Origin of the sequence: Citrobacter sp. wls615 (assembly GCF_005281355.1) — a bacterium.
In the GTDB taxonomy this organism is placed as follows: domain Bacteria; phylum Pseudomonadota; class Gammaproteobacteria; order Enterobacterales; family Enterobacteriaceae; genus Citrobacter; species Citrobacter werkmanii.
On sequence record NZ_SZXM01000005.1, the window covers coordinates 287918 to 345468 of the forward strand.

53 protein-coding genes and 1 pseudogene (2 of these 54 running past the window's edge) are annotated in these 57551 nt (G+C 54.2%); 37 read left to right on the forward strand and 17 right to left on the reverse strand.

The annotated features are described in order from the left end of the window. A protein-coding gene (gene igaA / locus FDX04_RS02045; RefSeq protein ID WP_137370384.1) for an intracellular growth attenuator protein IgaA crosses the window boundary here: on the reverse strand, positions 1-273 show its beginning. 1863 nt of this gene lie to the left of the window's left edge; the window shows 273 of its 2136 coding nt (coding positions 1-273); the start codon lies at positions 271-273; its stop codon lies beyond the left edge, outside the window. A 322-nt stretch (positions 274-595) separates the two neighbouring features. On the opposite strand from igaA, the gene nudE reads away from it, so the two are divergent. Then, on the forward strand, positions 596-1156 hold the full coding sequence (gene nudE / locus FDX04_RS02050; RefSeq protein ID WP_038634868.1) for an ADP compounds hydrolase NudE: 561 nt from the start codon (positions 596-598) through the stop codon (positions 1154-1156). 112 nt (positions 1157-1268) lie between these two features. Here the strand turns inward: nudE and mrcA are convergent, their stop codons facing one another. Beyond that, positions 1269-3821 (reverse strand): peptidoglycan glycosyltransferase/peptidoglycan DD-transpeptidase MrcA, encoded by a 2553-nt coding sequence (mrcA, locus tag FDX04_RS02055; protein ID WP_042311928.1) that lies wholly within the window; start codon positions 3819-3821, stop codon positions 1269-1271. Positions 3822-3941: 120 nt separating this feature from the next. Between mrcA and FDX04_RS02060 the strand changes: the two genes are divergently transcribed. The 20 genes from FDX04_RS02060 to FDX04_RS02155 all read left to right on the forward strand — a co-directional run bounded on the left by FDX04_RS02060 (position 3942) and on the right by FDX04_RS02155 (position 21699). After that, positions 3942-4721 carry a type II secretion system protein GspL gene (locus FDX04_RS02060; RefSeq protein ID WP_137361513.1) on the forward strand — a complete coding sequence of 260 codons (780 nt, stop codon included), beginning with the start codon at positions 3942-3944 and terminating at the stop codon, positions 4719-4721. Further along, positions 4721-5260, forward strand: coding sequence for a PilN domain-containing protein (locus tag FDX04_RS02065; protein ID WP_137361512.1), 540 nt, complete (start codon positions 4721-4723; stop codon positions 5258-5260). The genes FDX04_RS02060 and FDX04_RS02065 overlap by 1 nt, the downstream gene beginning before the upstream one ends. Further along, on the forward strand, positions 5244-5699 hold the full coding sequence (locus FDX04_RS02070; protein ID WP_137361511.1) for a hypothetical protein: 456 nt from the start codon (positions 5244-5246) through the stop codon (positions 5697-5699). Before FDX04_RS02065 ends, FDX04_RS02070 begins: the two co-directional genes overlap by 17 nt. Then, a complete protein-coding gene (locus FDX04_RS02075) occupies positions 5689-6102 on the forward strand; it encodes a HofP DNA utilization family protein (RefSeq protein WP_061381002.1) in 414 nt (137 codons plus the stop codon). Before FDX04_RS02070 ends, FDX04_RS02075 begins: the two co-directional genes overlap by 11 nt. Next, positions 6017-7252 (forward strand): DNA uptake porin HofQ, encoded by a 1236-nt coding sequence (gene hofQ / locus FDX04_RS02080; RefSeq protein WP_170975138.1) that lies wholly within the window; start codon positions 6017-6019, stop codon positions 7250-7252. The genes FDX04_RS02075 and hofQ overlap by 86 nt, the downstream gene beginning before the upstream one ends. A gap of 405 nt (positions 7253-7657) precedes the next feature. Further along, positions 7658-8179, forward strand: coding sequence for a shikimate kinase AroK (gene aroK, locus FDX04_RS02085; protein WP_003023552.1), 522 nt, complete (start codon positions 7658-7660; stop codon positions 8177-8179). 57 nt (positions 8180-8236) lie between these two features. Continuing rightward, positions 8237-9325, forward strand: coding sequence for a 3-dehydroquinate synthase (gene aroB / locus FDX04_RS02090; RefSeq protein ID WP_137370386.1), 1089 nt, complete (start codon positions 8237-8239; stop codon positions 9323-9325). Between the two features lie 96 nt (positions 9326-9421). Next, positions 9422-10717, forward strand: a complete 1296-nt coding sequence (damX, locus tag FDX04_RS02095) for a cell division protein DamX (protein WP_137361509.1) — start codon at positions 9422-9424, stop codon at positions 10715-10717. A gap of 117 nt (positions 10718-10834) precedes the next feature. Beyond that, positions 10835-11671 carry an adenine-specific DNA-methyltransferase gene (dam, locus tag FDX04_RS02100; RefSeq protein WP_137361508.1) on the forward strand — a complete coding sequence of 279 codons (837 nt, stop codon included), beginning with the start codon at positions 10835-10837 and terminating at the stop codon, positions 11669-11671. Between the two features lie 17 nt (positions 11672-11688). Further along, positions 11689-12366 (forward strand): ribulose-phosphate 3-epimerase, encoded by a 678-nt coding sequence (gene rpe, locus FDX04_RS02105; RefSeq protein ID WP_003023561.1) that lies wholly within the window; start codon positions 11689-11691, stop codon positions 12364-12366. Beyond that, entirely contained in the window at positions 12359-13117 is a 759-nt protein-coding gene (gene gph, locus FDX04_RS02110) for a phosphoglycolate phosphatase (RefSeq protein ID WP_079225883.1), read from the forward strand. Before rpe ends, gph begins: the two co-directional genes overlap by 8 nt. Continuing rightward, positions 13110-14114 carry a tryptophan--tRNA ligase gene (trpS, locus tag FDX04_RS02115; RefSeq protein WP_042311949.1) on the forward strand — a complete coding sequence of 335 codons (1005 nt, stop codon included), beginning with the start codon at positions 13110-13112 and terminating at the stop codon, positions 14112-14114. Before gph ends, trpS begins: the two co-directional genes overlap by 8 nt. Positions 14115-14279: 165 nt before the next feature. After that, on the forward strand, positions 14280-15185 hold the full coding sequence (yhfZ, locus tag FDX04_RS02120; protein ID WP_137370387.1) for a GntR family transcriptional regulator YhfZ: 906 nt from the start codon (positions 14280-14282) through the stop codon (positions 15183-15185). 15 nt (positions 15186-15200) lie between these two features. Then, positions 15201-15563, forward strand: a complete 363-nt coding sequence (locus tag FDX04_RS02125; protein ID WP_137370388.1) for a PRD domain-containing protein — start codon at positions 15201-15203, stop codon at positions 15561-15563. An 83-nt stretch (positions 15564-15646) separates the two neighbouring features. After that, entirely contained in the window at positions 15647-16810 is a 1164-nt protein-coding gene (locus FDX04_RS02130) for a YhfX family PLP-dependent enzyme (protein WP_137370389.1), read from the forward strand. After that, entirely contained in the window at positions 16810-18036 is a 1227-nt protein-coding gene (locus tag FDX04_RS02135; protein WP_137370390.1) for a phosphopentomutase, read from the forward strand. The genes FDX04_RS02130 and FDX04_RS02135 overlap by 1 nt, the downstream gene beginning before the upstream one ends. Continuing rightward, positions 18033-18911 carry a phosphotriesterase-related protein gene (locus tag FDX04_RS02140; protein WP_042311962.1) on the forward strand — a complete coding sequence of 293 codons (879 nt, stop codon included), beginning with the start codon at positions 18033-18035 and terminating at the stop codon, positions 18909-18911. Before FDX04_RS02135 ends, FDX04_RS02140 begins: the two co-directional genes overlap by 4 nt. A gap of 10 nt (positions 18912-18921) precedes the next feature. Beyond that, on the forward strand, positions 18922-19275 hold the full coding sequence (locus FDX04_RS02145) for a DUF2620 domain-containing protein (protein WP_047408212.1): 354 nt from the start codon (positions 18922-18924) through the stop codon (positions 19273-19275). An 11-nt stretch (positions 19276-19286) separates the two neighbouring features. Continuing rightward, positions 19287-20591, forward strand: coding sequence for a YhfT family protein (locus FDX04_RS02150; protein WP_137370391.1), 1305 nt, complete (start codon positions 19287-19289; stop codon positions 20589-20591). A 13-nt stretch (positions 20592-20604) separates the two neighbouring features. Further along, a complete protein-coding gene (locus FDX04_RS02155; RefSeq protein WP_137370392.1) occupies positions 20605-21699 on the forward strand; it encodes an aminotransferase class I/II-fold pyridoxal phosphate-dependent enzyme in 1095 nt (364 codons plus the stop codon). Positions 21700-21766: 67 nt separating this feature from the next. Here the strand turns inward: FDX04_RS02155 and FDX04_RS02160 are convergent, their stop codons facing one another. From FDX04_RS02160 to tsgA, 7 genes are all read right to left on the reverse strand, one after another. Further along, entirely contained in the window at positions 21767-21937 is a 171-nt protein-coding gene (locus FDX04_RS02160) for a YhfL family protein (RefSeq protein ID WP_003827690.1), read from the reverse strand. A 197-nt stretch (positions 21938-22134) separates the two neighbouring features. Then, a complete protein-coding gene (locus FDX04_RS02165) occupies positions 22135-27939 on the reverse strand; it encodes an autotransporter outer membrane beta-barrel domain-containing protein (protein ID WP_137370393.1) in 5805 nt (1934 codons plus the stop codon). A gap of 301 nt (positions 27940-28240) precedes the next feature. Next, the gene (gene cysG / locus FDX04_RS02170; protein WP_137370394.1) at positions 28241-29614 is read right to left on the reverse strand and encodes a siroheme synthase CysG; all 1374 of its coding nucleotides are present in this window, start codon (positions 29612-29614) and stop codon (positions 28241-28243) included. Positions 29615-29640: 26 nt separating this feature from the next. Then, positions 29641-30444, reverse strand: a complete 804-nt coding sequence (nirC, locus tag FDX04_RS02175; protein WP_137370395.1) for a nitrite transporter NirC — start codon at positions 30442-30444, stop codon at positions 29641-29643. A 199-nt stretch (positions 30445-30643) separates the two neighbouring features. Next, a complete protein-coding gene (nirD, locus tag FDX04_RS02180) occupies positions 30644-30970 on the reverse strand; it encodes a nitrite reductase small subunit NirD (RefSeq protein WP_003023590.1) in 327 nt (108 codons plus the stop codon). Next, positions 30967-33510: an NADPH-nitrite reductase large subunit gene (gene nirB, locus FDX04_RS02185; protein ID WP_137370396.1), complete on the reverse strand. Its 2544-nt coding sequence runs from the start codon at positions 33508-33510 to the stop codon at positions 30967-30969. The genes nirD and nirB overlap by 4 nt, the downstream gene beginning before the upstream one ends. Before the next feature lie 270 nt (positions 33511-33780). Further along, positions 33781-34962 (reverse strand): MFS transporter TsgA, encoded by a 1182-nt coding sequence (tsgA, locus tag FDX04_RS02190; RefSeq protein ID WP_038634817.1) that lies wholly within the window; start codon positions 34960-34962, stop codon positions 33781-33783. Between the two features lie 264 nt (positions 34963-35226). Between tsgA and ppiA the strand changes: the two genes are divergently transcribed. The 5 genes from ppiA to FDX04_RS02215 all read left to right on the forward strand — a co-directional run bounded on the left by ppiA (position 35227) and on the right by FDX04_RS02215 (position 38564). Continuing rightward, the gene (gene ppiA / locus FDX04_RS02195) at positions 35227-35799 is read left to right on the forward strand and encodes a peptidylprolyl isomerase A (RefSeq protein ID WP_003023595.1); all 573 of its coding nucleotides are present in this window, start codon (positions 35227-35229) and stop codon (positions 35797-35799) included. A 107-nt stretch (positions 35800-35906) separates the two neighbouring features. Next, entirely contained in the window at positions 35907-36074 is a 168-nt protein-coding gene (locus FDX04_RS02200) for a YhfG family protein (protein WP_064507016.1), read from the forward strand. Next, positions 36064-36666 (forward strand): putative adenosine monophosphate-protein transferase Fic, encoded by a 603-nt coding sequence (locus FDX04_RS02205; RefSeq protein ID WP_079225890.1) that lies wholly within the window; start codon positions 36064-36066, stop codon positions 36664-36666. Before FDX04_RS02200 ends, FDX04_RS02205 begins: the two co-directional genes overlap by 11 nt. Positions 36667-36697: 31 nt before the next feature. Next, on the forward strand, positions 36698-37261 hold the full coding sequence (pabA, locus tag FDX04_RS02210) for an aminodeoxychorismate synthase component 2 (protein ID WP_042312037.1): 564 nt from the start codon (positions 36698-36700) through the stop codon (positions 37259-37261). 85 nt (positions 37262-37346) lie between these two features. Next, positions 37347-38564, forward strand: a complete 1218-nt coding sequence (locus FDX04_RS02215) for an aspartate aminotransferase family protein (RefSeq protein ID WP_137370397.1) — start codon at positions 37347-37349, stop codon at positions 38562-38564. Between the two features lie 91 nt (positions 38565-38655). Here the strand turns inward: FDX04_RS02215 and FDX04_RS02220 are convergent, their stop codons facing one another. Together FDX04_RS02220 and crp are read right to left on the reverse strand one after the other, a co-directional pair. Beyond that, positions 38656-40743 (reverse strand): YccS/YhfK family putative transporter, encoded by a 2088-nt coding sequence (locus FDX04_RS02220; protein WP_137361496.1) that lies wholly within the window; start codon positions 40741-40743, stop codon positions 38656-38658. Between the two features lie 51 nt (positions 40744-40794). Further along, positions 40795-41427 (reverse strand): cAMP-activated global transcriptional regulator CRP, encoded by a 633-nt coding sequence (gene crp / locus FDX04_RS02225; RefSeq protein ID WP_000242758.1) that lies wholly within the window; start codon positions 41425-41427, stop codon positions 40795-40797. A 308-nt stretch (positions 41428-41735) separates the two neighbouring features. Between crp and FDX04_RS02230 the strand changes: the two genes are divergently transcribed. Continuing rightward, positions 41736-42140, forward strand: coding sequence for an OsmC family protein (locus FDX04_RS02230; RefSeq protein ID WP_137370398.1), 405 nt, complete (start codon positions 41736-41738; stop codon positions 42138-42140). Between the two features lie 46 nt (positions 42141-42186). On the opposite strand, the gene FDX04_RS02235 is transcribed toward FDX04_RS02230, so the two are convergent. The 4 genes and pseudogenes from FDX04_RS02235 to FDX04_RS02250 all read right to left on the reverse strand — a co-directional run bounded on the left by FDX04_RS02235 (position 42187) and on the right by FDX04_RS02250 (position 45148). Beyond that, the gene (locus FDX04_RS02235) at positions 42187-43056 is read right to left on the reverse strand and encodes a phosphoribulokinase (protein ID WP_042312044.1); all 870 of its coding nucleotides are present in this window, start codon (positions 43054-43056) and stop codon (positions 42187-42189) included. Positions 43057-43109: 53 nt separating this feature from the next. After that, a complete protein-coding gene (locus FDX04_RS02240; RefSeq protein WP_003023615.1) occupies positions 43110-43328 on the reverse strand; it encodes a YheU family protein in 219 nt (72 codons plus the stop codon). Further along, positions 43325-44384, reverse strand: a pseudogene (locus tag FDX04_RS02245) (hydrolase). Before FDX04_RS02245 ends, FDX04_RS02240 begins: the two are co-directional and overlap by 4 nt. Before the next feature lie 44 nt (positions 44385-44428). Continuing rightward, positions 44429-45148: an NUDIX domain-containing protein gene (locus tag FDX04_RS02250; protein ID WP_137361533.1), complete on the reverse strand. Its 720-nt coding sequence runs from the start codon at positions 45146-45148 to the stop codon at positions 44429-44431. 189 nt (positions 45149-45337) lie between these two features. On the opposite strand from FDX04_RS02250, the gene prs reads away from it, so the two are divergent. The 10 genes from prs (at position 45338) to mdcH (ending at position 54948) form a co-directional block, all read left to right on the forward strand. Then, on the forward strand, positions 45338-46198 hold the full coding sequence (gene prs / locus FDX04_RS02255) for a ribose-phosphate diphosphokinase (RefSeq protein WP_137361494.1): 861 nt from the start codon (positions 45338-45340) through the stop codon (positions 46196-46198). Between the two features lie 14 nt (positions 46199-46212). Next, positions 46213-47703, forward strand: a complete 1491-nt coding sequence (locus tag FDX04_RS02260; protein ID WP_137361493.1) for a nicotinate phosphoribosyltransferase — start codon at positions 46213-46215, stop codon at positions 47701-47703. A gap of 197 nt (positions 47704-47900) precedes the next feature. Continuing rightward, positions 47901-49556, forward strand: a complete 1656-nt coding sequence (gene mdcA / locus FDX04_RS02265) for a malonate decarboxylase subunit alpha (protein WP_038634792.1) — start codon at positions 47901-47903, stop codon at positions 49554-49556. Next, positions 49556-50413 carry a triphosphoribosyl-dephospho-CoA synthase gene (locus FDX04_RS02270; RefSeq protein WP_137361492.1) on the forward strand — a complete coding sequence of 286 codons (858 nt, stop codon included), beginning with the start codon at positions 49556-49558 and terminating at the stop codon, positions 50411-50413. The genes mdcA and FDX04_RS02270 overlap by 1 nt, the downstream gene beginning before the upstream one ends. A 9-nt stretch (positions 50414-50422) precedes the next feature. Beyond that, positions 50423-50722, forward strand: coding sequence for a malonate decarboxylase acyl carrier protein (mdcC, locus tag FDX04_RS02275; RefSeq protein ID WP_137361491.1), 300 nt, complete (start codon positions 50423-50425; stop codon positions 50720-50722). Beyond that, positions 50715-51548 (forward strand): biotin-independent malonate decarboxylase subunit beta, encoded by an 834-nt coding sequence (locus FDX04_RS02280; RefSeq protein ID WP_137361490.1) that lies wholly within the window; start codon positions 50715-50717, stop codon positions 51546-51548. Before mdcC ends, FDX04_RS02280 begins: the two co-directional genes overlap by 8 nt. Then, entirely contained in the window at positions 51548-52348 is an 801-nt protein-coding gene (mdcE, locus tag FDX04_RS02285) for a biotin-independent malonate decarboxylase subunit gamma (protein ID WP_137361532.1), read from the forward strand. The genes FDX04_RS02280 and mdcE overlap by 1 nt, the downstream gene beginning before the upstream one ends. 123 nt (positions 52349-52471) lie before the next feature. Next, positions 52472-53431 carry an AEC family transporter gene (locus FDX04_RS02290; protein ID WP_079225899.1) on the forward strand — a complete coding sequence of 320 codons (960 nt, stop codon included), beginning with the start codon at positions 52472-52474 and terminating at the stop codon, positions 53429-53431. Positions 53432-53434: 3 nt separating this feature from the next. Beyond that, positions 53435-54055, forward strand: a complete 621-nt coding sequence (locus FDX04_RS02295) for a malonate decarboxylase holo-ACP synthase (protein ID WP_137361489.1) — start codon at positions 53435-53437, stop codon at positions 54053-54055. Continuing rightward, positions 54052-54948 carry a malonate decarboxylase subunit epsilon gene (gene mdcH, locus FDX04_RS02300; protein ID WP_137370399.1) on the forward strand — a complete coding sequence of 299 codons (897 nt, stop codon included), beginning with the start codon at positions 54052-54054 and terminating at the stop codon, positions 54946-54948. Before FDX04_RS02295 ends, mdcH begins: the two co-directional genes overlap by 4 nt. 89 nt (positions 54949-55037) lie before the next feature. Here the strand turns inward: mdcH and FDX04_RS02305 are convergent, their stop codons facing one another. Together FDX04_RS02305 and FDX04_RS02310 are read right to left on the reverse strand one after the other, a co-directional pair. Beyond that, positions 55038-55970, reverse strand: a complete 933-nt coding sequence (locus FDX04_RS02305; protein WP_137370400.1) for a LysR family transcriptional regulator — start codon at positions 55968-55970, stop codon at positions 55038-55040. 16 nt (positions 55971-55986) lie between these two features. Then, positions 55987-57551, reverse strand: the 3' portion of a protein-coding gene (locus tag FDX04_RS02310; RefSeq protein WP_137370401.1) for an ABC transporter ATP-binding protein. The gene runs 340 nt beyond the window's last position; only the last 1565 of its 1905 coding nucleotides appear in the window; its start codon lies off the right edge, out of view; its stop codon occupies positions 55987-55989.

The following is a 57551-nucleotide window of genomic DNA, read 5'->3' on the forward strand; positions in this document are numbered from 1 at the left end:
AAGCACAATGACGCTGTTACTTTGGGCATTCAGCGTTAACGATACCGGCGCAGAGCTGGCGCCCGTTGGACCTGGTACTTGCTGAATTTGACTCAGGTTTTCGAGATAGTTTTCGACAGCGCTGTGTTCTTCAGGCGTAAGTTTACGCTTCGCGGCGTCTGAAAAGACGTTGCTCAAGGGTAAATTTTTCCGTCTGGATTTCGTTCTGAGTCGCCACCCTGCAAGCAATGAGCAGGCCAGCAAAGCAGCTAAAAAAATCAGAATGGTGCTCATGCTTTCCCCATCTTACTTAGTCTGTCAGGCGTGGTCAGTCGCACCCTGTTCAATATTCGTGATTCTTTAGTTGGCTATCGGCAAGTGTGGAGTTGAACTTGAGCATCTTAAAGCGCAGCCCAGTAAATGCGAATCATAGCAAAATCACTAAAAATGGAATATCAGCAAATTCCTGGAGTTATTTCAACCTATTGACTTTTAATTTGAAATAGGGATTAACTTTTAGTACGTTACATAAATGTAAATAAACGGCAATTCACGTTGCCGAAACCGTGCGGTATATCGCACAATGACCCCAGATTTCACAGCAAAGATCCTCACAATGAGCAAATCATTACAAAAACCCACGATTTTGAAAGTGGAAACCGTCGCCCAATCCCGGCTGTTTAAGGTCGAAAGCGTGGACCTTGAGTTCAGCAATGGCGTACGCCGCGTTTATGAACGTATGCGGCCCTCCACGCGTGAAGCGGTAATGATTGTGCCGATTGTGGATGACCACCTGATCCTTATCCGCGAATACGCGGTCGGGACCGAGTCCTACGAACTGGGTTTTTCCAAAGGATTAATTGATCCCGGTGAAAGCGTATTTGAGGCGGCGAATCGGGAACTGAAAGAAGAGGTGGGATTTGGCGCGAAAGATCTGACTTTTTTGAAGAAACTCAGCATGGCGCCATCTTATTTCTCCAGCAAGATGAACATTGTGGTGGCAGAGGATCTTTATCCTGAATCGCTGGAAGGGGATGAACCTGAGCCATTACCGCAGGTACGCTGGCCACTCGCGCATATGATGGATTTGCTGGAGGATCCTGATTTCCACGAAGCTCGCAATGTGAGCGCGTTGTTCCTCGTACGCGAATGGCTGAAAGGGCAGGGACGATTGTAGTTTATGTTGCCGGATGGCGGCTGACGCCTTATCCGGCCTACAACATCCAGCAATATCAAATGATTACGCCGAAAATGTAGGCCGGATAAGCGAAGCGCCATCCGGCAATCGATCAGAACAGTTCGTGTGTCTCACCATTATCGATAATGGTTGTCCCTACCTCGTGTACCGCCTGCTGCGTTGGCTGAGTACCTTCAATGAAATACTCTGCACGGCTGTTACCGCCGCTCGCCAGTTGACCGGTACTGCGATCGATATTGACTGTCACAATACCCGGCGGCGGCGTCAACGGCTGCTCAGGCACGCCTTCCAGCACGGATTTCATGTAAGCATCCCACGCCGGCTGTGCGCTCTTCGCGCCGCCTTCATAGCCGGAGATTTGATCTTTGATCGCCCCGGAAGCTGTCGTGTGACCCAGATTGCGGCGATGATCATCAAAGCCGATCCATACTGACGTCACCACGCCTGGCCCGTAACCGGAGAACCACGCATCTTTAGAACTGTTGGTGGTCCCGGTTTTCCCGCCGATATCATGACGCTGTAAATCGCGACCGGCACGCCAACCAGTTCCCATCCAGCCTGGTTCACCAAAGATATTGGTGTTCAGCGCGCTTTTAATCAGGAAGGCCAGCGGCGTGTTGATCACGTGCGGAGCGTACTCCTGCGTTCCACTTTGCGCGACCAACGCCTGATTCGCCTGCTCAAGCTGCGGCATAGGCACGGCAGCATTCTGCTGTTCCTGCGAGACAGCGACATCTTCTACATTGCTGTTTTCCAGCACGTTAGATTTCTGGGTATCGCCATAAATCACCGGGATATCACAATCCGGGCAGGCAATTTTTGGCTTCGCTTCGAAGATAACGCCGCCCATATCGCTTTCGATCTTACTGATGAAATACGGATCGACCAGGAAACCTCCGTTCGCCATCACCGCGTAACCGCGCGCCACCTGCATTGGCGTGAACGAGGCGGAACCCAGCGCCAGCGACTCGGTGTGCACAATGTTCTGTGCCGGGAAGCCGAAACGTTGCAGATACTCTGCCGCGTAATCCACGCCCATGGCGCGCATGGCGCGGACCATCACCACGTTTTTCGACTGGCCCAGACCCTGACGTAAACGGATAGGACCAGCATACTGCGGCGGTGAGTTCTTCGGCTGCCAGTCGGAACCGGCACCAGCATCCCAGCGGGAGATCGGCACGTCGTTGAGCATGCTCGCCAGCGTCAGACCTTTATCCATCGCGGCGGTATAGAGGAATGGTTTGATGTTGGAACCCACCTGGCGTAGCGCCTGGGTTGCACGGTTAAACTTGCTCTGGTTGAAGTCAAAACCACCCACCAACGCCAGCACCGCGCCGTTTTGCGGATTAATAGAAACCAGGGCGGAGTTAACGTCCGGCACTTGCGCCAGCCACCAGGCATCGCCAACCTGGCGTACCCAGATTTGCTGACCGGCCTGTACCACATCTGTCACTTTACGCGGTGTCGGACCTTGCTGGGTATCCGAGCGGTAAGGACGCGCCCAGCGCATGCCATCCATCCGTAATGACACTGACGTACCATCCGCCAGCGCGGCAATGGCTTCCTGCGGATTGGCGCTGGTGACAACCGCCGGCAACAGTGGCCCATATGTTGGCAGCGCTTTCAGCGTATCGGTAATTTTTTTGCTGTCCCAACTGCCTTCGCCCACTTTCCACAGCACGTTTGACGGGCCGCGGTAGCCGTGGCGCATGTCGTAATCCATCACGTTGTTACGTACTGCCTGCTGAGCCGCCTGCTGCACTTTGCGCGTAATGGTGGTGGTGATGCGATATCCGTCTTCATAGGCTTTCTCGCCATAGCGGTTATACATCTCCTGGCGCACCATCTCAGACAGATACGGCGCAGAGAAGGCGATTTCCGGCGCGTGGTAGTTGGCGTCAATGGCTTCATTACGCGCCTGATCGTACTGGGCCTGCGTAATGTAGTTTTCACTCAGCATACGCGACAGCACGACGTTACGTCGCGCGGTGGCACGGTCCATCGAATAGAGAGGGTTGAAGGTTGACGGCGCTTTTGGCAGACCGGCAATCACTGCAATCTCACTTAAGCTGAGCTGATCGACCGTCTTACCGAAATAGACCTGTGCGGCAGCACCCACGCCATAGGCGCGATACCCCAGGTAGATCTTGTTCAGATACAGCTCGAGGATCTCATCTTTACTCAACAATTGTTCAATGCGGATCGCCAGAAACACTTCTTTGATCTTACGCATCAGCGTACGTTCCGGGCTCAGGAAGAAGTTTCTCGCCAACTGCTGGGTAATAGTACTCGCCCCTTGTGAAGCGTGACCGGAGAACAATGCGACGCTGGCAGCACGGAAGATCCCCACCGGGTCTACCCCGTGGTGCTCATAAAAGCGGCTGTCTTCTGTGGCGATAAAAGCTTTGACCATCACTGGCGGCATCTGATCCAGCGTGACCGGGATTCGACGTTTCTCGCCATATTGCGCGATCAGCTCGCCGTCAGCGCTGTAAACCTGCATCGGGATCTGTAAACGCACATCTTTGAGCGTCGCGACGTCAGGTAATTGCGGCTCAATATAGCGATAGAGGCCATAAATCGAGCCTGCTCCCAGCAGGATGCAACATACTGCAAGGATTAATAAATACTTTACGAACTTCACTGGAGATTTCCCATTTAGTGGCATTTGGGCAGTTTATAAACAAACGCGCGGTAGTATAAAGGCAAGCCAGACGCATTGATATACCCGTTAAAGCAACGGGTGATAAGGAGATCATCAGCAATGGCTTTCAATATCTGGAAAATTGGTCTGCATATTCAGCAACATGAAGCGCTGGCTGCCGCTGTCGTTCGCGACGCGACCGGTTGGTTTCTACAGCGCTGGTGGCGTATGCCGCTGGCACCTCAGGTTATCGTTGATGGCCACATTCGCGAGCCTGAACAGCTTGTCGCAACGCTACTGCCGTGGAGCCGTGAGCTTCCTCGCCGACATCATATTCACCTCTCCTTTCCCGCCAACAGGACGTTACAAAAAAAGTTCCCTCTCCCGGCAATGGCCTTGCGAGAGCCAGCGCAAACCGCATGGTTGTCCGGTTCGATGGCGCGTGAACTGGATATGTCGCCGGATGCGCTGCATTTTGATTATAGCGAAGACACGTTGAGCCCGGCGTTTAACGTCACCGCCGCGCAAAGCAAAGAGATTTCAACGCTGCTGACGTTAATACAAACGCTGAAAGTACAGGTTAAAGCGATTACGCCGGACGCCAGCGCCTTACAACGATTTATTCCTTATTTACCCGAAGATCAACAGTGTCTGGTATGGCGTGATGATACCCAGTGGCTATGGGCGACCCGCTCGTCATGGGGGCGAAAATTGACGAGCGATATTAGCCGTCTCGACGAACTCGCCGCGACGTTATCTCTTTCCCCGGCAGCCATTGCGCTATGCGACCCCAGCGGATTCGATCCTTTAAATGTCGTGTCCGTTCGCCAGCCGCCAATTCCACCGCAAAGTCACCGCTTTGCCATTGCATTGGGACTGGCTATGGGAGGAACGTATTGATGATAGCGACCATCAATCTTCTGCCCTGGCGTCAGACACGGCGGTATGCCTGTTTGCGCTTCTGGGGTGTCTTCTTTAGCGCTTCGCTACTATTGAGCATTGGCGTGACGTTAATCTATTACAGTGTTTTTAGCATGGAAAACCGGGTCGAACTCCTGCTGGTAGAGGCTGAAAATAAGCGGATAGCGGCGCTGACGGCGCTAAAGCCTCGTTTGCAGCAGCGTCTGCAACAATGGCAACAGGTACAAGCGCGAAACAAACAGCGTGACCAGACCCAAAGCTGGCAACAGATTCTGCAACAACTGGCGGAATTACTCCCGGAACAGGCGTGGTTAACCAAAATGACTTGGCAGCAAGGGACGCTGGAGCTGACCGGAAATACGTTGAACTTTGCCGCCCTTAAGTCACTGGAAACGCAATTACGCCAACAGCCGTGGTTTACGTTAAATCGCCCCGGCGAAACGCAGCAGGATGCCCAAGGGCGCTGGCAATTCCACTATCGTCTGACGCGGAGTGACACGCATGATAACGCTCTGTGATGCCTGGCTGGCGCAGTCGCCGCGCTTTCGATTTATGTGCGCATGCGGCTGGATTTTAGGGCTGCTTATGATGGTAGCGCTATGTCTTCACCCCGCCACCAGGCAGCGGGGTATGCGACAACAGGCGCTAAACCAGCAACGTGCCGCCATTCAGACGCAATGGCGAAACGTGTATCTGCTGGCGTCATCGATTGAAGAGTCTGAAGAGACGTTTATTCCTTTCTCTCCGTTGCTGTTTCAGACACCCCTTGCACGTCTTGTTCACTGGCAACCCACCATTAAGGGCGGGGAGATGACGCTGAGGCCAGCGTGGGATGCTATCCCGCCGATGTTTGCCCAACTGGCGGAACAAGGGATGAACGTCAGCCGGTTTTCTCTCAGTGTAGAAGGCGCTGAACTGCTGTTAACGCTACAGCTGGAACATCTGAATGACGGTTGAACGCTGGCTGTTGGCGTGCATTAGCGTGCTGATCCTGACCGGTATGCGCAATCCCTTCTTACCGCCGGAAGACCCTTGCCAGATAGCCGAGCTGTCGACGTGGCGCTATCAGGGCATGGTGAGCGTGGGTGAGCGACCGATCGGCATCGTGCAGGATGGGCAGCACAAATGGCGGCGAGTTGAGCGAAACGACGTCCTGAAAAACGGTTGGACGATTTCGCAGATAACGGCTGAAAGCTTAACTCTCAACACAGAGAAAAGCTGCGAGCCTGCTCAATGGCAGTGGCAACGACAGGGAGCGATAAATGAATCGATGGATGAGATGGATAGCCATGATGCTGCTGGTCGTGGTGCCCGGCGAGCTGGCGGGAAAACCGCAAAACGTAACGCTGGTGGTGGATGATGTGCCTGTTGTGCAGGTTTTGCAGGCCCTGGCGGAACAAGAAAAGAAAAACCTGGTGGTTTCACCGGATGTTGGCGGGGTGCTGTCACTTCATCTGACCGATGTGCCCTGGAAGCAGGCGTTGCAAACGGTCGTGAAAAGCGCCGGATTGGTGCTACGTCAGGAGGGCAACATTCTGCATGTGCATTCTGTGCAATGGCAGAGTGAAAATGCGGCCCGCCAGGAAAATGAACAGGCGCGGATTCAGGCCAGCCTGCCTTTGGAACAACGCAACATCATTTTGCAATACGCTGACGCCGCCGAGTTGGCAAAAGCTGGAGAGAAGCTGCTGAGCGGCAAAGGCAGCATGACGGTTGACAAACGAACCAACCGCTTACTGCTGCGTGATAATAGCGTGGTGCTTAACGCGCTGGAAAAATGGGTGGCGCAAATGGATCTACCCGTTGAACAGGTCGAACTGGCAGCGCATATCGTCACGATTAATGAAAACAGTTTGCGCGAGCTGGGGGTTAAATGGTCGCTGGCTGACGCGCAACAACCGGGGGCGGTGGGGAATGTCACCACGCTTGCCAGCGATCTTTCGGTGCCCGCGGCGACATCCCGTGTGGGATTTAATATTGGTCGTATTAACGGTCGGTTACTGGAACTGGAGTTGTCGGCACTGGAGCAAAAACAGCAGCTTGATATCATCGCCAGCCCGCGATTACTGGCTTCTCATCTGCAACCTGCCAGTATTAAGCAGGGCAGCGAGATCCCGTATCAGGTCTCCAGCGGAGAAAGCGGGGCGACATCCGTCGAGTTTAAAGAAGCAGTCCTGGGGATGGAGGTTACGCCCACTGTTTTGCAGAAAGGTCGAATCAGGTTGAAACTGCATATTAGCCAGAATGTTCCCGGGCAGGTGCTACAACAAGCTGATGGTGAAGTTCTGGCTATCGATAAGCAGGAAATTGAAACACAGGTTGAGGTAAAAAGTGGAGAGACGATCGCGCTGGGCGGCATTTTTTCACATAAAAATAAATCTGCGGCTGACAGCGTGCCGTTGTTAGGCGACATCCCCTGGCTTGGCTCTCTTTTTCGTCACGATGGAAAAGAAGATGAACGTCGGGAGTTAGTGGTCTTTATTACGCCCAGACTGGTGTCAACGGAATAACTTATGCATGAAAAACCGTTGTTTTTGCACTGAACACGTTTCAGGGATTTGACGTGGGGGTGTATTTAGCATACAAGGAGTACCGATTTGAGCGTCGGTACTTTTCTTTACTTGTGCGGCAATGAATACGCTTTGCCTTTCTGGTGGTGTGTCATAGGCTTATTTAGCCGTCATTTGACTGCGCGATATGTCGCCAGGTCTGATGTTTGCAGGGCTGCATGCCTGTCACGACCAGAAATGCGTAGGGTTTGGTGATTTATTCAGTTGCCAAACCCGCTTGAGTATTGAGATAATTTTCAGTCTGACTCTCGCAATATCTTATGAGGTTTCAGTTCATGTCCTGCTGCGCTGGGTGTCTGCGAAGCGGGTTTACCATTAACGAATAGTCTTAGTAGTACCGAAAAAATGGCAGAGAAACGCAATATCTTTCTGGTTGGGCCTATGGGTGCCGGAAAAAGCACTATTGGGCGGCAGTTAGCTCAACAACTCAATATGGAATTTTACGATTCTGATCAAGAGATTGAGAAACGAACCGGAGCTGATGTGGGCTGGGTCTTCGATGTAGAAGGTGAAGACGGCTTCCGTGATCGCGAAGAAAAAGTCATCAACGAGTTGACGGAAAAACAGGGTATTGTGCTGGCAACTGGCGGTGGCTCTGTAAAATCACGTGAAACACGTAACCGTCTCTCCGCGCGTGGCGTCGTGGTCTATCTTGAAACGACAATTGAAAAACAACTTGCGCGTACTCAACGTGACAAGAAACGCCCGCTGCTGCAGGTAGAATCACCGCCTCGTGAAGTTCTGGAAGCGTTGGCTGACGAACGCAATCCTCTGTACGAAGAGATTGCAGACGTGACCATTCGCACTGACGATCAGAGCGCAAAAGTCGTAGCAAACCAGATTATTCATATGTTGGAAAGCAACTAATTCTGGCCGAATACACACTCGTCTGCGGGTACAAGTAACTAAGGTGGATGTCGCGTAATGGAGAGGATCACAGTCACTCTCGGGGAACGTAGTTACCCTATCACCATCGCGGCTGGTTTGTTCAATGAGCCAGCTTCATTCTTACCGCTGAAATCGGGCGATCAGGTTATGTTGGTGACCAACGAAACCCTGGCTCCCCTGTATCTCGATAAGGTTCGCGGCGTACTTGAACAGGCGGGTGTTAACGTTGATAGCGTTATCCTTCCCGATGGCGAACAGTATAAAAGCCTGACGGTTCTGGACACGGTCTTCACCGCGTTACTGCAAAAACCGCACGGTCGTGATACCACGTTAGTCGCACTTGGCGGCGGCGTGATTGGCGATCTGACCGGTTTTGCGGCAGCAAGCTATCAGCGCGGTGTTCGTTTCATTCAAGTCCCGACAACCCTCTTGTCGCAGGTCGACTCCTCCGTTGGCGGCAAAACTGCCGTAAACCATCCCCTCGGTAAAAACATGATTGGCGCGTTTTACCAACCAGCCTCCGTGGTGGTGGATCTCGATTGCCTGAAAACGCTTCCTGCGCGTGAGCTGGCATCGGGGCTGGCGGAAGTCATCAAATACGGCATCATTCTTGACGGTGAGTTTTTCAACTGGCTGGAAGACAATCTGGACGCGTTATTGCGTCTGGACGGTCCGGCAATGGCGTGCTGTATTCGCCGTTGTTGTGAGCTGAAAGCAGAAGTTGTCGCAGCAGACGAGCGCGAAATGGGCTTACGTGCTTTACTGAATCTGGGACACACGTTCGGCCATGCGATCGAAGCTGAAATGGGTTATGGCAATTGGTTACATGGTGAAGCCGTCGCAGCAGGTATGGTAATGGCTGCTCGTACGTCAGAACGTTTGGGTCAGTTTACCTCCGCGGATACGCAGCGCATTATTACGCTGCTACAGCGAGCAGGCTTACCGGTTAATGGGCCGCGTGAAATGTCTACCGAGGCTTATTTGCCGCACATGCTGCGAGATAAAAAAGTGTTAGCGGGAGAGATTCGTTTAGTGCTTCCGCGGGCAATAGGGAAGAGTGAAGTGCGCGGCGGAGTGTCGCACGAGGTGGTTCTTAACGCTATTGCTGATTGCCAGCAGGCGTAACAACAAGAAAGGTCCGACGTACGTTGCAAAACGTAGGTCTTTTAGCTTCAGGTTACGTGCAAAGTTGTAAGCATTAACCTTTGAGTGGGGTGTTAAATGGATGAATTCAAACCAGAAGACGAGCTGAAACCCGATCCCAGCGATCGTCGTACTGGTCGTTCTCGTCAATCGTCTGAACGCGATAATGAGCCGCAAATCAATTTTGATGATGTTGATCTGGATGCTGACGATCGCCGTCCTGCGCGCGCACGTAAAGAGCGTGAAGAAGAGCGGGACATCGAGGAAGACTATGAATCTGATGACGATGCGGTGGATGAAGAGCGTGTAGAACGTCGTCCGCGCAAGCGTAAGAAAGCGGTCAGTAAACCTGCCTCTCGTCAGTATATGATGATGGGTGTCGGTGTTCTGGTGCTGCTGCTTCTGATCATCGGTATTGGTTCTGCGCTGAAAGCCCCCTCATCTTCTTCCAGTGAACAGGCTGCGTCTGGCGAGAAGAGCATCGATCTTTCTGGCAGCAATGCGACGGATCAGGCGAACACGAATACGCCTGCAACGGGCGCAGAGCAGACTGCGGGCAATACCCAGCAGGATGTTTCCTTGCCGCCGATTTCCTCTACCCCAACTCAAGGGCAGACGCCTGCGGCAACTGAAGGCCAGCAGCGTGTTGAAGTGCAGGGCGATCTGAACAATGCGCTGACGCAACCGCAAGGTCAGGAGCAGGTTAACAACGTTGTGGTGAACTCTACGCTGCCGACCGAACCTGCGACCGTCGCACCAGTTCGTAATGGTACTGCTGCGCGCCAGACTGCGAAAACGGAAACGGTTGAACGTCCTGCTGCTACGCACCAGGAACGTAAACAGGCCGTCATTGAGCCGAAGAGCAAACCGCAGACCACGGTGAAAGCGACGACGACAGAGCCAAAACCTGTTGCTCAGGCAAAACCAACCGCGACTGCGCCGACGACCACAACCAAAGCGCCTGTGGTAACCGCTGCGCCAAAAGCGACAGCAGAACCGAAAGCAACCGCGACGACGACACCTGCACAGACCGCAACTCCTGCGCCAACCGCGACGGCAACGCCTGTTGCTGGCGGAGCGAAAAGCACAGGGAATGTTGGCGCGTTAAAATCTGCGCCGTCCAGTCATTACACGTTGCAGCTCAGCAGTTCTTCTAACTACGACAACCTGAACGGTTGGGCGAAGAAAGAAAACCTGAAGAACTACGTGGTGTATCAGACGACGCGCAACGGTCAACCGTGGTATGTTCTGGTGACGGGCGTGTATGCGTCTAAAGAAGATGCGAAACGTGCAGTGTCTACGTTACCCGCCGATATTCAGGCGAAAAACCCGTGGGCAAAACCGCTGCACCAGGTTCAGGCCGATTTGAAGTAAGATAGGATATGTTCTGCAATGGTTTGCTGTTTCGCCCAATTGCGGGACAAAGACTAAAGCGCAGGATGCTGTCGGAGCTTTCTCCACAGCCGGAGAAGGTGTAATTAGTTAGTCAGCATGAAAAAAAATCGCGCTTTTTTGAAATGGGCAGGGGGAAAATACCCCCTGCTTGATGATATCAAACGGCATTTACCTCAGGGTGAGTGTCTGATTGAACCCTTCGTAGGGGCCGGGTCGGTGTTTCTCAACACCGACTTTTCTCGTTATATTCTTGCCGATATCAACAGCGACCTCATCAGTCTCTATAACATCGTGAAGACGCGTACCGATGAGTACGTGCAGGCTTCGCGCGAGCTGTTTATGCCTGAAACTAATCAGGCTGAGGTGTACTACCAGTTTCGGGAAGAATTTAATGCCTGCCAGGATCCGTTCCGCCGCGCAGTGCTGTTCCTGTATCTGAACCGCTTTGGTTACAACGGGTTGTGCCGTTATAACCTGCGCGGTGAGTTTAACGTACCGTTTGGTCGTTATAAAAAACCTTACTTCCCGGAAGCCGAGTTGTACCATTTTGCTGAAAAAGCGCAGAATGCGGAGTTCCATTGCCTCTCCTATGAAGAGTGCATGGACCGTGCGGATACCAACTCCGTAGTCTATTGTGACCCGCCTTATGCACCGCTTTCGGCGACGGCAAATTTCACCGCGTATCATACCAACAGCTTTAGTCCGAAAGAGCAGGCGCATCTGGCCGAGATGGCAGAAAAGCTGGTCAGTAAGCAGATCCCGGTGTTAATTTCGAACCATGACACGCCCGATACCCGTGAGTGGTACCGGGCAGCGAAACATTTTCAGGTCAAAGTGCGGCGCAGCATCAGCAGCAATGGCGGCACGCGTAAAAAGGTGAACGAACTGCTGGCGCTGTATAAACCAGGAGTCGCAACGCCTGCGAAAAAATAATTCTCAAGGAGAAGCGGATGAAACAGTATTTGATCGCCCCCTCAATTCTGTCGGCTGATTTTGCCCGCCTGGGTGAAGACACCGCGAGAGCGCTGACTGCCGGTGCCGATGTAGTACACTTCGACGTTATGGACAATCACTACGTACCGAACCTGACCATCGGCCCGATGGTGCTGAAATCGCTGCGTAAATATGGCATCACCGCCCCGATTGATGTTCACCTGATGGTGAAACCGGTCGATCGTATTGTCCCGGACTTCGCCGCCGCTGGCGCCAGCATCATTACTTTTCATCCGGAAGCCTCCGAGCACGTTGATCGTACCTTGCAACTGATCAAAGAGCATGGCTGTAAAGCGGGCCTGGTGTTTAACCCGGCAACACCTTTGAGCTACCTGGACTACGTCATGGATAAGCTGGATGTGATCCTGCTGATGTCCGTTAACCCAGGCTTTGGTGGACAGTCTTTCATCCCGCAAACGCTGGATAAGCTGCGTGAAGTGCGTCGTCGTATTGATGAATCTGGCTATGACATCCGCCTGGAAGTTGATGGTGGCGTCAAGGTGAACAATATTGGTGAAATCGCAGCGGCGGGTGCAGATATGTTTGTTGCAGGTTCCGCTATTTTCGACCAACCAGACTACAAAAAAGTCATTGATGAAATGCGCAATGAACTGGCGAAGGTAAGCCATGGATAAGTTTCAGGATATTCGGGGCGTAGCCTTTGACCTCGACGGTACGCTGGTCGACAGCGCGCCGGGATTAGCCGCAGCGGTGGATATGGCGCTGTATGCGCTGGAATTGCCGGTTGCTGGTGAAGAACGTGTTATCACCTGGATTGGTAATGGTGCAGATGTACTGATGGAGCGCGCGCTGGCGTGGTCTCGTCAGGAGCGCGCGACATTACGTAAAACGATGGGTAAGCCCCCCGTTGATGATGATATTCCCGCCGAGGAACAGGTACGTATTTTGCGTAAGCTGTTCGACAGGTACTACGGCGATGTCGCAGAAGAGGGGACATTCCTGTTCCCTGATGTTGCCGACACGCTGGGCGCGTTGCATGCTAAAGGTTTGCCGCTGGGTCTGGTGACCAACAAACCAACCCCGTTTGTCGCGCCATTGCTCGAGGCGTTAGATATCGCCAAATACTTCAGCGTGGTCATCGGTGGTGACGACGTGCAGAATAAAAAACCACACCCGGATCCACTACTGCTGGTGGCAAGCAAGCTTGGCATTAAGCCCGAGCAAATGCTCTTCGTTGGGGATTCTCGTAATGATATTCAGGCGGCTAAGGCTGCTGGTTGTCCGTCCGTTGGTCTGACGTATGGTTACAACTATGGTGAGTCTATCGCCTTGAGCGAGCCCGATGTCATGTCCGACCGCATTAATGAACTACTGCCCGCTCTCGGGCTTCCGCATAGCGAAAATCAGGAATCGAAAAATGACTAAGCCCATCGTTTTTAGTGGCGCACAGCCCTCAGGTGAATTGACCATTGGCAACTATATGGGTGCGCTGCGTCAGTGGGTGAACATGCAGGATGACTACCATTGCATCTACTGCATCGTTGACCAACATGCCATTACCGTTCGTCAGGATGCTCAGCAACTGCGTAAAGCAACGCTGGATACGCTGGCGCTGTACCTGGCATGCGGGATCGATCCTGAAAAAAGCACCATTTTTGTTCAGTCTCACGTACCGGAACACGCACAGTTAGGCTGGGCGCTGAACTGCTACACCTATTTCGGCGAGCTGAGCCGTATGACTCAGTTCAAAGATAAATCCGCGCGTTATGCAGAGAACATCAACGCCGGTCTGTTTGATTATCCGGTACTGATGGCGGCGGACATTCTGCTGTATCAGACCAACCAGGTACCGGTTGGCGAAGATCAGAAACAGCATCTGGAACTGAGCCGCGATATCGCCCAGCGCTTCAACGCGCTGTATGGCGACATCTTCAAAGTACCGGAACCGTTCATTCCTAAATCCGGCGCACGCGTGATGTCGCTGCTGGAGCCGACGAAGAAAATGTCCAAGTCGGATGACAACCGCAACAACGTGATCGGCCTGCTGGAAGATCCGAAATCTGTGGTTAAGAAAATCAAACGCGCGATGACCGACTCGGAAGAGCCGCCTGTTGTGCGTTACGACGTGAAAGAAAAAGCGGGCGTTTCTAACCTGCTGGATATCCTCTCTGCCGTCACTGGCCAGAGTATTCCGGAGCTGGAACAGCACTTCGAAGGCAAAATGTATGGTCATCTGAAAGGCGAAGTCGCAGAGGCCGTTTCCGGTATGCTGACCGAGCTTCAGGAACGTTATCACCGTTTCCGTAACGATGAAGCATTCCTGCAGAAAGTGATGAAAGAAGGTGCGGAAAAAGCCAGCGCACGCGCGTCTGTTACGCTGAAAGCCGTTTACGAAGCGATTGGTTTTGTCGCCAGGCCGTAATGTTCTCTGCGTTGTTGAAGAAACCGGGTTTCGCCCGGTTTTTTTTCGCCTGCTCGTTGGTAAATCTCAAAAAATGTGAACCGTCTCGCCGTTTGCATATTTCCCCATTGCGCTATATCTTCATTTTAATGAAGATATAAATATTCAATTTACTGAAAATATAAAATGCGTCGGACATTTATTAAGAAAGAGGGGGTTGTGCTGACAACCCTGGCCCGTTACCTGCTTGGTGAGAAGTGTGGTAACCGACTGAAAACGATAGATGAACTGGCCGCTGAGTGTCACTCATCGGTAGGGTTAACCCAGGCTGCGTTGAAAACGTTGGAATCCTCGGGGGCGATCCGTATCGAGCGTCGTGGGCGAAACGGTAGCTATCTGGTGGAGATGGATAATCGTGCGCTGCTCAAGCATGTGGATATTAATAACGTCGTCTGCGCAATGCCGCTGCCCTATACCCGTTTATATGAAGGGCTGGCGAGTGGGCTAAAGGCGCAGTTCGAGGGGATCCCGTTTTATTACGCGCATATGCGCGGGGCTGATATTCGTGTGGAATGCCTGTTGAACGGCGTCTACGACATGGCGGTGGTTTCCCGGCTGGCTGCGGAAAGTTATCTCGCTCAGGATGGATTGCGCATCACGTTGGCGCTGGGACCGCATACCTACGTTGGCGAGCACCAACTGATTTGCCGCAAGGGTGAATCCGCAGCGGTAAAACGAGTCGGACTCGATAACCGCTCGGCGGATCAGAAAATCATGACCGAGGCCTGTTTTGGCGACCGTAACGTTGAATTGATCGATATGCCCTATCACGAGAGTTTGCAGCGCATTGCGAAAGGCGATGTCGATGCGGTTATCTGGAACGTGGTTGCGGAGGCTGAGCTGGCGGTTTTGGGATTAGAAGCCACACCGCTCACTAACGATCCACGATTTCTGCAGGCCACGGAGGCCGTGGTACTGACCCGGGCAGAGGATTATCCGATGCAGCAGCTTCTGCGAGCCGTTGTGAATAAAGAGGCACTGCTTGCTCACCAACAACGTGTGGCGAACGGTGAACAGGAACCCAGCTATTAAGTAAAGGCGAACGATATGGAAAACAGGCTTAACCTGCTGTGTGAAGCGGGCGTTATCGACAAGGATATTTGTAGCGGCATGCTGCAGGTGGTCAGACGGCTGGATGAAGAGTGGCGTTTGCCGGTTCATAGCGAGCAAGGGATTATGGCGATGACCCATATGGCGAGCGCGTTGATGCGCAGCCGCCAGGGCGAAGTGGTTGAAGCGCTGGACGGTGAGATTTTGGCGGAGATGGCGCAATCGCCTCTCTGGCCAACTATTTTGCTGGTTCATCAGGCGCTGCTGAAAGAGTTTACGGTGACGCCGCACGTTAATGAGGAAGGTTACATGCTGGCGAACCTGTATGGATTGTGGATGGCGGCGAACGAAGGCGTCTGAAATCAATGAAGAATTAGCTTAGCGCATCCTAAATATTCAAAAAAATGAATATTTAACTGAAGGATTAGAAACGAGGCAGAGAAATGTTTATAGAGGCATTGAAACGCCAGAACCCCGCGCTGATCTCGGCCGCTATCGCGTTATGGCAGCAGGGAAAAATCGCACCTGACAGTTGGGTCATTGATGTTGACCAGGTTATTGAGAATGGCAAACGCCTGCTGGATGTCGCCAGGCAACATGGCATTTCGCTGTATCTGATGACCAAACAGGTTGGACGCAACCCCTGGCTGGCGGACAAGCTGTTGCAGCTTGGCTATGAAGGCATTGTGGTTGTGGATTACAAAGAGAGTCGCGTCATGCGCCGTGCCGGGTTACCGGTTGCGCATCAGGGACATCTGGTGCAGATCCCGTCGCGACTGGTCAATGAGGCTGTGGCGCAGGGGACCGAGGTTATCACGCTGTTCTCGTTAGAAAAAGCGCGCGAAGTCTCGGCTGCCGCGGTGAAAGCCGGCTGTGAACAGAACGTAATGTTAAAGGTGTATGACAAGGATGATTTTCTCTATCCGGGGCAGGAAAGCGGCTTTCCACTGATGTATCTGACGGATGTGGTCAATGAAATTCGCAGGCTGCCGGGCTTACGCCTGAGCGGGTTGACCCATTTTCCCTGCCTGTTATGGGATGAAAACTCAGCGCAGACGATGCCGACACCTAATCTGCACACGCTGGTGAGTGCCCGACGTCAGTTGGCGGAAGCCGGGATTGCCATTGAGCAGTTGAATGCGCCGTCAGCCAGTAGCTGTTCGTCACTCCCCCTGCTGGCGGAATTTGGTGTCACCCATGCGGAGCCGGGTCATGCGCTGACAGGCACTATTCCTTCCAATCAAAAAGGCGACCAGCCGGAACGCATTGCGATGCTGTGGCTGAGCGAGGTATCGCACACGTTTCGTGGAGACAGTTATTGCTACGGCGGGGGTTATTACCGTCGCGGTCATGCGCAAAATGCGCTGGTCTTTACACCGGAAAATGACGACCCAATAGCCGCGAAGCTCAAACCCGTGGACGACAGCAGCATTGACTACTACCTGCCTGTTGCCGGGGAATTTCCGGTGAGCAGCGCGGTGATCTTCTGTTTTCGCACTCAGATCTTTGTGACGCGTAGCGACGTGGTGCTGGTATCGGGTATTCAGCGCGGTGCGGCTGAAATCGTCGCGCGTTACGACAGTCTCGGCAACATTCTGGAGGACTAATGGCCCGATTCGTGGTGTTAGTAATCGACAGTTTTGGCGTTGGCGCAATGAAAGACGTCACGCTGGTCAGGCCGCAGGATGCAGGAGCGAATACCTGCGGCCATATCCTGGGCAAACTCCCGCAGTTACGCCTGCCGACGCTTGAGAAGTTGGGGCTGATTAACGCTCTGGGCTTTGCGCCGGGCGTGATGAAACCTTCAGCATCGGCAGTCTGGGGCGTTGCAGAGCTACAGCATGAAGGGGGAGATACCTTTATGGGCCATCAGGAGATTTTAGGCACGCAACCTCAAGCTCCGCTGCGGATGCCATTTAACGAGGTTATTAATAGCGTTGAGAAGGCGCTGAAAGCCGCAAGCTGGCAGGTGGAACGCCGCGGCGGCGACCTGGCGTTTCTTTGGGTCAACGATGCGGTTGCGGTGGGCGATAACCTCGAAGCGGATTTAGGTCAGGTCTACAACATTACCGCCAATCTTGCCGTTATGCCGTTTGATGAGGTGTTGAAAATTGGCCGCGTGGTGCGTGAGCAGGTTCAGGTTGGGCGCGTGATCGCGTTTGGCGGTCAGCTTGCAGACAGCCAGCGCATTCTGGATGCCGTCGAAACCAAAGAAGGACGCTTTATCGGCATTAACGCCCCACGCTCTGGTGCCTATGAAAACGGTTTTCAGGTCAGACATATGGGCTTTGGCGTCGATGAGCAGGTGCAGGTTCCGCAAAAACTTCATGAAGCCGGAATCCCTACCGTGCTGGTCGGTAAGGTGGCGGATATCGTTGGCAATCCGCACGGGCGCAGCTGGCAAAACCTGGTGGATAGTCAGCAGATCATGGATATCACCCTTAACGAATTTAACGCGGAGCCGACGGTATTTATCTGTACCAACATTCAGGAAACCGATCTTGCTGGACACGCTGAAGACACGGCGCGTTATGCCGAACGGTTGCAGGTTGTTGACCTTAATCTTTCGCGCCTTCTGGCCGCTATGGATCCAAATGATTGTCTGGTGGTCATGGCCGATCATGGCAACGATCCGACCATTGGGCACAGTCATCATACCCGGGAGGTTGTACCGGTTCTGGTGTATCGGCAGGGGCTGGAGCCAGCACAATTAGGTATTAGGGCGACGTTATCCGATGTTGGCGCTACGGTGTGCGAATTTTTCGGCGCGTCGTTACCACAAAACGGCAGCTCTTTTCTTTCGGCATTACGGCTTAAAGAGGACATCTTATGAGTTTTGATCCGACGGGTTACACCTGGGTTCACGAACATCTGCATATCGATCTCTCCGGGTTCAAGAATAACCTTGATTGCCGGTTAGATCAGTACGACCTCATTTGCCAGGAGATGAAGGATCTCCGGGCGTTAGGTGTCAGCAACATTATTGAGATGACCAACCGCTATATGGGGCGTAATCCGCAATTCATGCTCGACCTGATGCGCGATACCGGCATCAACGTGATGGCCTGCACAGGCTATTATCAGGATGCTTTTTTCCCCGAGCATGTTGCGACCCGTAGCGTGGAACAGCTCGCGCAAGAGATGATCGATGAGATTATCATCGGTATCGATGGCACCGAGTTGCAGGCTGGAATTATCGCGGAAATCGGCTCCAGTGAAGGAGTGATTACGCCGCTTGAAGAGAAGGTGTTTATCGCCGCAGCGCGCGCGCATAACGAAACCGGACGCCCCATTTCGACCCATACCTCTTTTAGCACCATGGGACTGGAACAACTGACCCTGCTGAGGACGTACGGCGTTGACCTTTCTCGCGTAACCGTTGGTCACTGCGATTTGAAAGATAACCTCGACAATATTTTACGCATGATCGATCTCGGCGCGTATGTGCAGTTCGATACCATCGGTAAAAACAACTATTACCCGGACGAGAAACGCATTGGCATGCTGCACGCGCTACGCAATCGTGGGCTGCTAAATCGCGTGATGCTCTCTATGGACATTACTCGCCGCTCGCATTTAAAAGCCAATGGCGGCAATGGCTATGACTATCTGTTAACCACTTTTATCCCACAGTTGCGCCAGTCAGGATTCAGCCAGGCCGATGTGGACACGATGTTACGTGATAACCCCTCACAATTTTTCCAATAAGGACAGAATCATGAAAAAGATTGGCGTTGCTGGCTTACAACGTGAGCAGATTAAAAAGACCATCGAAACCGCCGCTCCTGGCTGCTTTGAGGTGTCCATTCATAACGATATGGAAGCGGCGATGAAGGTGAAATCCGGGCAACTGGATTACTACATTGGCGCTTGTAACACCGGTGCGGGCGCAGCGCTTTCGATTGCCATTGCGGTGATTGGCTACAACAAAAGCTGCACTATCGCCAGGCCGGGTATTAAGGCGAAAGACGAACATATCGCAAAAATGGTTGCGGAAGGGAAAGTGGCTTTTGGCCTCTCCGTCGAACATGTTGAACATGCGATACCGATGCTGGTTAACCATCTGAAATAAAAGGCATGACTATGGATCTGTACATTCAGATTGTGCTGGTGGCCTGCCTGACCGGCATGACGTCACTTCTGGCGCATCGCTCGGCGGCTGTCTTTCATGACGGTATCCGTCCGATTCTGCCGCAGCTGATCGAGGGATACATGAACCGCCGTGAGGCGGGAAGTATCGCGTTTGGTCTGAGTATTGGCTTTGTGGCGTCGGTTGGGATCTCCTTTACCCTGAAAACCGGCTTGCTCAACGCCTGGCTGCTGTTCCTGCCAACGGACATTCTCGGTGTGCTGGCGATGAACAGCCTGCTGGCGTTCGGTCTGGGCGCTATCTGGGGCGTATTGATTCTGACCTGCCTGCTGCCGGTAAACCATCTGCTCACGGCGTTGCCGGTTGATGTGCTGGGTAGCCTCGGCGAGCTGAGTTCTCCGGTGGTTTCCGCATTCGCACTTTTCCCGCTGGTGGCGATTTTCTACCAGTTCGGCTGGAAGCACAGCATTATCGCGGCGGTGGTGGTACTGATGACCCGCGTGGTGGTGGTGCGTTACTTCCCGCATTTGAACCCGGAATCAATTGAGATTTTTGTGGGGATGATGATGCTACTGGCGATTGCCATTACGCATGATATTCGCCACCGTGGCGATGAAGAGATGGATGCCAGCGGGTTATCGGTCTTTGAGGAACGAACCTCGCGGATTATTAAAAACCTGCCGTACATCGCCATTGTCGGCGCACTGATCGCGGCCGTCGCCAGTATGAAGATTTTCGCTGGCAGCGAAGTCTCAATTTTTACGCTGGAAAAAGCTTATTCGGCAGGGATTACACCGGAGCAGTCGCAGACGCTGGTGAACCAGGCTGCCCTGGCGGAGTTTATGCGCGGGCTGGGTTTTGTGCCAATGATTGCGACAACCGCGCTGGCGACGGGTGTTTATGCGGTAGCGGGCTTCACGTTCGTCTATTCCGTTGGCTACCTGGCGCCGAACCCGTGGATTGCGGCAATCCTTGGCGCTATCGTGATTTCAGCGGAAGTGCTGCTGCTGCGTTCGATTGGCAAATGGCTGGGACGGTATCCGTCAGTGCGTAATGCGTCGGACAATATTCGTAATGCCATGAATATGCTGATGGAAATGGCGCTGTTGGTCGGCTCGATTTTTGCCGCAATCAAGATGGCGGGCTACACCGGCTTCTCGATTGCGGTGGCGATTTACTTCCTCAACGAATCGATAGGGCGTCCGGTTCAGAAGATGGCGGCCCCGGTCGTGGCGGTGATGATCACCGGTATTGTGCTGAATATTCTCTACTGGTTTGGTCTGTTTGTTCCGGCTTGAGGAGGCGTAAAAAATGAAAACATTCCCTCTGCAAAGCCTGACGCTCGCGCAAGCACAGCAAAAGCAGTTTGCGCTGGTGGATACGCTCTGCCGTCACTTTCCTGGCGCTGATTTTCTGGCGGGGGGTGATTTGGGGCTGGCCCCGGGGCTGAATCAGCCTCGGGTCACGCAGCGTGTGGAAAAGGTGTTGGCCGAGGCGTTTCATGCTGAGGCCGCAGCGCTGGTTCAGGGGGCAGGCACCGGGGCTATTCGCGTCGGGCTGGCTGCGCTGCTCAAACCCGGCCAGCGACTGCTGGTTCATGACGCGCCAGTGTATCCTACGACACAGGTACTCATCGAGCAGATGGGCATTCTCCTCATCAGGGCAGATTTCAACGATCTTAAGGCCATAAAGCAGGTCATTACGGAGCATCGCCCTGATGCCGCGCTGGTGCAGCACACGCGCCAGCAACCGCAGGATCGTTACGTGTTAGCCGAGGTGTTGGCGGAAATTGCGCAGTGCGGCGTACCGACGTTAACCGACGATAACTACGCGGTGATGAAAGTTGACGGTATTGGCTGTGAATGTGGGGCTACACTGTCTACCTTTTCGTGCTTTAAACTCTTCGGCCCGGAAGGCGTAGGGGCGGTTGTCGGCAAGGCGGAGGTTATCGCTAAAATTCGTGCGACACTTTATTCCGGCGGCAGCCAGATTCAGGGAGGGCAGGCGCTGGAGGTACTTCGTGGACTGGTTTTCGCCCCGGTGATGCATGCGGTACAGGCTGGCGTTTCCGAACGGTTGCTGGCGATGCTCAATAGCGGAGCGCTGCCCGAGGTGAAAAAAGCCGTCATCGCCAATGCCCAGTCGAAGGTGCTAATCGTGGAGTTTCACCAGCCGATTGCAGCCCGCGTGCTGAAGGCGGCGCAAGAGAGTGGTGCGCTGCCATACCCGGTGGGAGCAGAGTCAAAGTATGAGATCCCTCCATTGTTCTATCGTCTTTCGGGGACGTTTCGCGAAGCAAATCCGTCGCTGGGAGATTATGCGATCCGTATTAACCCAAACAGAAGTGGAGAACAGACCGTGCTGCGTATTTTGCGCGAGAGTGTGAGTGCGATAACATGTGAATGAGCATCGAATCTATAAATGCAAAAACCGGGTGATTCCCGGTTTTTTTGTATCTGCGCAATCGCTTTTATTACTGATTTGCAGCCGGACCACAGCCACCAATAATTTTAGAAATCGAAATTGCTGGATGCAGGAAGTAATCGTAGCTGCAGTTATTTTTTGTGTTTTCGATATGACCAGTACACGCGGTCAGCGTAGCCAGAACACCAGCAACTAAGGTGATTTTTGCAAATTTCAGCATGTTAAAATCCTTGTAAGATATCTATTTTAAAATGGATGAAGTCCATTTCTCGGCGGTTAAGATATCAACTAAAATATAATTAAAATAGTCCAGAAAAGGACTTAACGGCTTTTATATAAAATATACAGCCAATGAATTATTTTTAAATAAAAAAGCCTGGTATTAATAAAGAATGCCAGGCTGCCGAGTATAATTAATTAGCGAAATGTTTTTCTGAAATTCAACATGAAGCCTTTATCGCTGATACCATCCTCTTTCCACTGGTAAGCATCCAGATTCAGGCTGGCGTCTTTGGCGCTGTACTTCACGCCAACAGTCGCCAGACCGTTGACGCCGCCGCCTTTTTGGTCGTCGTCTACGCTAAAGGACTGGCCTGCGGCACCTTGTAGCGACGCGGTACGCTGGCTTTTGCTGTAGCTTAGATTCGGGCCGCCTTCCAGCGTGGCGCTGGCGCTCCAGCCATTTTCACCGGTGTAGTCGAGCTTCATTCCGACTATGGAATCTACGGCGGTTTCGCTGCCAGCGTTCATCGACAGGTTGAAATCCCCTGCGCTGCGCTCTTTGTAGCTGCCTTCCAGCGTGTGACGGAATTTCACCCCGACGTAAGGTGTGACTTTCAGCGCATCGCCCATCATGGTGAAGGTTTTCGCTCCTTCGCTGCGAAACTCAAGATACTGCTGACGTGCGTCGGAATCCGCCACCTTGTTGGTGTCGCCATAAGAGACAGAACGGCTACTGTCGAGGTTGTGCACGTCATAACGCAGGCTGTTGTTCCACGCCAGACCTTCATCAAATGCCATGCTGTGCTTCAGACCAAAGAACTGACTGTAGCCGCCGGTCAGGCCGTTATCGCCCGCAGTTTTCGAACCGTCGCCATCCAGACGCGCAATACCGTACTCCAGCGTCAGATTCTGGCTGGCGGTGAGATCCAACGTCTGGCGTAATGCCAGCATGTCGTACTGGGTGTCGTTGCCCAGCTCCGCACGCGGGTCGCCTTTCGCCACCACGTTGAACGCCAGGCCATCTTTAATTTGCGGCGCGGCGTCGGCCAACATGGTAAAGCGGTTGCTGAGTACACGCGCTTCACGGAATACCGTGGTGGCTTGAGCACCGCTCACCTGCTTGAGTGCGCTGTTCAGCTCGGCGGTAGTACCCACGTTAAGGCTGGTGTACAGCTCGTTGTTGGTGTAACCAGCGTCCAGCGCACTCGCCACGCCAGAAACGCTGGCGTCGGTGGCCACGTCGGCATAGGCGTTTTTGGTCATGGTGACGTCAACGTTGCCGTTGCTGTCCTGGCTACCCTGGGCGTTCCACACCACGCTGGTGGACTGGATGGCGCTTGCGTCGTACAGGTTACTACCCTCAACCACGTTGTCAAAGCTGACGCTGGTGTCGGCGGTGCCTGCGGTGAACCCGGTGTTAATTTCCACACCGTTCATGCTGGCGTTGCTGACCATCAATTTACCGGCGCTGCCATCAGCGCTGGTGCCGACTACGTAGCCCGACAGGTTGTTGGTGGCAGATGAATCTGCACTGTCGCTGGTGGTAACGGTTGTCGTGCCATCGGTAATGGTGGGTTCCGTGGGTGCCGTGAAGTCAACATAATGCACTTCCGTACCGTCGCCGTTTTCGCCGCTGCCTTCAATGGTTTTACCATCCTGCTTGATAAAGCCGGAGCCGGTCACGTTGTCATCAATGTAGACTGTGCCGTTATTGACGATATGACCGTTACTGCCCAACTGGCTGAAGGCGTAGGAGTTGCTGGCGTAAATATTGATGGTGCCGTTATTTTCGATCACTGCATCGGATTTGGCATCTGATTCCAGCTGCATCCCGACCATGCCGGTTTGCGTGGTGCCTACTGTCCCCACATTGATAGTGCCGTTATTGACCATCTTCGCGCTGCCGTGCGCGGACATCGACACATTGTTAGTTTTATCAATGTTAATGGTGCCGTCGTTAATGGCTTTACTGCCGCCATTATTTTTCGAGGTAGTGACCTGTCCGTTAATGACGCCAGTGCTGCCGTTGTACAGCGTGTGTCCGCTCCCGCCGGTGGCGATATCGGCATCGCTGTTTACCGTCCCCCAGTTATTGAAGGTACCGGACCACAGGCCGTTATCCGCCAGCGTCATCACGCCACCTTCGAGGTTATTAAGCGTCCCGCTTTTATCGACAGAGCCGTTTTTAATTACCCCCGCGTTGTTGACGGTTGCGGCGGCGGTAAAGTTCAGCTTATCAACTTCGCCGCCTGCGTTGTTGTTCAGTACCGCACCGCCCGATGCGCCAGTCCAGGCTGTCACCGTACCGGTATTGTTCATGGTGCTGGACCATTGCTCAACCGTGTTCATGGAACCGCTGTTGTTAATAACGGAACCAGCTACCGTGGTTCCGGTTTTCCCGGTTACGGTACCAGTATTGTTGAAGACGCCGCCGTCTACGGATACCGCCGCCGTTGTCCCATCGTTGGTATAAACCCCGCCAGTGTCGATACTCACGCTGCTGATGCTACCGGTGGATTCGTTGGTCACGTCGCCATAATTTTTAACGATAACCTTGCCGCCGCTGACGGTGCCAGCGTTGGTGACATGCACGGTTCCCGTTGCGGCCGGATCGGTGATGATGGTTTTATCCGTCAGCGTTTCGCCTTCAGCGGTAATAACGCCACCATCGAGGAGAGAAAGGGAAACATTGCTGTCGGTCGGGTTGTATTCGTCGCTGTCCTGGCAATCGTCGCCAAAGCAGACCGTGCCGTAGTTAACGATGTTACTGCTGCTGTCGGTCAGGAAGGGTTTACCGTAGGCAGCTTCAATATTGATCGTGCCGCTGGTGTCGTTAATTACCAAACCGCCGTTTAACGCGGCCATACCGACCAGTTGATTTTCGTCGGTTTGTGTAACGCCTTCATCGGCAGTCAGGTTAATGGTGCCCTGGTTAATGGCTGTGCCGCCATTGAGCGCCATCATACCGAAGCCCGCATTATTGACGGTAATGGTGCCCGTATTGGTGGCGGTTGCATCGCCCTGACCGCTGTCGGTTGAGCCAGCGACCATACCCGTGCTGGTGAGATAGAGCGATGACGGATGCCAGTAACTTGTGCCGGTGATGTTGCCTTCATCATCCAGCGTCGGGACTAAGCCGTCCAGGTAGATATCACCTTCGTTCCGCGCTGTCCCTTTGCTGGCGGAAACACCATACACGCCTGCTCCCTGCAAATGGATGGTGGCACCTTCATCATTAATGACGCTACTATCTTTTCTTGTAGCTGCCATCGCGTAGAAGGTATGGTTATACCACATCAGCGGAAATTCAGCGATACCATTGTTTTCTGATGGCTTTTGGTCGGAAATAAGGGAGATATCGCCGCCGGACTGATTGTGAACCATGGAGCCTTCGCCCTCAGCGCGGACAATGGCGGTACGATCGTCATCATTGCTGCTGTTGTCGGTGGCATAGACCAGAATATCACCGCTGTTGCTGGCTTCAGCTCCGTTGCTGGCTTTTATTATGGAATAGACGCCGTGGCTGGTAATACTACCGTTGTTCTCAATTGAGGAACCTTCGCCACTGGCGAGTAATAGGGCGTTGTCGGTGAAATAGTAATTACTCACATAATGGGCACTGATATCAATGCTGGAGGCGTCAGTCAGAATTAACGAGCCGCCGTTATTGACTTGCGCCAGCGTAACCATTCCGCCCACTATGGTTGTCGTATCTATGGAAGATTGGCCGCTTAATACGACCTGGCTGTCGCCGTCAATATTAATGGCCGTGATGGATACATTGGAATCCTCAGATGAATTGTGGCTGACGTTGATACCACCGTCTATCTTGACGCTGTTGTTGTCACCGTTAACGTTCAGCCCCACAATCTGCTCGGTAGCCGAGGTCTGGGCGTTAACGTCAAAATTCAGCGCGCCGTCCAGGGTAATATCGTTGTTGTTACCGCTGACGGAAACGCCGGTTAGCGGGGAGCCACTGTCAATTTTATCTTCTTTTGCGTAATCTGCGCTCAAATTAACGTCGCCGGTGATATCAACGGCGTTGCTGTCGCCGCTCACGTTCACGCCCGTTGCGCCGCGAAATATGCCGCTGCTGTCCTGTGCTGAGTTCACGTTAATATCGCCGTCCAGCGTAATCTGCGACGTATTGCCGTTTACCAGCGCGCCTGTACCATTTAGGCTAACGTTAATATCCCCTTTATTGCTAAAGGTGTTTTGTTCGCCTGCAACCACAAACCCCACAGAGTCCCGATCGCGGACGGTGGCGTTGCCGGTATTTTTCACCTCATCGCCGGTACCGTTGGCGACGATACCCGTCGCGCCGTTGGTGACCAGCATGTCACCTGCCTGGGTCAGATTATTATCATTACCATCAATGACTGCGGCAGTAGAGCCCGCGCCATCCACGGTGATATCACCCGTATTCGCGATTCGCGCGTTATCGCCTTTGATGTACTGGCCGGTGGAGCCCGCGCCGGTGACTGTTGTGTCGCCGGTGTTATCAATCACGGCGCCGTCACCGTTAATTTGGGTTCCGGTCGCTCCGTCGGTAACGTTTAACTCGCCATCGTTAGTAATGCGCGTCTTGTCGCCAGTAATAATGATACCGGTTGAATCAGCGCCGCTTACCTCAGTGGTACCGGTATTATTGAAGGTAGTGCTGTTGCCGTTAACAAAGATGCCCGTTGCGCCGTCGGAAATATCCTGTTTCCCTTCGTTGTTAATGGTTGCGTTGTCGCCGTCAATATTCAGCCCGAAAGATCCGGCGCCGCTGGCGGTAGTATCGCCTTTGTTGTCGATGAAGACATCATCACCGGTAATTTTTGCCCCGGTAGCGCCGTCGGCCACATTGAGTTCACCATCGTTGATAACGTGCGAGTTGTCGCCATTGACGATGGAGCCGGTAGAACCCTGACCGCTGATGTTAGATATACCGGTATTATCCACCGTGGTTCTGTCGCCATCGATCACCATGCCTGTGCCGCCGCCCGTGACGTCAATGCCACCGGAAATGCGGGTGGTGGTGTCGTCACCTGAAATCAGTGCGCCGGTTGCGCCATCGACGGTGCTTTGTCCTGAAATCGTATTGGTAGTGTTGTCACCAGTAATGACGATGCCAACCGCGCCATCGCTGACAGAGGAATCACCGCTTAACGCGTTGTTTGTCCGATCGCCGGAGATGATGACGCCGGTTTTACCTGCACCGTGGGTATCAACACCGCGATCGGCGGCGTGTGACTCGTCGTCGCCCGTTGCGACTGTGGTTTGATCATCGGCAACAATCAGGTATCCCTGGCTGTCATATTTCCAGTACAGGCCGCTTCCCTGCACTGTACCTTCGATTACGGCAGCGTTGCTGTCAGTGACTTTCCAGTCTGAAACCAGCAGAGTTTTACCGTCTTCTAACGCGATCTGCCACTGATCGTCCTGTTCGGAATAATTCCACATCGCGCCGCCGAGGTCTGTGCCACTATCCAGCCTGATGTCGTCAAATGTCAGTGTATTCAATCCCTTATCGATGGTGATGCCATTACTGAAGGTAATGACTGAGGTATCATCGGGAGGTGTGGGCGTGACATCGCCGCCATCGTCGTCGGGAGGTGTGGGCGTGACATCGCCGCCATCGTCGTCGGGAGGTGTGGGCGTGACATCGCCGCCATCGTCATCGGGAGGTGTGGGTGTTACATCGCTGCCGTTATCTGATGGGGTTGTAGGTGTATCATTATAGTGGGAATGACCGCCACCATTGTTATCGATACCTATCGCTACACCGGCTGTTAGCGCAGCGATACCACCTGCGACCCATCCCCAGTGATTGTCTTGCTCTGTATAACCCGCCACGCAGCGTGCGGAGAGTTTGTTACGCTCGTCTTTTGATAATACGGATACATCAGTGGGGCAATCGTTGTCATCGTCGCTGCTATCTGCGGCTATCGCCGGGAGATAGTAAGTTTGCAACGCAAGAGCAATACCCACCGCAATGAGTTTTTTCCTTTGCATAATCGATATCCTTAAATAAATACGCACAAAATATGCCATAGAAGGCATAAATTTATTTCGATTATTATTTTGCCACTGAACAGCCGTACTTAGTCAAACTACTAAATGACTATATTATTTAGGATGTGAATTTATTTATGGATTATACGAATATAAATGGGATGTTTTGCAATGAATTCATAAATTAGAGCGAAAAATCATCTCCTTGGTGAATGAATTTAGTTTTTCTTAATTTAAATTTGAGAATAAAGAATGAATGACAGGAATGATAAATGCCCTGAATAACAGGGCATAATTTGAATTAATGGTTCGAAAACCAGTTCAGCTTATCGCGAAGGCCTACCACACGACCAACAATAATTAGCGCTGGGCTTTCAACCTGTTGCGCTAATTCCCCGAGCTGCGTCAGCACACCGTTGACGACGCGTTGTTTCACGGAGGTGCCGTTTTCTACAAGTGCAACCGGCATATCGGGCTGCATGCCAAATTCGATCAGTTTTTCCTGAATCGTGGCCGCCTGGTTCAGCCCCATGTAGAACACCAGCGTCTGTTTCTCTGCCGCCAGATTTTCCCAGTCCAGCTCGCCGCCGGTTTTCAGGTGCCCGGTAACCAGACGAACGCTCTGGGCGTAATCACGATGGGTCAGTGGAATGCCGGAATAGGCGGAACAACCGGAGGCTGCGGTAATACCCGGTACGACAGAGAATGGAATACCGGCGTGGCAAAGCGTTTCCAGCTCTTCGCCACCGCGACCAAAGATGAACGGGTCGCCACCTTTCAGTCTCACGACGCGTTTACCCTGTTGCGCTTCACGCAGCAGGATCTGGTTAATCTCTTCCTGCGGTACGCAGTGGTAACCCGCGCGTTTACCGACGAATACCCGGTCCGCATCGCGGCGCACGAGGTTCATAATATCGTCGGAAACCAGACGGTCATAAACCACTACGTCGGCTTGCTGGATCTGCTGCAGCCCTTTCAACGTTAGTAACCCGGCATCGCCAGGACCGGCGCCAACCAGCACCACTTCACCACGGTGATCCAGTGGTTCGCTGAGCAACTGCTCGGTGGTTTCCTCGACAGCTTTACGATCGTTGTTTGCCAGCGACTGCGCCAGGCGGTCATTAATGAACAATTTTTCCCAGAAGCGGCGACGTTCACCCATACTGGCAAACTGGTTTTTAACCCGGGAACGCAACTTGCCTGCATATTGCGCGACCTGGCCCAGATGCTGAGGCAGCATGGATTCGAGTCTTTCACGCAGCAGACGGGCCAGCACCGGTGAAGTGCCGCCAGAGGAGACCGCCACCATCAGCGGCGAGCGGTCGATAATGGAGGGCATGATAAAACTGGCTGCTTTTGGCGCATCGACTACGTTGCAGAAGATACGACGTGATTCTGCGGCGGTGCTGACGCTTTGGTTGACGGCATCGTCATCGGTGGCGGCAATAGCCAGCCAGCAGGTGTCGAGCAGGGACTCATCGAACGGCCCCTCAACCAGCGTCAGCATGTTTTCATCTGCCCATACTTTGAACTGCGGAATAAACGCCAGCGCATTAACCGTTAAACGGGCACCCGCTTCCAGCAGTAACCGCGCTTTGCGTTCTGCGACATCACCACCGCCGACGATCAAGCAGTCGCGGTCACGTAGTTGACAAAATATAGGCAAATGATCCACGACATTACCCCTTAATTATTTGGCTGTTATGCCAGATTCTCAGCTTGGTTGATTTTTGCCGGAACAGGACGCTCCGATTTTGGCGTAGCATACCAATAACCTAATCCCATGAATACGACACCGGACAAAGTATTACCGAGTGTCACCCACAGCAGGTTATGACCAATTCCTGACAGGGTATAGGCTTCGCTGTGATGGCCGAACCAGGAGAGGGCAAACAGCGTCATGTTGGCAACGGAGTGCTCGTAGCCGGAAGCAATAAACGCCAGCAGACACCACCAGATAGCGAGGAATTTTGCCGCGCCTTCGGTACGGATTGCCATCCAGATAGCCAGACAAACCAACCAGTTACATAGCGCGCCTTTAAAGAACAAAACCATCGCAGGCGCGGTCGTTTTCGCCAGAGCAACCGAATGGACGATGCTGGTATCGACCGGCAGCAGGCTACCGCCACCCCAGCTGTAAAGCAGGGCGACAAACACGGAACCGACCAGGTTACCCAGCCAGGTTTTTGGCAGGATTGCCCACATCTGACCGTGACTGATGGTGCCCGCTTTAACGCCAAGCGTCAGGAACATCGTGTGTCCGGTGAACAGTTCAGAACCGGCGATAATAACCAGCGTTAAGGCAATACCAAAGGTTGCACCCATTACCAGAGGACGTACGGACGGGTCGAGCAGATTGCCGAGGGTGAAAATAAGAATGATGCCGAGACCCACATAGGCCCCCGCCATTGCCGAACTGATCCAGAATCCGAGCGGGTTATTAGCCGACAGGCGTGCGATGCGCGCAGCGTTAGCCGCACACTTATTGATAGTGTCTGTGAACATGTGTTGATTATCCTTTTCTCACTTCATCCTTTGCCCTGCCTCTTTGTTGGCTGCCCTCGCTCACCCCAGTCACATAGTGAACTATGCTCCTGGGGATTTGCTCAGTTGCCGCCGCGATGCAGTACAAATGATTTTGTGATAACAATGAAAATGAAAAAAAATACAAAAAAGGGGAGGCGTTGCGCCTCCCAAAAATTTATTAACCGCGCAGTTGCACCGTGCCGTCTTTCACTCGCGCTTCGTAATGTTTCACGGAGAACTGTTCGTCTTCCATGCACAGACCGTCGCTTAAGCGAAAACGCTGTTTTTTCAGCGGGCTGGCAACCCACAATTCGCCTTGATGTTCAGCAATCAGCCCACGAGAAAGCACGCTGGACTCAAAGAATGGGTCGATGTTGCTGATCGCAAACACCTGGTCGCTGTGATACGGGCGGAAAATCGCAACCTGCTCGTTACCTAACAGGGCGCAGACGCCTGTTGCAGGCAGAATGTCATCGATTTTGCAGATGTTTTTCCACTGGCTCATGCGTTTTCCTCCACCAGAGTCACCGGGATACGCTCATAAGGCGTGGCCGGACGATGTTGTTCACGTTCAGGCACAACCTGGACATTCGGATCGCGTTGATCGCTGTTGATAAAGTGTTTGAAGCGAACCTGCGCAGATGGGGTGTTAACGGTTTCTGTCCACTCGCAGACCACTGCTTCACGCAGACGGGCCATCTCTTCTTCAAGATGCTGATTCAGACCCAGCTTGTCGTCGATGATGACGGACTTCAGATACTCGATACCGCCTTCCAGATTGTCTAACCACGGTGCGGTACGGGTCAGTTTGTCGGCAGTACGGATGTAGAACATCATGAAGCGGTCAAGGTACTTGAGCAGCGTTTCGCGATCGATATCTGCTGCCAGCAGGTCTGCATGACGAGGTTTCATCCCGCCGTTACCGCAAACGTACAGGTTCCAGCCTTTCTCAGTAGCGATGATACCCACGTCTTTGCCCTGGGCTTCCGCGCATTCACGGGTACAGCCAGAGACACCGAACTTCATCTTGTGCGGCGTACGGATGCCTTTGTAGCGGTTTTCCAGCTCGACGCCGAAACCGACGCTATCGCCCACGCCGTAGCGGCACCAGGTGCTGCCCACGCAGGTTTTCGCCATACGCAACGCTTTAGCATAGGCATGACCGGTTTCGAAACCGGCTTCAATCAACTGGCGCCAGATTTCCGGCAGGTCATCTTTCTGTGCGCCGAACAGGCCAATACGCTGAGAGCCGGTGATTTTGGTATACAGGTTAAATTCACGCGCGATACGCCCCACGGCCACCAGACCTTCAGGGGTGATTTCACCGCCAGCGGAGCGCGGGATTACAGAGTAGGTGCCGTCTTTCTGGATATTCGCCAGGAAGTTGTCGTTGGTGTCTTGCAGCGGTGTGTGCTGAGGTTTGAGAATGTACTCATTCCAGCACGAGGCCAGCAGGGAACCGACGGTCGGTTTACACACTTCACAGCCGTAGCCTTTCCCATGTTTTGCCAGCAACTCTTCGAAGGTTTTAATGCCTTCTACGCGAATGAGATGGAACAGTTCCTGACGCGAGTACGGGAAGTGTTCACACAGGTTGTTGTTAACTTCAATACCCTGTTTCGCCAGTTCAGCGTTCAGGACCTGCGTTACCAGTGGGATACACCCACCGCAACCGGTACCGGCTTTGGTTTCAGCTTTCAGCGCCGCAACGGTGTGACAACCTTTATTGATAGCAGCAACCAGCATGCCTTTGGTGACGTCGAAGCAGGAACAAATCTGCGCGCTGTCCGGCAGTTTATCGACGCCGATAGACGGTTTGCCGCTGCCCGCGTGCGCAGGCAGGATCAATGAGTCCGGGTTTTCCGGCAGTTCGATAGCGTTCAGCACCAGTTGCAGCAGATTGCCGTAATCGCTGGTGTCGCCTACCAGAACCGCGCCGAGCAGCGTTTTGTTATCTTTGCTGACAATGAGGCGTTTGTAGACTTCTTTGCTCTCGTCGAGGTAAACGTAGCTGCGCGCACCTGGTGTGCGGCCATGCGCGTCGCCAATCCCGCCAACGTCAACGCCGAGTAGCTTCAGCTTGGCGCTTAAATCTGCGCCTTCGAAGGCGTTTTCGGTTTCGAGGATATGGTCAACGGCGACCTGCGCCATTTTGTAGCCGGGAGCCACCAGACCATATACACGGTTGTTCCAGCTGGCGCATTCGCCGATGGCATAGATGTCCGGGTCAGAAGTCTGGCAGGTGTCGTTAATCACGATCCCACCGCGCGGAGCGACGTCCAGACCGCACTGGGTAGCCAGTTTGTCGCGTGGACGAATACCGGTAGAGAAAACGATAAAGTCGACCTCCAGTTCGCTACCATCGGCAAAACGCATGGTTTTGCGCGCTTCGACGCCTTCCTGGACAATCTCTTTCGTGTTTTTGCTGGTGTGCACTCGCACGCCCATGCTTTCAATTTTGCGACGTAACTGCTCGCCACCCATATGATCCAGCTGTTCAGCCATCAGCATCGGAGCGAATTCAATCACGTGGGTTTCAACGCCGAGGTTTTTCAGCGCACCGGCGGCTTCCAGGCCCAGCAGGCCACCGCCGACGACAGCACCGCGTTTGCTACGGCGCGCGCAAGACTCAATGGCGTTGAGGTCTTCAATGGTGCGGTAAACGAAGCAGTCCTGGGTTTCCGAACCTTTAATCGGCGGGATCCACGGATAAGAGCCAGTCGCCATGATCAGCTTATCGTAATAAACCGTACGACCCGCGCTGGAGTGGATCACCTTCTCCTGGCGGTTGATGGTAATTGCGCGCTCGCCGACTAATACCTTAACGCCGTGCTTCTCGTAGAATCCTTCGCGCACCAGAGAAAGCTCTTCGGCGGTGTGGTGGGAGAAGTAGGAAGACAGGTGTACGCGGTCGTACGCTTTGCGGGGTTCTTCACAGAAGACGGTAATATCAAAATTGGCAGCGTCGGATTTATCAAGAAGATCCTCAATAAAGCGATGGCCGACCATACCATTACCGATAATAGCGAGTCTGACTTTGCTCATTTTTGCCTCGATTTCTTTTCTATTACCGCCTACCTTAACGATTCAGCTACCCCGCTTATTGATACAAATCAAATTCGCCCTCATATACTCCTTAAGAGGTACATAACTGATTTACCTACATTTTTATAAGTTACGGAATTGACTGGCTTTTAGTGTTTGTATAAAAAGCGCACAAATTAAGGGGTTTTTGTATGAATTGGCCTACATCACCAATGGAGGAAGGGATGCCAGGGATATGCCGGATGGCGAGAACACCATCCGGCCGTGAGATTAATGCGTGGCCGGCGCGTTATGCTGGCGATGGCGCGTAACAAACCCAAGAATAAAGCACATTACGAACACAACGGCATACAAGCCGTTAGCTGTTTGCAGTGCCGCCATTGGACCGCTATGAGCGACGATCGGGCCAGTGACGACGAAAGTAAGCATGGTACCGATGGTGCCGCAGGTCAGAATGAAGTTAACCAGTTTAGGTGAGGCGACCTTCGTCTGCTGGGAACCGAGGGTAATAATGGTGGTATAAATCGCGCTGGAGAAGAAGCCCAGCGTCAGAATGAACCACGGCATATGCTCCGGCGTACCGGTGATAAACAGATACATCAGGACGGTGGCCAAACCCGCCAGTACCGTCAGGATGCGCTGCAAATCGAAGAAACGCAGAATAAAGCTAAACGCCCACATGCCAACCATGTAAGACATCCAGAAGTCGCTGACCAGTTTACCCGCATCACCCAGGCTCATACCCAGACTTTTGGCATATTCCGGTACCCATGAGATAAAACCAAGCTGGCCGAGGATGTAACATAAAGCCGCAATGGACAGAAACAGTACGCCAATGCCCCATTTTTCTTTTACTACCGGTGCGTCTGACTGCTGCGCGTGTTTGCCCAGCGCAGGGAATTCGCAACCGAAGGTCAGCAGGAAAATAGCGACATAGACCAGGCCGATGCAGGCATAAACCCAGTACCATTCAATGCTGCGCGCTAGCAGAAATGCTGCCACCATCGGGAAAATCATGCCAGCCATGCTGAAGAAAGAGTCCGTAAACAGCAGGCGAGAACCGCGCTGGCGACCTTCATACATCTGCGTGACCAGGAATGTACCAATCGACATGGTGATACCGCTCACCAGCCCAAGGACAAACATTGCTGCTGAGAACAAGGCCAGGCTATGGCTGAGCATCAGTCCGGCGACCGCCAGAACCATCAGGATAAAGCCAAAGCGCAACTGGGTTTTCAGGGGCACAATCTCCATCAGCCATGCATTCAGAAAGATAGAGATCAGGATGCCGGCATTCAGGAAAGTGAAGGTGTTACTCATACTGGAAACGGGCAAATGAAAGTAATCTGCGATATTTCCCATCACCATCCCGGTGACAATTACCAACGCGCCTGTCAGGGCGTAGGAGAGAAAGCTAATCCATGTGAGCTTAATGCGGTTGCTGTTAGTCATGACTGGCCTGTATAGAAGTGTAAGGCGCATTGACTGCGCCGTGAGCGGGCAGATTTTAGGCGCTTTAGTGACACATTTAAATATTTAATGGCAATAACTTGCTCCGTTACATTTTTGTATGTGATCTCGATCACAATGAGTATTGCGACTGTGAGGTTACATTTGTTTCAAGTACGTAAAATTAAGTAAAGGGATGGCCTTGTCCTTGAAGGCTCTTTAAAATCAATTCACTTGCTTCATTTCTGCTCTTGTTAAGGAATTCTCATGCTCAAATCGACTCTGGCGGCTGTTGCAGCTGTTCTCGCTCTTTCCGCTCTCTCCCCTGCAGCACTGGCAGCAAAAGGTGACCCACATGTCCTGCTGACCACCTCTGCGGGTAACATTGAGCTGGAGCTGAACAGCCAGAAAGCCCCGGTTTCAGTGCAAAACTTTGTCGATTATGTGAACAGTGGTTTCTATAACAACACCACGTTCCACCGTGTGATCCCGGGCTTTATGGTACAGGGCGGCGGCTTCACCGAGCAGATGCAGCAGAAGAAACCTAACCCGCCAATCAAGAATGAAGCCGATAACGGGCTGCGTAACACCCGTGGCACGATTGCGATGGCGCGTACAGCAGATAAAGACAGCGCGACCAGCCAGTTCTTTATCAACATCGCAGACAACGCTTTCCTCGATCACGGCCAACGCGACTTTGGCTATGCTGTATTCGGTAAAGTTGTGAAAGGTATGGATGTCGCGGATAAGATCTCTCAGGTACAGACCCATGATGTTGGTCCTTACCAGAATGTCCCGTCAAAACCGATTGTTATCCTTTCAGCTAAAGTCCTGCCGTAATCGTATTTTGCGCGGGTAGTTCCTGCCCGCGTTCTCTCCCTTCTCTGCGTAACCCGAAATTGCTGCTTATACTTGTGGCAAGTGCCGCTTACATTCAGGGAGGTCACGTGAAAAAACTCACCGATAAACAAAAGTCCAGACTCTGGGAGCAACGGCGTAATGTCAATTTCCAGGGAAGCCGACGACTGGAAGGCGTGGATATTCCACAGGTTACTCTGAACGCGGAAGACGCCCTGGCGCGTCTGGAAGAGTTGAGGAGGCACTATGAGCGATAAATTCGGTGATGGACGTGACCCTTATCTGTACCCCGGTCTGAATGTGATGCGTAACCGCCTGGGGATTCATCAGGCCCAGCGTCTGGCACAAGCGGCATACGAATTAACAGCACTGCGCGCCGCGACGATTGAGTTGGGGCCTTTAAAGCGTGGCTTGCCACACCTGTGCGCCATTCATCGCCAGTTATACCAGGATATTTTCGACTGGGCGGGGCAGTTGCGGGAAGTTGATATCTACCAGGGCGATACACGCTTTTGCCATTTCGCCTATATCGAGAAAGAGGGCAATGCGCTGATGCAGGACCTGGAAGAGGAGTCCTGGCTGGTGGGATTGCCGGAAGACAAATTTGTCGATCGCCTCGCGCACTATTATTGCGAAATTAATGTGCTGCATCCGTTTCGTATTGGTAGCGGTCTCGCGCAGCGTATTTTCTTCGAACAGTTAGCGATTCATGCCGGGTATATGCTGAGCTGGGATGACATTCAGGTTGAGGAGTGGAACCAGGCGAACCAGAGCGGGGCAATGGGCGACCTGACCGCCCTGCGGGCGATATTTCGTAAAGTGGTAAGCGAAGCCCCGGAAACTGAGTAGAATAGCGCGGGTCTTATGTACCGGAGCCGCCATGATCCTGCTTATCGATAACTATGATTCTTTTACCTGGAACCTGTACCAATACTTTTGCGAACTGGGCGCTGATGTTCTCGTCAGGCGTAACGACGAGCTGACGCTGTCGCAAATCGACGCGCTGAATCCGCAAAAAATCGTGATTTCCCCAGGCCCCTGCACGCCGGATGATGCCGGTATCTCGCTGGATGTAATTCGCCATTTCGCGGGCAACATCCCGCTGCTGGGCGTGTGTCTCGGTCACCAGGCGATGGCGCAGGCGTTTGGCGCGACCGTGGTTCGGGCAGCAAAAGTGATGCACGGTAAAACCTCGCCGATTACGCATAACGGGCAGGGCGTTTTTCAGGGACTCGCCAACCCATTAACCGTGACACGCTACCATTCTCTGGTGGTTGCCCCCGAAACGCTTCCTGACTGCTTTGAAGTGACCGCCTGGAGTGAGACACAGGAGATCATGGGTATTCGCCACCGTGAGTGGGATCTGGAAGGTGTGCAGTTTCACCCGGAGAGTATTCTCAGCGAACAGGGACATCAGCTGCTGGATAATTTCCTCCAACGGTGATTTATGGTTGCTATTCAGTGATTTTTTATTCATATTTTGTGATTATAATTTCACTAGCATTTCTGCTTAACAGGGTGGTAATGACATGGCAACTGAACAAACTGCGATTACGCGCGCGACATTCGATGAAGTAATTCTGCCGATTTATGCACCGGCTGAGTTTATCCCGGTAAAAGGAAAAGGGAGTCGAGTCTGGGATCAACAGGGCAAAGAGTATGTTGATTTTGCGGGCGGCATTGCAGTTACCGCGTTAGGGCATTGCCATCCGGTGCTGGTTGAGGCGTTAAAAACCCAGGGCGAAACCCTGTGGCACACCAGTAACGTTTTCACCAACGAACCAGCGTTGCGCTTAGGTCGTAAAATCATTGATGCGACCTTTGCTGAACGCGTGCTGTTCATGAACTCCGGTACCGAAGCCAACGAAACCGCCTTTAAGCTGGCGCGTCATTATGCCTGCGTACGCCACAGCCCGTTCAAAACCAAAATCATTGCCTTTCATAATGCGTTTCACGGTCGTTCGCTGTTTACCGTATCTGTTGGTGGGCAACCGAAATATTCCGACGGCTTTGGACCAAAACCGGCAGATATCATCCATGTGCCGTTTAACGATCTGCATGCGGTAAAAGCGGTGATGGACGATCACACCTGTGCGGTGGTGGTTGAGCCAATTCAGGGGGAAGGCGGCGTTACTGCGGCAACCCCGGAATTCCTGCAAGGTTTACGTGAACTCTGCGACCAGCATCAGGCGCTGCTGGTATTTGATGAAGTGCAGTGTGGGATGGGGCGTACCGGCGATTTATTTGCCTATATGCACTACGGCGTGACGCCGGATATCCTCACCAGTGCTAAGGCGCTCGGCGGCGGCTTCCCGGTGAGCGCCATGTTGACCACCCAGGAAATTGCCTCCGCGTTCCACGTGGGTTCGCACGGTTCCACTTACGGCGGTAATCCACTGGCCTGTGCAGTTGCAGATGCCGCGTTTGATATCATCAACACCCCGGAAGTGCTGGAAGGTATTCAGGGCAAACGTCAGAAGTTTGTCCAGCATTTGCAGCAGATTAATCAGCAGTTCGATATTTTCAGCGATATTCGCGGCATGGGGCTGCTGATTGGCGCCGAGCTGAAGCCGCAGTTTAAAGGCCGGGCGCGCGATTTCCTCTACGCCGCCGCGCACGAAGGGGTGATGGTGTTGAATGCCGGGCCGGACGTGATGCGTTTCGCGCCGTCGCTGGTGGTGGAAGACGCGGATATCGAGGAAGGGATGCAGCGTTTCGCGCAGGCTGTCGCGAAGGTGGTGGGCTGATTGCCTGATGGCGGCGCGAGCGCCTTATCCGGCCTACAGGGTAAGGTTTGATTCGTAGGCCGGATAAGCGTAGCGCATCCGGCAGTCGATCTTAACCTTTCATATCCCGCAGTCGGCGGCTCAACCAGATGCCGTGGTGTGGGCGCTGACGCCATGCGACCGACGAAATGGTGTGCATGGTGTTCAGATGCCCCAGAACCCGCTGCAGATGCTGCTCCAGGGTGCTTAACGGACCGTGGGACAGCATCTCTGGTGCCTCGAGAATATTCACATCGCCCGAGCTTCCCGGTCCGTCATATTCCAGCCGCTGCTGACAGCGCTGGAGCGCGATTTCGCAGGACTCCAGATACCGCTGTGCCAAATCCGGCGTCAGCATCGTATGTTCCCTCGCCAGCGTGGTCATCGCGTTGATGTGTTCGACAATAAACTGGCTGTGCGTGACCCACAGTTTCATATCTGCCAGATAGTGCGAGTTAAATCCCGGCTCCTGCATTGCCTGATTCAGTGAGTTAAACAGCGTGTTATGCGCCTGGTTGACCCGCATGCGTTGATACGCCAGCGGCGTGGCCTGCGGATCGTTGCTGAGGATCAGGCGAATGGCTTCCTGATCGGCTTCTAACGCATCGTGGGCGTTCTTACGCAACAGACCACTCTGCCACTGCGGCCACAGCCAGAGCGTGCCGCCAAAGGCGATTAAGCAGCCAATCACCGTGTCCACAAACCGCGGTACGATAAATTGTTCCCCGTTCAGCGTCAGCAGTTGCAGGGTGTATACCGCCGTAACCGTAAAGCCAACGGTGGCCCAGCCGTAGTTTTTGCGAATGATCAGATAGCTGCCTAACGTGATCAGCAACATGCCTGCCAGCGTGAAACCTTCCTGAATATGAAAGTGCAATGTGACGCCCGCAATCACCAGTCCGACGAGCGTCCCCACCGAACGATGCAAAATACGCACCCGGGTCGCCCCATAGCCATTTTGCGTGACGAACAGGATCGTCATCAAAATCCAGTAAGGTTTAGGCAGATGTAAGGCGCTACCCATCAGGCTGGCGATACTCAGCATGACGCTTATGCGCCCGGCGTTACGCAGCGCCGGGGATTTCAACGACAGATAGTTTTTCAGCGCCGGGATCAACGGCAACCGCCGCTGTTTGTCTGCCATTAAATCACGGGCATACAGCGGGCGCTGGGTCCGCAGCACACGAGCAATACGGCTGAAGTGCCAGTAGCAAAATTGCCCCACCGGATTGTCCGGATGCTGGTTGGCGATTTTCTCCAGCGAACCAATCTGCTTTTCCATTGAGAAACGAGTCGGTAAGCGGTGATACAAGATATCATCGGCCAGTACGCGCAGGCGGGCGGCGACGGTACGCGCGTTCCAGCGAATCACCTGTTCCGCGTGGCTTCGCTCGACCAGCTTTTGCACCTCTTCCGGCTGATGCAAGCTAACTGAAATATGTTCCTGTAAATCGAGCGCTTCCTGAAAGGCACGCAACAGTCGCTTGTATTCATTATTGTGATGCGCCGACAGCATATGCATTTGCTGGTAGCACTGGGTAATCAGATCCACCGCCTTTTGTTGACGAACCAGCAACGGAGGCAGCGCTTTTTCTGGATCGGCATGCTGGGTCAGCAGACTGTACTTGGCCTCACAGTAATCGGCTAATTCGCGGTACAACAGGCTGAGCGATTCACGCAGTGGCTGCTCACGCCACATCCAGAACCAGAACCAGTTGAACAGACCGTACCACAACGTACCCAGTGCATAGATCAGCAATGGCTCCCAGACGGGCATGTTCCCGGCAAGGCTTAGCGTGAAAATTGCCGCGATGAGTGAGGCTGGCAGCAGTCGCGCATGCAACGGGCTTAGCTCGGCGGTTACGCCAAGAATCAGCGTCAGGCCGGTGAGGATGAGCGGCAGTGGTATATCTTTTGCCAGCAGTAACTGCATGATCAGGCTGCAACCGGCAAACAGCGATGCGCCAATAACTAAACGTTTAAAAAAGCGTTTATGCGGGGTATCAAGACCGGCAATGTTGCAACAGGCAGGGACGAGGGAAAACAGAAGCCCCAGATGAAGCTGACCAATGATAAGACCGACGGCCACAGGTAAACACAGCACCAGGGTCTGTCGTAGTGCGTAGTTGATCTCGGGGTGATAAATCAGTCTTCGCCACATCGGAGCAAACAAAAATGGCGCGCTACCGGGTAACGCGCCATTTCGATGGGATTAACGTGTGCCGTAAACGACGATGGTCTTACCGTGAGCGGAGATCAGGTTCTGATCTTCCAGCATCTTCAGAATACGACCAACGGTCTCACGGGAGCAGCCAACGATCTGGCCGATTTCCTGGCGGGTGATTTTAATCTGCATACCGTCCGGGTGAGTCATCGCGTCAGGCTGTTTTGCCAGATTCAGCAGAGTCTGAGCAATACGACCGGTGACGTCGAGGAAGGCAAGGTTGCCTACTTTTTCAGACGTGACCTGCAGGCGACGAGCCATCTGAGAAGACAGGCGCATCAGAATATCCGGGTTGACCTGGATTAATTGGCGAAATTTTTTGTATGAAATTTCAGCGACTTCACATGCGGTTTTGGCCCGTACCCAAGCGCTACGTTCCTGGCCTTCTTCGAAGAGGCCTAATTCACCAATAAAATCGCCCTGATTCAGATAAGAAAGGATCATTTCTTTCCCTTCTTCATCTTTGATCAGCACTGCCACTGAGCCTTTAACGATGTAATACAACGTTTCCGCTTTTTCACCCTGGTGAATCAGCGTGCTCTTCGATGGGTACTTATGAATATGGCAATGAGACAAGAACCATTCGAGAGTCGGGTCTGTTTGCGGTTTGCCAAGCACCATGCGCGGTTATCCTCTGTTATAAGCTGTCTCCAGAGCCAGAAAACGACGCTGCCTCTGGGTTTGCAAAAATATGCTTCCCGCTACCTGGGAAAGGGGCTGTCAAAAATAAACTGCAGCCTGTAATGTGATGTCCTCTGCATACATGCAGTACGTCAATGTATTACTGTAGCATCCCGACTGTTTTAGCATAGCTTTCGCCGTGTGTCTCCTGGTGTCTCGCTTCAGCATGACGCAGGTCGCCTTCCATTGCGAGAATTGTTATGTGCGCGTAATCTGTCAGGAAAATTGAAACATTGGAGTTACGAAATATGCAAGCGCGTGTAAAGTGGGTTGAGGGGTTAACCTTCCTCGGTGAGTCCGCCTCTGGCCACCAAATTTTGATGGACGGTAACTCCGGTGATAAAGCGCCGAGCCCGATGGAAATGGTATTAATGGCTGCTGGCGGTTGTAGCGCAATTGACGTGGTGTCGATCCTGCAAAAGGGCCGTCAGGATGTGACCAACTGCGAAGTGAAGCTGACCTCAGAGCGCCGCGATGAAGCGCCGCGCCTGTTTACCCACATCAACCTGCATTTCATCGTAACGGGTAAAGATCTGAAAGATGCGTCCGTCGCGCGCGCCGTCGATCTTTCTGCGGAAAAATACTGCTCCGTGGCGTTGATGCTGGAAAAGGCGGTGAATATTACCCACTCCTATGAAGTGGTTGCTGCGTAATACGTGATGCCCGATAAGCGTAGCGCCATCGGGCACATCCCGTACATCACTCTATCTTTTTACCTTCCATCAATCGCTGGACCAGCGGCAGCATAATCAATTCCATCGCCAGACCCATTTTGCCGCCAGGTACGACTAATGTATTGATGTGGGAAATGAATGAGCCTTGCAGCATGGCCAGAAGCCACGGAAAGTCGATCCCTTCCAGATTACGAAAATGAATGACCACAAAGCTTTCGTCCAGCGACGGAATGCTCTTGGCTGCAAAGGGGTTTGAGGTATCGACGGTGGGTACGCGCTGAAAGTTAATGTGCGTACGGGAAAACTGCGGCGTGATGTAATTGATGTAATCGTCCATTGAGCGCACAACCGAGTCCATCACCGCTTCACGCGAGTGTCCACGCTCGCTGGTATCGCGGGTCAGCTTTTGGATCCATTCCAGGTTAACGATCGGCACCACGCCGACCAGAAGATCGACATGCCGGGCCACATTTTGCTGTGGAGTGACGACGCCGCCGTGTAGCCCTTCATAGAACAGGACATCCGTCGGTTCAGGCAATGGCTGCCAGGGGGTAAACGTTCCCGGGACCTGGTTCCACGGTACGGCTTCATCGTAGGTGTGCAGATATTTACGCGACTGACCTGTTCCCGTCTGGCCGTATTCAATGAAGGTTTGTTCCAGCAGACCAAAGTCATTGGCTTCGGGACCGAAATAGCTGATATGCCGCCCGGCATCGCGCGCTTTGCGAATCGCCATGTCCATTTCTGGACGGGTATAGCGATGAAAACTGTCACCTTCCACCTCGGCGGCGCGCAGATTTAGCTGCGCGAAAATTTTACGAAACGCGAGGCTGGTGGTGGTGGTCCCCGCGCCGCTGGATCCTGTTACCGCAATCACCGGATGTTTGGCAGACATAACAACTCCATGAATAGGTTGATTTTTTATTATAGTCAGCCGTCGGCTACGGATTACTCGTGAATCTGCTTCCTCGGCATGATGTTGACCGTTTCATGCAGTTCGGACCACACCAGGACGGCTTCACCTGATTGTAGTTGGCGTTTGACGTCGGCGACTTTTTGTTCGAGCGAGCGTTCATGTTCACCATAATCGGTGCCTTCGCGCAAGACAAAGCTTTCAATCAGATTGTCCAGTGCGTCCGGGGAGATGTCTTGCCAGGGGATAATCATGATGACGCCTCCAGATACGTTGTCAGCCAGTCGGGAATTCTTGATTCCAGCCACATCTCAGGGCGGCGCACCGTGCCGCCAATAAATCCGACGTGTCCACCGTGTTCAGTTAACTGGTACTCCACCTGTGAGGGCAGGTTTTCCGGTTCAGGGATCACGTGATGATCCATAAACGGATCGTCCTTGGCATGGATAATCAGCGTCGGTTTGGCGATCTGATTAAGCAATGGCATGGCGCTACACTGGCGGTAATAGTCTATAGCATCGGCAAAACCGTGGATTTTGGCGGTGATCAGATCGTCAAAATCACGAATGCGACGCAGGGATTTCAACTGGGTCAGACTCACCGGCAGCGAACCCGGATAGGCCTGTAGCTTACGCGAGGCGTTAGCTTTCAACAGATTGAGCAGATAGCGTTGGTAGACGCGTGAGAACCCCTTCTCCATATGGTAGCTACAGGCTTCCAGCACGAAAGGCGCAGAGACAATAACCGCTGCATCAATGGGAATGTCGTTGCCTTCTTTGGCCAGCAGGCAGGCCAGCATGTTCCCGCCGAGTGAATAGCCTACCGCCGCGGTCGGCACACGACCAAACTCGCGCTCCAGCCAATGTAAAAACCAGGTGCCATCTTCTGTTTCACCAGAATGATAAATACGGTTGAGACGATTTGGCTCGCCGCTGCAGCCGCGAAAATGCATAACCACGCCCAGCCAGCCACGCTTTTGCGCTGCTTCAATCAGGCCATGTGCGTACGGGCTGTTCAGACTGCCTTCCAGACCGTGAAAAACCACCAGGCGCGGTTTGTGCTTCGCCTGTTGCGGATCTTCACTCCATGCCAGATCGACAAAGTCACCGTCGGGTAATTCCAGACGCTGCCAATGGGCGTCGAACTTCACCTTGCGGCGAATTAAACGCGGCAGCATTGTCTGCAAATGGCGGTTACTGATACCGCGCATCGGGCGGAATTCTCGCGAATCATCAGTAGGCGGGATCATTTCTGTGGACGTGATTTCAACCATAACACCAGAGCAATTAATAATCGGAAAGAATAACTATACCGCGCGCAGCGCTTGCGGGTTAGCCAATATGTGATTTTGTCGCTAGTCAGTCAGCAGGTTACGCGAGAAAAGATGAAAATCGACGTCGGGCTTTCGTCGCCACAGGCGAGCTTTACGCGTCCCTGTCGCTACGCTTTCTCCGGTATCTTCAAACATTCCTGACGCTTCAAAGCGGCGAATCAGACTTTTACGCTGGATCGACTGACCGAGGATCACCTCGGTGGCTTCGAGCAGTTGCCCATGGGTAAATGTCTCCGGCAAGCAGTATACAGGCAGGAGTGAGTACATCGTTTTTTGCCGTAAGCGATGCAGGGCCGCCGTAATGATATCTCCGTGGTCGAACGCGAGTGAATAATTTTTCAGCTCATCAACCGGGACCCAACGGGCATTGCTGACGCTGGCGATGTGCGGCGCACAGTCTACCCAGGCGATTAGCGCAAACCAGGTAACCGTCAGACTCCAGCCGCGCGGGTCGCGATCCGGGCCGGAAAAGGTATCCAGTTGTTCCAACCACGAAGGCAAAACACCTGTTTTTTCAGTGAGCTTGCGTAGCGCTGTGGCGCGAGTGGAGTCATCGTGCTCGATATCAATGAAGCCACCTGGTAATCCCCAACACCCTTTTTGCGGCTGGTTTGCACGTTCAACCAGTAATACGCACAGCGCCTGTTGATGCAGGGTAAACAGCACGCTATCGACCGTCACCAGAGGTGAGGGAAAGCGGCGGGCATCGTATTGATTCAGGTAGTCGGCTTCGGTGGTCATAAAGTACTCACGATGATTTGCAACGCCCACAAGTGTACCAGTCCAATACCGGGGGGCAAGGTTCGTTTTTTCTTATTATTTATCAGTTGATTATGGCGCAGTCTAAAAAAATGCATTTTGTGCTTGCTTAATATGTGTCTTAGGGACATTATTAATTGTGTCGAAGGGACACAATTAAAGGTGAGCGTGATGAGCATAAAACTGACACTAACGTTGGACGACCAGAGCTACGGAGTGACACACGGTGTTTTTCCTGATGGCGCCGTCTGGTTGAAGGTTACTGAAGTATTACCTCCCTTTGCTCGTCTGATGCGCATTCGTGCGACGGCGATGCGCGACATGAACGACTTTATGCTGTTGGCGCAACTGGTGGAGGCGGTTCGCCATCAAACGGATGTACTGGTCAGTCATCTCGAGCTTCCCTGGTTGCCGTGGGCACGTCAGGATCGCCATATGGTGGCGGGTGATAGCTTTGCGCTGAAAGTCTTTGCCAGCCAGCTCAATACGCTGCAATTCGATAAGGTGAAGGTGCTCGATCCGCACAGCGACGCGGCGGCGGCAGCTATCAATAATTTTGTGGCGATTTCACAAGAGACTTGCCTGCTGCACAGCGCGACTTTGCAGCGCCAGTTCCAGCAAAAAACGCTAATGCTGGTCGCCCCCGATGCCGGAGCGCTGAAGAAAATTGATGCCGTTGCCAGAGCGGTCGGTGTAGCGGAGTACGCCGTCCTGAGCAAAAAACGCGATGTAGCAAGTGGCAAGCTGACGGGATTTGCTTTAGTGGCTGGAGACGTGAGGGGCAGGGATATGCTGATTGTTGATGACCTGTGTGATGCCGGCGGTACGTTCATCGGCTCTGCGCAGGTACTCCGTGATGCTGGCGCCCGTAGCGTCAGCCTGTATGTTACCCACGGTCTTTTCACTAAGGGCGTCGAACACCTGTTTGCGAACGGTATTGATGCTATCTACACCACCACCTCTTTCGCTGCCCCGACGCTGGAACATCCGCAGCTTGAGCTTATCGATATTGACGCGATTTACCGCGCCTGAGGGAGATACTGATTATGAAAATGAACCCGATTCTGGCTATCGACGGCTACAAAGTTTCTCACCGCGTACAGTATCCGCAAGGAACCAGCCGCGTGTATTCCAACTTTACCCCGCGCAGCGATCGCTTTTTCTCCTCGCCGTTGGTGGATGGAAAACTGGTGTTTTTTGGTCTGCAAGGTTTTCTGCAGTGGTTTCTGGTTGATCTGTTTAACGAGGCGTTCTTTGCCCGTCCGGAAGACGAGGTGGTCAGGGAATACAAACAGGTCATGGACAGCTATCTCGGCAAAGATGCGGTAGCAGTTGATCATATCCGCGCCCTGCATCAGTTGGGCTATTTGCCGCTGCACATCAAAGCGCTGGATGAAGGCAGCAAAGTGCCGATGGCGGTGCCCGTTTTAACTATCATCAATACCCAACCTGAGTTTTTCTGGTTGGTGAATTACCTGGAGACCGTGCTGTCGGCAGAACTGTGGAAGGCGTCAACAAATGCCACCATTGCTCATCACTATCGTAAAATCTGCGCGCGCTGGGCACAGAAAACCTGTAGCGACCTGACGCACCTGGACTTCCAGTGCCATGACTTTTCCTTTCGCGGTATGGCCGGATTGCAGGACACCATGCAGGCGGGCAGCGGCCACTTGTTGAGCTTTAAAGGGACCGACAGTATTCCATCTCTGCTGTACGCCCGCGATTATTACACCGACGGCGAGCCCTATTTTATCGGCGCCAGCATTCCGGCGACCGAGCACAGCGTGATGTGTATGGGTGAGCGCGAGCATGAGATTGAAACCTTCCGCCGCCTGATTGCCGATCTCTACCCGCAGGGATTTGTGTCGATTGTCTCTGATACGTGGGATTACTGGCAGGTACTGACGGAGTACACCCGCGAGCTGAAGAACATCATTCTGGCGCGGGAGGGACGGGTGGTTTTCCGTCCGGACAGCGGTAACCCTGTTGAGATCCTGTGCGGTACTGGCGCGGATGAGGATACCCGAGCCGATCGTACGGCACAGGAGAAAGGCTCTGTGGAGGTGCTGTGGGAGATATTTGGCGGCACGGTTAACGCCAAAGGCTACAAGGTGCTCGACCCACATGTGGGGCTGATTTATGGCGATTCCATCACCCTTGAGCGGGCGAATGAGATCCTGCGTCGTCTGGAAGCGAAAGGTTTTGCCAGTTCAAATGTGGTGTTTGGCGTCGGTTCTTTTACCTATCAGTACAACACGCGTGACACCTTCGGTTTTGCGATGAAGGCTACGTGGGGAGAAGTCGACGGTAAAGGGCGGACGATCTTTAAAGAGCCGAAAACCGATAATGGCTTAAAACGCTCTGCCCGTGGTTTGCTGCGTGTGACGAGGAATGAAGCAGGCGATTTATGCCTGCATGACGAACAGACCTGGGAGCAAGAGCAGGAAGGGGAACTGAAAACTCGTTTTCTCAACGGCAAGCTGTTTAACCGTCAGCATTTCGACGAAATCCGCCAGCGTCTGGCGGCGCAAAGGTAATTTCCCGCAAGCGGGTAGCATTACCCGCTTCCTCCTCCCTCCCGGCGTAAATTGATCATCGTCACAAATGGTTACTTCAATTATTACTCTCAAGCTAATGATTCTTTCCTACGCTTAATTGATGACTTTCTCACCAGGGTGCACACTCTTTCCAGTGTTAAGCAATCAAAATGATTAGCTGAATCAGGAGGTTAATAATGTTATCTGGGCAAACGCCAGCACGAGTCTGGAACACCCGCCGCACGGAAAAACAGCGCCGTCTGGCTTCCGTTCCGGTGCAGGGTAAGGTGCTGCCGACCGCAGACCTGACCGCGATGCTGGAAAAACTGATCGCGCCGGGTGACCGCGTGGTATTAGAAGGGAATAACCAAAAGCAGGCAGATTTCTTGTCCCGTATGCTGGCTGAGGTGAACCCGCAGATTGTGCATGACCTGCACATGATCATGCCAAGCGTCGGGCGCAGCGAGCATCTGGATATCTTTGAAAAAGGCATCGCCCGCAAGCTGGATTTCTCCTTCTCCGGCACCCAGAGCCTGCGTATCTCGCAGCTGTTGGAAGATGGTCAGCTGGAAATCGGCGCCATCCATACTTACATCGAACTTTACTCCCGTCTTTACGTCGACCTGGCCCCGAACGTGGCGCTGATTGCCGGTTATAAGGCTGACCGTAAAGGCAACCTCTACACCGGGCCGAGCACCGAAGATACGCCAGCGCTGGTGGAAGCCGCCGCGTTCCACGATGGTATCGTCATCGCACAGGTGAACGAGCTGGTGGATGACGAATGCGACCTGCCGCGCGTGGATATTCCGGGTTCCTGGATTGACTACGTGGTTGTCGCCGACAAGCCGTTCTTTATCGAACCGCTGTTTACCCGTGACCCGCGCCTGATTAAACAGGAACACATCCTGATGGCGATGATGGCGATTAAAGGCATCTACGCGGAGCACCAGGTGCAGTCGCTGAACCACGGTATCGGCTTCAACACCGCGGCGATTGAACTTCTGCTGCCAACCTACGGCGAACAGCTGGGGCTGAAGGGCAAAATCTGTAAACACTGGACTTTGAACCCGCACCCGACTCTGATCCCGGCGATTGAAAGCGGCTGGGTAGAAAGCGTGCACTGCTTCGGCGGCGAACTGGGGATGGAAGAGTACATCCGCGCCCGTCCGGACATCTTCTTCACCGGTTCTGACGGCTCCATGCGCTCCAACCGCGCCTTCTGCCAGCTGGCAGGTCAGTACGCGGTGGATATGTTTATCGGCTCCACCCTGCAAGTTGATGGCTACGCCAACTCCTCAACGGTGACCCGAGGCCGCCTCTCCGGCTTCGGCGGCGCGCCAAATATGGGCCACGATCCGCACGGTCGTCGCCACGCTACCCCAGCCTGGCTGAACATGATCACCGAACCGGATCCGATGCAGCGCGGTAAAAAACTGGTCGTACAGATGGTGGAAACCTTCCAGGCCGGCGTGAAACCGACCTTCGTTGAGAAACTGGATGCGGTGGATGTCGCAAAAGCCTCCGGTATGCCGCTGGCGCCGGTAATGATTTACGGCGACGACGTGACCCACGTGCTGACTGAAGAAGGTATCGCCTACCTCTACCGCGCCAAAGATCTGGAAGAACGCCGCGCGATGGTTGCTGCGGTTGCCGGTATCACCGATATCGGTCTGGGCGTTGACGCGAAACGCGTTGCTGAACTGCGCCAGAGCGGCAAAGTAGTCTATCCGGAAGATATGGGCATTCGTCGTACCGACGCCACCCGTTCGCTGCTGGCAGCCGGTAGCGTCGCTGACCTGGTGGAATGGTCCGGCGGTCTTTACAACCCACCTGCGAAATTCCGGAGCTGGTAATGAAACTTCTGCCCCAGATTCAGGTTGAAGGCGGTGCCGAATGGCTGGCGCGAACCGCCACGCAGTGTCTGATTGACGAAGCACGATTAAGCCCGAAACCCGGTCTGGTGGACAGTCGGGGTAACGGCGCGCACCACGATTTATCGCTTGCGCTAATGGAGCGCTCCGCGCACAGCCTGACCCCCACGTTTCAAGCGCTTGCGCAACAGAGCTGGCAGCGGCCAGCCGATATTGCGCTGAGACAAACCGTAGGGCGACTAGGCCGAGAAGGTGAGAAACAGATGATGGCCGCCACCGACGGCGTGAATACCCACCGCGGCGCGATTTGGGCGCTGGGGCTGCTGGTCAGCGCGGTGGCGATGCACGGCGGCGTGGGCAGCGCGCAGCAGGTAACGATGACCGCCGCCGAGCTGGCAAAACTGCCGGATGCCGCCGCGCCGAAGGTCTTCAGTAAAGGGCTACGCGCCACCCACCGTTATCAGGTGCCGGGTGCCAGAGAAGAGGCGAAGCAGGCGTTTCCGCACGTGATGCAGCGTGCGCTACCGCAGCTTCGCTTAAGCCGCCTTAACGGCAGCAGCGAAACGCACGCCAGGCTCGATGCGCTGATGGCCATCATGACCTCGCTGACCGATACCTGCGTGCTGTCCCGCGCGGGGCTGGAAGGGCTTGATGCCATGCAAGACGGCGCCCGCGCCGTGCTGAGCGCAGGGGGTAGCGCTCATCCGGCAGGCCAGGCGGCCTTAGCGGCGCTCGATAGCCAGATGCTGGCGCTCAACGCTTCGCCGGGCGGGGCAGCCGATTTGCTGGCCGCCACGCTGTTTCTCGATCGCATCGAATCGCCCTATTTCAAGCATTAAGAGGATGTTATGGAACACATTACGTTAACCGTACCGGCCAGCCGCACCTTAAGCGGCAAAGCGCTGGCAGGCGTTGTGGGCTCCGGGGATATGGAGGTGTTATTCACCGCCGACCAGGGCCAGACGTTAACCATTGATATCACCACTTCTGTCGATAACAGCATCAGCCGTTGGGAAGCGCTGTTCAACCGTCTGCAGACGGTCAGCAGCCTGCCGGCGGGCAAACTGACGATCCATGACTTCGGCGCGACGCCGGGTGTGGCGCGCATTCGTATCGAACAGGTATTTGAAGAGGTGAGCTATGCGTGATGATCGCAGTTTTATCGAATTAAAAGCACGCCAGCGTGCGCACGCGCTGCTGGACGAAGGCAGCTACCGTGAACTGCTCGACCCGTTTGAAGGCGTGATGTCGCCGTGGCTCGGCGCGCAGGGCATCGTCCCGCAGGCCGATGACGGCATGGTGGTGGCGAAAGGCACCATTAACGGCAAACCGGCAGTGGTGGTGGCGATTGAAGGAGCGTTCCAGGGCGGCAGTATGGGCGAAGTGTCCGGCGCCAAAATGGCGGCGGCGCTGGAGCTGGCGGCGGAAGATAACCGCAACGGCATCCCGACTCAGGCGGTACTGAGCCTGGAAACCGGCGGCGTGCGCTTGCAGGAAGCCAACCTTGGCCTCGCGGCGATTGCCGATATTCACGCGGCGATTGTGGACCTGCGCCGTTATACCCCGGTGGTCGGCATTGTCGCCGGTACCGTGGGCTGCTTCGGTGGGATGTCCATCGCGGCGGCGCTATGCAGCTATCTGATTGTCACCCGCGAAGCGCGTCTCGGCCTCAACGGCCCGCAGGTTATCGAACAGGAAGCCGGGATTGAAGAGTACGACTCCCGCGACCGTCCGTTTATCTGGAGCATGACCGGTGGCGAAATTCGCTACCAAAGCGGGCTGGTGGAAGCGCTGGTCGACGACGGCGTCAACGCGGTCAAAGCCGCCATGAACGAGGCGCTGGCCAAAGGCGTACCGGCAAAACATCGAACCGATAACTACGACTGGTATCTCGATCGTCTGACCAACTTCGACACGCGCAAACAGGCCGATACCGAACAGATTCATGCGCTCTTTGCCCGGGAGGTGAAATGATGAGTAACGCAATGAGCCGTGGCCAATTATGGCTGGAAACCCTGGTGCCAAACGCTAAACGTATCGAGGGCCTGTGTCCGTCCGTCCAGGCTGCCGACGGCGAGCTGAACGGTGAAACCGCGCGTTTTATCGCGGTCGTTCCCGATGCCAATAACCATTATCCACGCGCAGCCAAAGGCGAAGTAGGTCTGCTGGAAGGCTGGACGCTGGCGAAAGTGGTGAGTGAAACCATCGCCGCTGATGCCGATAAAGCCGTCAAGCGGCCGATTGTGACGGTGATCGACGTGCCGAGTCAGGCCTACGGTCGCCGTGAAGAAGGTTTCGGCATTCACCAGGCGCTGGCCGGTGCCGCGGCGGCGTATGCCAACGCGCGTCTGGCGGGCCACCCGGTGATTGGCCTGATTGTCGGTAAAGCGATGTCCGGCGCGTTTCTGGCGCACGGCTACCAGGCAAACCGCCTGATCGCCTTTAACGATAAAGGAGTGCTGATCCATGCGATGGGTAAAGAGTCGGCGGCGCGCATCACCCTGCGTACCGTTGACGCGCTGGAAAAACTGGCGGCGACCATTCCGCCAATGGCGTATGACATCAGCAACTACGCCACCCTGGGGCTGCTGGAAAATCTGCTGGATATCAGCAATCCGGACGCGCCTTCTGCTTCCGATCTGGCGCTGGTGAAAACCACGCTGCAACAGGCCATCAATGACGCTCGTCAGGACCCGACGCTGAAAAGCCGTCTGGGTGCCGACAATCGCCGCAGCTCTGCCCTCGTACGCGAACGTATGCGAGCAAGCTGGTAAGTAAAAAAGAGACCTGCCGGATGTACGGCTTCATGGGCGCTTTCCGCGCCCATGCGGGCAGCTGCATCTGAAAAAATAATAATCATCGCGCCAGTGCTAACTTTTTTTCATTACAGGTGAAATATGACTTACGTAATTGTTCATGCTCTTGCTCCGATTTTCGTCATTATGTTACTGGGATTCTGGGCCGGGAAGGCCAAAATGGTGGATAACAAGAATGTCTCCCTGCTCAATATCTTCGTGATGGACTTCGCGCTGCCCGCCGCGCTGTTTAGCGCCACGGTACAAACACCGTGGGCTGGCATCGTTGCGCAGTCGCCGCTGATTGTGGTGCTGACGCTGGCAATGTGGATTACCTATGCCGCCATCTACTTTATGGCGACCAAAGTTTTCAAGAAATCTCCACAGGATGCCGCCGTGCTGACCCTGACCGTTGCGCTGCCAAACTACGCCGCGCTGGGTCTGCCGATTCTGGGTAGCGTGCTGGGTGAAACCTCTTCCACCTCGCTTTCCGTTGCCGTTTCCATCGCCTGCGGCTCTGTGCTGATGACGCCGTTCTGCCTGCTGATCCTCGAACGTGAGAAAGCGCGCGCGGAAGGCGGTAACTCCGGTTCTACGCTCTCCATGCTGCCGGTGCTGATGTGGCGTTCGATTAAAAAACCGATCGTGATGGGCCCGCTGTTGGGGGTTATCCTCTCTGCCATTGGTATTAAAATGCCGGAACTGGTGCTGGCGGCTATTAAACCGCTGGGTCTGTCTGCTACTGCGGCGGCGCTGTTCCTGACTGGTGTGATCCTCTCTGCGCGTAAACTGCAGATTAACACCGTGGTGATCACCTCAACTATCGCTAAACTGCTGATTCAACCAGCGATTGCCTGGGGTATCGTGCTGATTTTCGGCCTGCATGGCTCCGTAGCGATTACCGCTATCCTGATGATTGCGCTGTCCGCGGGCTTCTTCGGTGTGGTATTCGGTAACCGCTTTGGCGTGCAGTCGCCGGATGCAGAAGCCGTGCTGCTGTTGAGCTCGGTACTGTGTATCCTGTCGCTGCCGCTGTTTATCTCGCTGACTTCAGGAATCTAAATCATGAGCACAACATTACGTCCACACGACTTAATCTGGCTGAACGCGCGCGACGCGCTCGAAGATGTCACGGAATCCTGGGTGGATACCGTCTGGCATAGCGGTCTGCCGGTAGTGGTGCGGCGTGATGTTGATGCGCAGGGGCGCATTCCCGTGGGTGTCCGCGGGATGAAACGTGAGCAGCGCGCCGCCGGTTGGGTAAAAGCGGAGGCGGTCGTTCGCGTCTGCTCGCCGGAATCGCTGGTTGATCCGCTGTCGCTGCTGCGTTCGCCCTTTATCTCTCAGCCACCGGTTCAGGTGGCTTTGTTATTGGCGCAGCAGGCGTGGCCGTGGACGTGGGGTATTACCGGGAGTACCGGCTATGCGCTGGCGACCGGGATCCCGGTTATCCACGCGGCAAGCGATCTGGATCTGCTGATCCGCGCGCCGCAGCCGCTGGCACGCGAGCCGCTGGCGATGTGGCAGCAGCAACTGACGGGCGGGCTGTGCCGGGCGGATACCCAGGTGGAAACGCCCTGTGGCGCGTTTGCCCTCAACGAATGGCTGCGTGACGGTAAAGCGCTGTTAAAAACCTCACAGGGGCCGCAGTTGGTCCGCGACCCGTGGGGCAGGGAGGAGTCATGAAAATTCTGTTTACCTTTCCGGGGCAGGGAACGCAGCACGCAGGTATGCTGCAAAACCTTCCGGGGACCGAACTGACCCAGGCGCGTGACGTGTTGGGGGCCGAGGTGGATATGCTGGATAGCCCTGAAGCGTTGAAACATACCCGAGCCGTTCAGCTGTCTCTGCTGATTGCCGGCGTTGCCTGGGCGCGCGAGCTGGAACGTCGTGGCGTAGCGCCCGATATCGTGAGCGGGCTGTCGATCGGTGCTTATCCGGCAGCGGTTATCGCGGGTGCGTTGGAATTCAGCGATGCGCTGCGGCTGGTGGCGCTGCGCGGTGACTTAATGGAGCAAGCATACCCACATGGTTACGGTCTGACGGCCATTATGGGGCTGACGCTCAATCAGGTGGAAGCGCTGGTGGCTGATAGCGGTACTTACATCGCCAACCTGAATACGGAAACACAGATTGTGATTGCCGGTACCGATGAAGCGATGGCTGAAGTGGCGAAGCGCGCGATGGCAAAAGGGGCAAGTAAAGCGCATCGCCTGGCGGTGAGCGTGCCATCGCATTGTGAACTGCTGGCCGAGCCTGCACAAAAGCTGGTTGAGGCGTTCAGCCATGTGACGCTTTCCCGTCCACGCTACGCCTACCTGAGCGGCAGTACCGGGCGCGTGCTGTGGCAGCCGGAACGCATTGCCGACGATCTGGCGATGAATATGGCGCGCACGGTGCGTTGGCAGGAGGCGGTTATCTCCGCTAACGAACGTGAAGCGCGGCTGGCGATTGAAATGCCACCCGGTGGCGTGCTGACCTGCCTGACGCGTCAGGCAGCGTGGGAAGGGGAGTCTATCGCCCTGGAACGCAGCGGCGTGGATGTTGCTGTGCACCTGGCAAAACGCCTTCGCGCATGATGTGATGGCCCGATGGCGCTGCGCTTATCGGGCCTACGGCTTGCACCTGATGTAGGCCGGATAAGACGCGTAGCGTCGCCATCCGGCAATCAGGCGTTCTGGTTCAGCGCTCTGGCGTACATGCGCCCTTCGGCGGCCAGCGCCAGCAGGCTTGGGTCGCGCTCGCGGTTGCGGGCAAAGACGATGGCGATAAGCTGCTGCATCTGATACGGCTCGGCGAGCTTTTGCAGCTTCACGGTATTTTCATACATCTTCTTCATTCGCCCCGGCATCAAACAGAAACCCACCCCTGCCTGTACCAGACTGAGCATGGAGAAGATGTCGTTCACCCGCGTGACGATCTCCGGCTCAAATCCGGCGATATGAAACGCTTCCTGGAAACCGGCGTAGGTGGCAAACCCTTCCGCCAGCGAGACAAACTTTTCATGGCGATAGTGGCGCAGGTCCGCCTTCGCGGTGGTATCCAGCCCAGCGGTCATCGGCGCGGCAAGGTAGATATCGTCGTGGAACAGGGGCAGCACTTCGAGGCTGTTGCGGTCGATTTCGCTTTCTGAAATGGAGATGAGGATGGCGTCCAGCACGCCATCTTCCAGCATTTTCAGCAGCGCCTCGTTAGAGCCCATGGTGAGGTCCAGCTCCAGATCCGGGCGGCGCAGCTTCATGCCCATAATCAGGTGCGGTACCGTCTCCAGCGTCAGCGAGTAGAGCGTGCCCACACGTAAACGGCCCTGACCGACGCCCGCCGTTTTGCGGGCCTCTTCCAGCCCGCGTTCCATCAGTTGGGTGACTTCCTGACAGTACTCCAGCAGCGTCCACGCTGCGGGCTGGGCTATCAGGTTGCGGCCTTTATGGACGAACAGCGGGCAACGAACGTTCTCTTCCAGCGTGTGCAACGCCCGGTGAACGCTAACGCCGCTGATATTCAGCACCTCGGCGGTACGGGCGATGTTGCCCTTCTCCATAAAGGTCATGAAGATGGTCAGCTTGCGGAAGGTAATGTCATCGGTGATTGACAGGTTCATCGGCCGCCCTCGGAGGTTAGTCGTTCTGCATCATCTGTTCGAGCTGCTCATGCGCCTCCAGCCACGCCATTTCGCACTCCTCCAGCCCGGATTTGGCGCTGGCCTGCAGCTGCAGACACTCGGTCATTTCCGCTTTACGGCTAGGGTCGTACAGGCTGCTGTCGCCGAGCTTCTCTTCCGCCTGCGCCAGCTGGGCGTTGAGTTTTTCCATCTCTTTTTCCAGACGGGTAATCTCTTTACGCAGCGGCTGCGTTAGGGTGCGGAGTTCAGCTTCGCGACGCTTCTGATCCTTACGCGCCTGGGCGCTGTTCACGCTCTCCTTCGCCGGTTCGTCGCTCTGGTTTTCCTGTTTCTGCACATCGCTCAGCCACTGTTGATAATCTTCCAGATCGCCGTCAAACGGCTCGACTTTCTTGTCGTGCACCAGATAGAGGTCGTCGGTGGTGGAGCGAATCAGATGACGGTCGTGCGAGACCACGACCAGCGCGCCTTCGAAATCGATCAGCGCTTCGGTCAGCGCCTGACGCATATCCAAATCCAGGTGGTTAGTCGGTTCATCAAGCAGCAGCAGGTTCGGGCGCTGCCAGACGATCAGTGCCAGTACCAGACGCGCCTTTTCACCGCCGGAGAAGCGGCGAGTCTCTTCGCTGACTTTATCGCCCTGGAAGCCGAATCCGCCGAGGTAGTCGCGCAGTTTCTGCTCCAGCTCCTGCGGCGCCATGCGCGCCAGATGCTGGATGGGCGATTCATCGGCACGTAAAAACTCCAGCTGATGCTGTGCGAAGTAACCCAGTTTAATGCCCTTGGCGAGCCCGATTTCACCGCTGATGGGGGCCAGTTCGCCCGCCAGCAGCTTAATCAGGGTTGATTTACCCGCGCCGTTACGACCGAGCAGGCCGATGCGTGAACCCGGCACCAGATTCAGTTTGATCGAATCGAGAATGACGCGATCGCCATAGCCGGCGCTGACCTTCTCCATCTTCAAGAGCGGGTTTGGCAGGCTTTCCGGTTGACGGAAGCTGAAGTGGAACGGGTTGTCGACATGCGCAGGGGCAATTAGCTCCATGCGTTCCAGCATTTTGATACGGCTCTGCGCCTGTTTTGCTTTCGTTGCTTTAGCGCGGAAACGATCGATATAGCTTTGCAGATGCGCCACACGCTCCTGCTGACTTTCGTACATCGCCTGTTGCTGCGCGAGGCGGGTGGCGCGCTGGATTTCAAACGCGCTGTAGTTGCCGGTGTACTCGAACATGGTTTGCTGTTCGATATGAATAATTTTATCTACTACCGGATCGAGGAAATCGCGGTCGTGGGAAATCAAAATCAGCGTACCCTGATAGCTTTTCAGCCATCTTTCCAGCCAGATCACTGCGTCAAGATCGAGGTGGTTGGTCGGTTCATCAAGCAGCAGAAGGTCTGAACGGCAAATCAGCGCCTGGGCCAGGTTAAGACGCATACGCCAGCCGCCGGAAAAATCGCTGACCGGACGTTCAAGCTGTTCATTGGAGAAGCCGAGGCCATGCAGCAGGCTTGCCGCGCGTGAGCGTACGGTCCAGGCGTCAATGGCATCCAGCTTGCCAT

What these genes read in the sequence shown, in the direction of transcription:
- nudE (WP_038634868.1), top strand. Translation starts at nt 596, where the DNA reads ATGAGCAAATCATTACAAAAACCCACGATTTTGAAAGTGGAAACCGTC.
- FDX04_RS02060 (WP_137361513.1), top strand. Translation starts at nt 3,942, where the DNA reads ATGGCTTTCAATATCTGGAAAATTGGTCTGCATATTCAGCAACATGAA.
- FDX04_RS02065 (WP_137361512.1), top strand. Translation starts at nt 4,721, where the DNA reads ATGATAGCGACCATCAATCTTCTGCCCTGGCGTCAGACACGGCGGTAT.
- FDX04_RS02070 (WP_137361511.1), top strand. Translation starts at nt 5,244, where the DNA reads ATGATAACGCTCTGTGATGCCTGGCTGGCGCAGTCGCCGCGCTTTCGA.
- FDX04_RS02075 (WP_061381002.1), top strand. Translation starts at nt 5,689, where the DNA reads ATGACGGTTGAACGCTGGCTGTTGGCGTGCATTAGCGTGCTGATCCTG.
- hofQ (WP_170975138.1), top strand. Translation starts at nt 6,017, where the DNA reads ATGAGATGGATAGCCATGATGCTGCTGGTCGTGGTGCCCGGCGAGCTG.
- aroK (WP_003023552.1), top strand. Translation starts at nt 7,658, where the DNA reads ATGGCAGAGAAACGCAATATCTTTCTGGTTGGGCCTATGGGTGCCGGA.
- aroB (WP_137370386.1), top strand. Translation starts at nt 8,237, where the DNA reads ATGGAGAGGATCACAGTCACTCTCGGGGAACGTAGTTACCCTATCACC.
- damX (WP_137361509.1), top strand. Translation starts at nt 9,422, where the DNA reads ATGGATGAATTCAAACCAGAAGACGAGCTGAAACCCGATCCCAGCGAT.
- dam (WP_137361508.1), top strand. Translation starts at nt 10,835, where the DNA reads ATGAAAAAAAATCGCGCTTTTTTGAAATGGGCAGGGGGAAAATACCCC.
- rpe (WP_003023561.1), top strand. Translation starts at nt 11,689, where the DNA reads ATGAAACAGTATTTGATCGCCCCCTCAATTCTGTCGGCTGATTTTGCC.
- gph (WP_079225883.1), top strand. Translation starts at nt 12,359, where the DNA reads ATGGATAAGTTTCAGGATATTCGGGGCGTAGCCTTTGACCTCGACGGT.
- trpS (WP_042311949.1), top strand. Translation starts at nt 13,110, where the DNA reads ATGACTAAGCCCATCGTTTTTAGTGGCGCACAGCCCTCAGGTGAATTG.
- yhfZ (WP_137370387.1), top strand. Translation starts at nt 14,280, where the DNA reads ATGCGTCGGACATTTATTAAGAAAGAGGGGGTTGTGCTGACAACCCTG.
- FDX04_RS02125 (WP_137370388.1), top strand. Translation starts at nt 15,201, where the DNA reads ATGGAAAACAGGCTTAACCTGCTGTGTGAAGCGGGCGTTATCGACAAG.
- FDX04_RS02130 (WP_137370389.1), top strand. Translation starts at nt 15,647, where the DNA reads ATGTTTATAGAGGCATTGAAACGCCAGAACCCCGCGCTGATCTCGGCC.
- FDX04_RS02135 (WP_137370390.1), top strand. Translation starts at nt 16,810, where the DNA reads ATGGCCCGATTCGTGGTGTTAGTAATCGACAGTTTTGGCGTTGGCGCA.
- FDX04_RS02140 (WP_042311962.1), top strand. Translation starts at nt 18,033, where the DNA reads ATGAGTTTTGATCCGACGGGTTACACCTGGGTTCACGAACATCTGCAT.
- FDX04_RS02145 (WP_047408212.1), top strand. Translation starts at nt 18,922, where the DNA reads ATGAAAAAGATTGGCGTTGCTGGCTTACAACGTGAGCAGATTAAAAAG.
- FDX04_RS02150 (WP_137370391.1), top strand. Translation starts at nt 19,287, where the DNA reads ATGGATCTGTACATTCAGATTGTGCTGGTGGCCTGCCTGACCGGCATG.
- FDX04_RS02155 (WP_137370392.1), top strand. Translation starts at nt 20,605, where the DNA reads ATGAAAACATTCCCTCTGCAAAGCCTGACGCTCGCGCAAGCACAGCAA.
- FDX04_RS02160 (WP_003827690.1), bottom strand. Translation starts at nt 21,937, where the DNA reads ATGCTGAAATTTGCAAAAATCACCTTAGTTGCTGGTGTTCTGGCTACG.
- FDX04_RS02165 (WP_137370393.1), bottom strand. Translation starts at nt 27,939, where the DNA reads ATGCAAAGGAAAAAACTCATTGCGGTGGGTATTGCTCTTGCGTTGCAA.
- nirC (WP_137370395.1), bottom strand. Translation starts at nt 30,444, where the DNA reads ATGTTCACAGACACTATCAATAAGTGTGCGGCTAACGCTGCGCGCATC.
- nirD (WP_003023590.1), bottom strand. Translation starts at nt 30,970, where the DNA reads ATGAGCCAGTGGAAAAACATCTGCAAAATCGATGACATTCTGCCTGCA.
- nirB (WP_137370396.1), bottom strand. Translation starts at nt 33,510, where the DNA reads ATGAGCAAAGTCAGACTCGCTATTATCGGTAATGGTATGGTCGGCCAT.
- tsgA (WP_038634817.1), bottom strand. Translation starts at nt 34,962, where the DNA reads ATGACTAACAGCAACCGCATTAAGCTCACATGGATTAGCTTTCTCTCC.
- ppiA (WP_003023595.1), top strand. Translation starts at nt 35,227, where the DNA reads ATGCTCAAATCGACTCTGGCGGCTGTTGCAGCTGTTCTCGCTCTTTCC.
- FDX04_RS02205 (WP_079225890.1), top strand. Translation starts at nt 36,064, where the DNA reads ATGAGCGATAAATTCGGTGATGGACGTGACCCTTATCTGTACCCCGGT.
- pabA (WP_042312037.1), top strand. Translation starts at nt 36,698, where the DNA reads ATGATCCTGCTTATCGATAACTATGATTCTTTTACCTGGAACCTGTAC.
- FDX04_RS02215 (WP_137370397.1), top strand. Translation starts at nt 37,347, where the DNA reads ATGGCAACTGAACAAACTGCGATTACGCGCGCGACATTCGATGAAGTA.
- FDX04_RS02220 (WP_137361496.1), bottom strand. Translation starts at nt 40,743, where the DNA reads ATGTGGCGAAGACTGATTTATCACCCCGAGATCAACTACGCACTACGA.
- crp (WP_000242758.1), bottom strand. Translation starts at nt 41,427, where the DNA reads ATGGTGCTTGGCAAACCGCAAACAGACCCGACTCTCGAATGGTTCTTG.
- FDX04_RS02230 (WP_137370398.1), top strand. Translation starts at nt 41,736, where the DNA reads ATGCAAGCGCGTGTAAAGTGGGTTGAGGGGTTAACCTTCCTCGGTGAG.
- FDX04_RS02235 (WP_042312044.1), bottom strand. Translation starts at nt 43,056, where the DNA reads ATGTCTGCCAAACATCCGGTGATTGCGGTAACAGGATCCAGCGGCGCG.
- FDX04_RS02240 (WP_003023615.1), bottom strand. Translation starts at nt 43,328, where the DNA reads ATGATTATCCCCTGGCAAGACATCTCCCCGGACGCACTGGACAATCTG.
- FDX04_RS02250 (WP_137361533.1), bottom strand. Translation starts at nt 45,148, where the DNA reads ATGACCACCGAAGCCGACTACCTGAATCAATACGATGCCCGCCGCTTT.
- prs (WP_137361494.1), top strand. Translation starts at nt 45,338, where the DNA reads ATGAGCATAAAACTGACACTAACGTTGGACGACCAGAGCTACGGAGTG.
- FDX04_RS02260 (WP_137361493.1), top strand. Translation starts at nt 46,213, where the DNA reads ATGAAAATGAACCCGATTCTGGCTATCGACGGCTACAAAGTTTCTCAC.
- mdcA (WP_038634792.1), top strand. Translation starts at nt 47,901, where the DNA reads ATGTTATCTGGGCAAACGCCAGCACGAGTCTGGAACACCCGCCGCACG.
- FDX04_RS02270 (WP_137361492.1), top strand. Translation starts at nt 49,556, where the DNA reads ATGAAACTTCTGCCCCAGATTCAGGTTGAAGGCGGTGCCGAATGGCTG.
- mdcC (WP_137361491.1), top strand. Translation starts at nt 50,423, where the DNA reads ATGGAACACATTACGTTAACCGTACCGGCCAGCCGCACCTTAAGCGGC.
- FDX04_RS02280 (WP_137361490.1), top strand. Translation starts at nt 50,715, where the DNA reads ATGCGTGATGATCGCAGTTTTATCGAATTAAAAGCACGCCAGCGTGCG.
- mdcE (WP_137361532.1), top strand. Translation starts at nt 51,548, where the DNA reads ATGAGTAACGCAATGAGCCGTGGCCAATTATGGCTGGAAACCCTGGTG.
- FDX04_RS02290 (WP_079225899.1), top strand. Translation starts at nt 52,472, where the DNA reads ATGACTTACGTAATTGTTCATGCTCTTGCTCCGATTTTCGTCATTATG.
- FDX04_RS02295 (WP_137361489.1), top strand. Translation starts at nt 53,435, where the DNA reads ATGAGCACAACATTACGTCCACACGACTTAATCTGGCTGAACGCGCGC.
- mdcH (WP_137370399.1), top strand. Translation starts at nt 54,052, where the DNA reads ATGAAAATTCTGTTTACCTTTCCGGGGCAGGGAACGCAGCACGCAGGT.
- FDX04_RS02305 (WP_137370400.1), bottom strand. Translation starts at nt 55,970, where the DNA reads ATGAACCTGTCAATCACCGATGACATTACCTTCCGCAAGCTGACCATC.